This window comes from Pseudomonas aylmerensis (genome assembly GCF_001702265.1).
GTDB classification, from domain to species: Bacteria; Pseudomonadota; Gammaproteobacteria; order Pseudomonadales; family Pseudomonadaceae; genus Aquipseudomonas; species Aquipseudomonas aylmerensis.
In genome coordinates this window covers 112,011-167,842 of the sequence record NZ_MAUE01000001.1, presented here as the reverse complement: position 1 = coordinate 167,842, position 55,832 = coordinate 112,011, and the positions used below count along the sequence as shown (strand labels likewise).

54 protein-coding genes and 1 tRNA gene (1 of these 55 only partly in view) are annotated in these 55,832 nt (G+C 62.2%); 25 read left to right on the top strand and 30 right to left on the bottom strand.

The genetic code is table 11. The features are described from left to right. From BBG20_RS00800 to BBG20_RS00770, 7 genes are all read right to left on the bottom strand, one after another. Positions 1-90, bottom strand: partial view of a polysaccharide deacetylase family protein gene (locus tag BBG20_RS00800; protein ID WP_065899477.1) — the beginning only. 810 nt of this gene lie to the left of the window's left edge; 90 of the gene's 900 nt are visible here — the first part of the coding sequence; it begins with the start codon at positions 88-90; the stop codon falls past the left edge of the window. Positions 91-173: 83 nt separating this feature from the next. Beyond that, entirely contained in the window at positions 174-1,424 is a 1,251-nt protein-coding gene (locus BBG20_RS00795; RefSeq protein WP_065899476.1) for an OprD family porin, read from the bottom strand. 141 nt (positions 1,425-1,565) lie between these two features. Continuing rightward, positions 1,566-3,179, bottom strand: a complete 1,614-nt coding sequence (locus BBG20_RS00790; RefSeq protein WP_065899475.1) for a J domain-containing protein — start codon at positions 3,177-3,179, stop codon at positions 1,566-1,568. A gap of 11 nt (positions 3,180-3,190) precedes the next feature. Beyond that, positions 3,191-4,888, bottom strand: a complete 1,698-nt coding sequence (locus BBG20_RS00785) for a molecular chaperone HscC (protein ID WP_065899474.1) — start codon at positions 4,886-4,888, stop codon at positions 3,191-3,193. Positions 4,889-5,202: 314 nt separating this feature from the next. Further along, a complete protein-coding gene (gene adeC, locus BBG20_RS00780; RefSeq protein ID WP_065899473.1) occupies positions 5,203-6,660 on the bottom strand; it encodes an AdeC/AdeK/OprM family multidrug efflux complex outer membrane factor in 1,458 nt (485 codons plus the stop codon). Beyond that, positions 6,657-9,818 carry an efflux RND transporter permease subunit gene (locus tag BBG20_RS00775; protein ID WP_065899472.1) on the bottom strand — a complete coding sequence of 1,054 codons (3,162 nt, stop codon included), beginning with the start codon at positions 9,816-9,818 and terminating at the stop codon, positions 6,657-6,659. Before BBG20_RS00775 ends, adeC begins: the two co-directional genes overlap by 4 nt. A 3-nt stretch (positions 9,819-9,821) precedes the next feature. Further along, on the bottom strand, positions 9,822-10,979 hold the full coding sequence (locus tag BBG20_RS00770) for an efflux RND transporter periplasmic adaptor subunit (RefSeq protein ID WP_065899471.1): 1,158 nt from the start codon (positions 10,977-10,979) through the stop codon (positions 9,822-9,824). Between the two features lie 286 nt (positions 10,980-11,265). Between BBG20_RS00770 and BBG20_RS00765 the strand changes: the two genes are divergently transcribed. Beyond that, positions 11,266-11,898 carry a TetR family transcriptional regulator gene (locus BBG20_RS00765; protein ID WP_065899470.1) on the top strand — a complete coding sequence of 211 codons (633 nt, stop codon included), beginning with the start codon at positions 11,266-11,268 and terminating at the stop codon, positions 11,896-11,898. Between the two features lie 234 nt (positions 11,899-12,132). Here the strand turns inward: BBG20_RS00765 and BBG20_RS00760 are convergent, their stop codons facing one another. Genes BBG20_RS00760 through BBG20_RS00750 form a run of 3 tightly spaced genes read right to left on the bottom strand, consistent with a single transcriptional unit; the run spans position 12,133 to position 14,712 of the window. Then, positions 12,133-13,188, bottom strand: a complete 1,056-nt coding sequence (locus BBG20_RS00760) for an alkene reductase (RefSeq protein ID WP_065899469.1) — start codon at positions 13,186-13,188, stop codon at positions 12,133-12,135. A 29-nt stretch (positions 13,189-13,217) separates the two neighbouring features. Next, entirely contained in the window at positions 13,218-14,384 is a 1,167-nt protein-coding gene (locus BBG20_RS00755; protein ID WP_065899468.1) for an MFS transporter, read from the bottom strand. 13 nt (positions 14,385-14,397) lie between these two features. After that, positions 14,398-14,712 carry an ArsR/SmtB family transcription factor gene (locus BBG20_RS00750; RefSeq protein WP_065899467.1) on the bottom strand — a complete coding sequence of 105 codons (315 nt, stop codon included), beginning with the start codon at positions 14,710-14,712 and terminating at the stop codon, positions 14,398-14,400. Between the two features lie 154 nt (positions 14,713-14,866). On the opposite strand from BBG20_RS00750, the gene BBG20_RS00745 reads away from it, so the two are divergent. Further along, positions 14,867-15,451 (top strand): acyl carrier protein phosphodiesterase, encoded by a 585-nt coding sequence (locus BBG20_RS00745; protein WP_065899466.1) that lies wholly within the window; start codon positions 14,867-14,869, stop codon positions 15,449-15,451. A 112-nt stretch (positions 15,452-15,563) separates the two neighbouring features. On the opposite strand, the gene BBG20_RS00740 is transcribed toward BBG20_RS00745, so the two are convergent. Continuing rightward, positions 15,564-16,355 (bottom strand): lysophospholipid acyltransferase family protein, encoded by a 792-nt coding sequence (locus tag BBG20_RS00740; protein ID WP_065899465.1) that lies wholly within the window; start codon positions 16,353-16,355, stop codon positions 15,564-15,566. Further along, positions 16,355-17,110, bottom strand: a complete 756-nt coding sequence (gene olsB, locus BBG20_RS00735; protein WP_049709576.1) for an L-ornithine N(alpha)-acyltransferase — start codon at positions 17,108-17,110, stop codon at positions 16,355-16,357. Before olsB ends, BBG20_RS00740 begins: the two co-directional genes overlap by 1 nt. Before the next feature lie 301 nt (positions 17,111-17,411). On the opposite strand from olsB, the gene BBG20_RS00730 reads away from it, so the two are divergent. The 5 genes from BBG20_RS00730 to BBG20_RS00710 all read left to right on the top strand — a co-directional run bounded on the left by BBG20_RS00730 (position 17,412) and on the right by BBG20_RS00710 (position 21,776). Continuing rightward, a complete protein-coding gene (locus tag BBG20_RS00730) occupies positions 17,412-18,221 on the top strand; it encodes a hypothetical protein (RefSeq protein WP_141697254.1) in 810 nt (269 codons plus the stop codon). Between the two features lie 91 nt (positions 18,222-18,312). Further along, entirely contained in the window at positions 18,313-19,386 is a 1,074-nt protein-coding gene (locus BBG20_RS00725) for a serine hydrolase domain-containing protein (RefSeq protein ID WP_065899463.1), read from the top strand. Continuing rightward, positions 19,383-19,697: an amidase gene (locus BBG20_RS00720; protein ID WP_065899462.1), complete on the top strand. Its 315-nt coding sequence runs from the start codon at positions 19,383-19,385 to the stop codon at positions 19,695-19,697. Before BBG20_RS00725 ends, BBG20_RS00720 begins: the two co-directional genes overlap by 4 nt. A 338-nt stretch (positions 19,698-20,035) precedes the next feature. Beyond that, positions 20,036-20,617, top strand: coding sequence for a YceI family protein (locus tag BBG20_RS00715; protein ID WP_065899461.1), 582 nt, complete (start codon positions 20,036-20,038; stop codon positions 20,615-20,617). A 1-nt stretch (position 20,618) separates the two neighbouring features. Further along, positions 20,619-21,776: a phospholipase D-like domain-containing protein gene (locus BBG20_RS00710; protein WP_065899460.1), complete on the top strand. Its 1,158-nt coding sequence runs from the start codon at positions 20,619-20,621 to the stop codon at positions 21,774-21,776. 114 nt (positions 21,777-21,890) lie between these two features. Here BBG20_RS00710 and bglX read toward each other — a convergent pair whose 3' ends face one another. Then, positions 21,891-24,182 carry a beta-glucosidase BglX gene (gene bglX / locus BBG20_RS00705; protein WP_065899459.1) on the bottom strand — a complete coding sequence of 764 codons (2,292 nt, stop codon included), beginning with the start codon at positions 24,180-24,182 and terminating at the stop codon, positions 21,891-21,893. Between the two features lie 238 nt (positions 24,183-24,420). On the opposite strand from bglX, the gene BBG20_RS00700 reads away from it, so the two are divergent. The 4 genes from BBG20_RS00700 (at position 24,421) to BBG20_RS00685 (ending at position 27,867) form a co-directional block, all read left to right on the top strand. Next, complete coding sequence (locus BBG20_RS00700) at positions 24,421-25,032, top strand: LemA family protein (RefSeq protein ID WP_065899458.1); 612 nt, start codon at positions 24,421-24,423, stop codon at positions 25,030-25,032. 18 nt (positions 25,033-25,050) lie between these two features. Continuing rightward, positions 25,051-25,779 carry a TPM domain-containing protein gene (locus BBG20_RS33310; RefSeq protein WP_065899457.1) on the top strand — a complete coding sequence of 243 codons (729 nt, stop codon included), beginning with the start codon at positions 25,051-25,053 and terminating at the stop codon, positions 25,777-25,779. Positions 25,780-25,810: 31 nt separating this feature from the next. Then, positions 25,811-26,428, top strand: coding sequence for a TPM domain-containing protein (locus BBG20_RS00690; RefSeq protein ID WP_065899456.1), 618 nt, complete (start codon positions 25,811-25,813; stop codon positions 26,426-26,428). 221 nt (positions 26,429-26,649) lie between these two features. Beyond that, positions 26,650-27,867, top strand: coding sequence for a class I SAM-dependent methyltransferase (locus BBG20_RS00685; protein ID WP_065899455.1), 1,218 nt, complete (start codon positions 26,650-26,652; stop codon positions 27,865-27,867). 294 nt (positions 27,868-28,161) lie between these two features. Here the strand turns inward: BBG20_RS00685 and BBG20_RS00680 are convergent, their stop codons facing one another. From BBG20_RS00680 to BBG20_RS00655, 6 genes are all read right to left on the bottom strand, one after another. After that, complete coding sequence (locus tag BBG20_RS00680; RefSeq protein WP_065899454.1) at positions 28,162-29,061, bottom strand: DMT family transporter; 900 nt, start codon at positions 29,059-29,061, stop codon at positions 28,162-28,164. Between the two features lie 251 nt (positions 29,062-29,312). Further along, positions 29,313-31,883: a TonB-dependent receptor gene (locus BBG20_RS00675; RefSeq protein ID WP_065899453.1), complete on the bottom strand. Its 2,571-nt coding sequence runs from the start codon at positions 31,881-31,883 to the stop codon at positions 29,313-29,315. Between the two features lie 127 nt (positions 31,884-32,010). Then, positions 32,011-32,979 carry a FecR family protein gene (locus BBG20_RS00670; RefSeq protein ID WP_065899452.1) on the bottom strand — a complete coding sequence of 323 codons (969 nt, stop codon included), beginning with the start codon at positions 32,977-32,979 and terminating at the stop codon, positions 32,011-32,013. Further along, positions 32,976-33,515, bottom strand: coding sequence for an RNA polymerase sigma factor (locus BBG20_RS00665; protein WP_065899451.1), 540 nt, complete (start codon positions 33,513-33,515; stop codon positions 32,976-32,978). The genes BBG20_RS00670 and BBG20_RS00665 overlap by 4 nt, the downstream gene beginning before the upstream one ends. Positions 33,516-33,687: 172 nt before the next feature. Continuing rightward, entirely contained in the window at positions 33,688-34,560 is an 873-nt protein-coding gene (locus tag BBG20_RS00660; protein ID WP_065899450.1) for a dihydrodipicolinate synthase family protein, read from the bottom strand. Between the two features lie 29 nt (positions 34,561-34,589). Continuing rightward, positions 34,590-35,372 (bottom strand): aldolase, encoded by a 783-nt coding sequence (locus tag BBG20_RS00655; RefSeq protein ID WP_065899449.1) that lies wholly within the window; start codon positions 35,370-35,372, stop codon positions 34,590-34,592. A 160-nt stretch (positions 35,373-35,532) separates the two neighbouring features. Here BBG20_RS00655 and BBG20_RS00650 point away from each other — a divergent pair, with 160 nt between their 5' ends. Continuing rightward, positions 35,533-36,060 (top strand): helix-turn-helix domain-containing protein, encoded by a 528-nt coding sequence (locus tag BBG20_RS00650; RefSeq protein WP_065899448.1) that lies wholly within the window; start codon positions 35,533-35,535, stop codon positions 36,058-36,060. Between the two features lie 80 nt (positions 36,061-36,140). Here BBG20_RS00650 and BBG20_RS00645 read toward each other — a convergent pair whose 3' ends face one another. Further along, complete coding sequence (locus tag BBG20_RS00645) at positions 36,141-37,157, bottom strand: DUF4917 family protein (RefSeq protein WP_065899447.1); 1,017 nt, start codon at positions 37,155-37,157, stop codon at positions 36,141-36,143. Between the two features lie 125 nt (positions 37,158-37,282). On the opposite strand from BBG20_RS00645, the gene yiaY reads away from it, so the two are divergent. From yiaY to BBG20_RS00615, 6 genes are all read left to right on the top strand, one after another. Continuing rightward, a complete protein-coding gene (gene yiaY / locus BBG20_RS00640) occupies positions 37,283-38,431 on the top strand; it encodes an L-threonine dehydrogenase (protein WP_065899446.1) in 1,149 nt (382 codons plus the stop codon). A 109-nt stretch (positions 38,432-38,540) separates the two neighbouring features. Continuing rightward, complete coding sequence (locus BBG20_RS00635) at positions 38,541-39,215, top strand: NAD(P)H-binding protein (RefSeq protein ID WP_065899445.1); 675 nt, start codon at positions 38,541-38,543, stop codon at positions 39,213-39,215. Beyond that, positions 39,215-40,123: a LysR family transcriptional regulator gene (locus BBG20_RS00630; protein WP_065899444.1), complete on the top strand. Its 909-nt coding sequence runs from the start codon at positions 39,215-39,217 to the stop codon at positions 40,121-40,123. The genes BBG20_RS00635 and BBG20_RS00630 overlap by 1 nt, the downstream gene beginning before the upstream one ends. 167 nt (positions 40,124-40,290) lie before the next feature. Next, the gene (locus BBG20_RS00625) at positions 40,291-41,484 is read left to right on the top strand and encodes a CaiB/BaiF CoA transferase family protein (protein ID WP_065899443.1); all 1,194 of its coding nucleotides are present in this window, start codon (positions 40,291-40,293) and stop codon (positions 41,482-41,484) included. After that, the gene (locus BBG20_RS00620) at positions 41,481-42,422 is read left to right on the top strand and encodes a hydroxymethylglutaryl-CoA lyase (protein WP_065899442.1); all 942 of its coding nucleotides are present in this window, start codon (positions 41,481-41,483) and stop codon (positions 42,420-42,422) included. The genes BBG20_RS00625 and BBG20_RS00620 overlap by 4 nt, the downstream gene beginning before the upstream one ends. Before the next feature lie 60 nt (positions 42,423-42,482). Then, complete coding sequence (locus tag BBG20_RS00615) at positions 42,483-43,814, top strand: MFS transporter (RefSeq protein WP_065899441.1); 1,332 nt, start codon at positions 42,483-42,485, stop codon at positions 43,812-43,814. Here the strand turns inward: BBG20_RS00615 and BBG20_RS00610 are convergent, their stop codons facing one another. Further along, a complete protein-coding gene (locus BBG20_RS00610; protein WP_065899440.1) occupies positions 43,815-44,303 on the bottom strand; it encodes a DMT family transporter in 489 nt (162 codons plus the stop codon). Between the two features lie 77 nt (positions 44,304-44,380). Here BBG20_RS00610 and BBG20_RS00605 point away from each other — a divergent pair, with 77 nt between their 5' ends. The 4 genes from BBG20_RS00605 (at position 44,381) to BBG20_RS00590 (ending at position 47,053) form a co-directional block, all read left to right on the top strand. Continuing rightward, positions 44,381-45,298: a LysR family transcriptional regulator gene (locus tag BBG20_RS00605; RefSeq protein WP_226939987.1), complete on the top strand. Its 918-nt coding sequence runs from the start codon at positions 44,381-44,383 to the stop codon at positions 45,296-45,298. 12 nt (positions 45,299-45,310) lie between these two features. Continuing rightward, on the top strand, positions 45,311-45,721 hold the full coding sequence (gene fos / locus BBG20_RS00600) for a fosfomycin resistance glutathione transferase (protein ID WP_065899438.1): 411 nt from the start codon (positions 45,311-45,313) through the stop codon (positions 45,719-45,721). Between the two features lie 44 nt (positions 45,722-45,765). Then, positions 45,766-46,407, top strand: a complete 642-nt coding sequence (locus tag BBG20_RS00595; protein WP_065899437.1) for a LysE family translocator — start codon at positions 45,766-45,768, stop codon at positions 46,405-46,407. A gap of 118 nt (positions 46,408-46,525) precedes the next feature. Then, positions 46,526-47,053 carry a DUF4142 domain-containing protein gene (locus BBG20_RS00590; RefSeq protein ID WP_016975135.1) on the top strand — a complete coding sequence of 176 codons (528 nt, stop codon included), beginning with the start codon at positions 46,526-46,528 and terminating at the stop codon, positions 47,051-47,053. Positions 47,054-47,106: 53 nt separating this feature from the next. Here the strand turns inward: BBG20_RS00590 and BBG20_RS00585 are convergent, their stop codons facing one another. Continuing rightward, on the bottom strand, positions 47,107-47,532 hold the full coding sequence (locus tag BBG20_RS00585) for a low affinity iron permease family protein (RefSeq protein ID WP_065899436.1): 426 nt from the start codon (positions 47,530-47,532) through the stop codon (positions 47,107-47,109). Between the two features lie 179 nt (positions 47,533-47,711). Here BBG20_RS00585 and BBG20_RS00580 point away from each other — a divergent pair, with 179 nt between their 5' ends. Further along, positions 47,712-48,536, top strand: a complete 825-nt coding sequence (locus BBG20_RS00580) for a GNAT family N-acetyltransferase (protein ID WP_065899435.1) — start codon at positions 47,712-47,714, stop codon at positions 48,534-48,536. On the opposite strand, the gene BBG20_RS00575 is transcribed toward BBG20_RS00580, so the two are convergent. From BBG20_RS00575 to BBG20_RS00560, 4 genes are all read right to left on the bottom strand, one after another. Further along, a complete protein-coding gene (locus BBG20_RS00575) occupies positions 48,495-48,995 on the bottom strand; it encodes a methylated-DNA--[protein]-cysteine S-methyltransferase (protein ID WP_065899434.1) in 501 nt (166 codons plus the stop codon). The genes BBG20_RS00580 and BBG20_RS00575 overlap by 42 nt on opposite strands. Before the next feature lie 90 nt (positions 48,996-49,085). Beyond that, positions 49,086-49,496 carry a type II toxin-antitoxin system HicB family antitoxin gene (locus BBG20_RS00570; protein WP_065899433.1) on the bottom strand — a complete coding sequence of 137 codons (411 nt, stop codon included), beginning with the start codon at positions 49,494-49,496 and terminating at the stop codon, positions 49,086-49,088. Positions 49,497-49,519: 23 nt separating this feature from the next. Continuing rightward, positions 49,520-49,702 (bottom strand): type II toxin-antitoxin system HicA family toxin, encoded by a 183-nt coding sequence (locus BBG20_RS00565; protein WP_065899432.1) that lies wholly within the window; start codon positions 49,700-49,702, stop codon positions 49,520-49,522. Positions 49,703-49,870: 168 nt separating this feature from the next. After that, positions 49,871-50,764: a LysR family transcriptional regulator gene (locus BBG20_RS00560; protein ID WP_065899431.1), complete on the bottom strand. Its 894-nt coding sequence runs from the start codon at positions 50,762-50,764 to the stop codon at positions 49,871-49,873. Positions 50,765-50,859: 95 nt separating this feature from the next. Here BBG20_RS00560 and BBG20_RS00555 point away from each other — a divergent pair, with 95 nt between their 5' ends. Both BBG20_RS00555 and BBG20_RS00550 read left to right on the top strand, forming a co-directional pair. Next, positions 50,860-52,023 carry an MFS transporter gene (locus BBG20_RS00555; RefSeq protein WP_065899430.1) on the top strand — a complete coding sequence of 388 codons (1,164 nt, stop codon included), beginning with the start codon at positions 50,860-50,862 and terminating at the stop codon, positions 52,021-52,023. Continuing rightward, positions 52,020-53,216, top strand: coding sequence for an MFS transporter (locus BBG20_RS00550; RefSeq protein ID WP_065899429.1), 1,197 nt, complete (start codon positions 52,020-52,022; stop codon positions 53,214-53,216). The genes BBG20_RS00555 and BBG20_RS00550 overlap by 4 nt, the downstream gene beginning before the upstream one ends. 96 nt (positions 53,217-53,312) lie before the next feature. On the opposite strand, the gene BBG20_RS00545 is transcribed toward BBG20_RS00550, so the two are convergent. The 4 genes from BBG20_RS00545 to BBG20_RS00530 all read right to left on the bottom strand — a co-directional run bounded on the left by BBG20_RS00545 (position 53,313) and on the right by BBG20_RS00530 (position 55,528). Further along, on the bottom strand, positions 53,313-53,618 hold the full coding sequence (locus tag BBG20_RS00545) for a DUF6482 family protein (protein ID WP_065899428.1): 306 nt from the start codon (positions 53,616-53,618) through the stop codon (positions 53,313-53,315). 20 nt (positions 53,619-53,638) lie between these two features. Further along, a complete protein-coding gene (locus BBG20_RS00540; protein WP_065899427.1) occupies positions 53,639-54,163 on the bottom strand; it encodes a DUF3833 domain-containing protein in 525 nt (174 codons plus the stop codon). 198 nt (positions 54,164-54,361) lie between these two features. Further along, positions 54,362-54,435, bottom strand: a tRNA-Gly gene (locus BBG20_RS00535). A 208-nt stretch (positions 54,436-54,643) separates the two neighbouring features. Continuing rightward, entirely contained in the window at positions 54,644-55,528 is an 885-nt protein-coding gene (locus tag BBG20_RS00530) for an alpha/beta fold hydrolase (RefSeq protein ID WP_065899426.1), read from the bottom strand. Positions 55,529-55,832 lie beyond the last annotated feature (304 nt).

Below are 55,832 nucleotides of genomic sequence, written 5' to 3'. Positions count from 1 at the left end.
CTGCGGCGTCAGGGGAATGGGCGCACCAATGCAGCCACTGAGGCTCAGGGCCAGGGCACAGAGGGCGAAGGCGATGACGAAGGATTTCATGGTGTGCGCGGGCCCGGATAAAAGCCGCTGCTGAGTGGATCAGCAGCGGCAGGCGCGCACCATACAGCAAGTCCGGCGGCGGTTTACAGCAGACTTATCGGGTAACTGACGATCAACCGGTTTTCGTCGAATTCATTGTTGCTGTAGTCCCGGCGCATGCTTGAGTTGCGCCAGCGTACCGTCAGGTTTTGCAGGGAGCCGCTCTGCACGGTGTAGCCGATTTCGCTTTCACGGCCCCATTCCTTGCCGTCGGTGATGGTGCCGGTGTGCACGTTGCTGCCGCTGATGTAGCGGTTCATCAGGGTCAGGCCGGGGACGCCGAGGGCGGCGAAGTTGTAGTCATGGCGCACCTGCCAGGATTTTTCCTCGGCGTTGTCGTAGCTCGAGTTGTAGCTGTCGTTGGCCAGGGTGCCGCCGCTGGTGCCGTTGACGCGCATCCAGGCGCTGTTGCCGGTGAGTCGTTGCAGGCCGACGTAGAAGGTGTTGCCGCCATACTTGGCGGAGAACAGCCCGGACCAGGTCTTGTTGTCCAGGTTGCCTGCGCGGGCGCTGCCATCGTCCTTGCCGTAGAAGAATCCGAGGTTGGCCCCCAGCGTCCAGTCGCCGATGGGCTGGCTGTGGATCAGGTTGACGAACTGCTGGCTATAGATGTCCTTGAGCTGGGCATTCCACAGGCCGATCTGGGTGCGCTTGTCGTTGAACGCATACTCGCCGCCCTGGAAGTTGAAACGGTCGGAGGTGAAGGCCGGTTTACCGACCATCGACAGATCGGTCATGCTGCTGTCGTCGCGCGGGCTGTTGGCGCGGAACTGGCCGCCGTAGAGGGTCAGGCCATCGATTTCCCTGGAGGTGATCTGCCCGCCGCGCAGGGTTTGCGGCAGGGAGCGGCCATCGTCCGAACGCAGGATCGGCAGCACCGGCATCCATTCGCCCACCTTGACTTCAGTCTTCGATATCCGCGCCTTGAACGCCACGCCCAGGCGACCGAACTCGTCCGCCGGGCGGCCATCGTGATCCAGCGGCAACAATTGGGTGCCGCCGGTGCCGCGCCCGCCATCGAGCTTCACCGAGTACAGGCCCAGCACATCCACGCCGAAACCGACCGTGCCCTGGGTAAAGCCGGACTTGGCATCGAGGATGAAACTTTGCGTCCACTCCTGCGCGCCGCCCTGGGTCTTGGTGGGGTTGGTGTAATTGCGGTTGAAGAAGAAATTGCGCAGGTTGAGGTTGGCGCTGGCGTCTTCGAGAAACCCATGTTCTTCGGCGACGGCAGGCAACGGAAGACTGGCGACAGCGGTGGCCAGCAAGAGCCGGCGCGGGTGGAAAGTGCTCATGGTGTCGGACCTGTTGTTATTGGGGTTATGCAGGTGGCGGCCATGGTGCGGGGCGGTGCGGGGACGATTCAATCGGGGGAGGGCGGGTTGTGGGCGATGATCGAACGCAAGTTGCCGGGCCGTCGGGCCCGGCAGTCAGGGTCAGCGCTTGGGCAGGTCGAAGTGGGTCCAGGGGAAGCTGGGCAGGTAGTGCTGGGCGGCAACGATCAGCGCCACCATCACCACCAGGAACACCGCTTGCAACGGGCTCCAGAACGCCCAGTGCAAGCCATTCAGCCACGGGTAGCCTTCGGCGAAGGCAGGGCTCATGGAACCGATGCGTTTTTTGTGCAAGAGGTGGATCAGGACCATGCCGGCATAGGTGAGCGCGCCGAGCACGCCGAGCATCAGCCCGCAGGCCACCAGCATGATCGCCTGCGGCACGCCGTGGCGTATCACCAGCCAGTATTCATTGGGGTTGATCCGCTTGGGGATCAGGTACTGGCTCAGCCACAGGTCGGGTACCCGATAGGTGGAACTCATCCCGGCCCACAGTTGTGTCACGCGAAAACCGATGGCGGCCGGCACGAACGCCATCAGCATGAAGATCACGAGCGACATCAGGTTCAGGTTGTCGGGTTTGTCGTGCGCGATGCTCAGGCCGAACCCCAGGGCGAACACGGCCCACAGCCGGATAAACACCTGGGTGTAGATGGGCCGGGGCACGAACTTGCGCCAGAAAAACAGCTGTTTGTGGGGCAGGCGTTCGAGCAGTTGCGGGTAGCGCCAGGTGAGCGTTTCGGCCAGGTGCTTGCAGGCCTGCCAGTCGTTTTCGCCGAAGGTGTCGGTCAGGCGTTTTTGTTGCGTGGCCGACATCGGCGTCAGCAGCAGGCGCGCGGCCAGCGCATCGGCCGAGTTGCGCCGCTTGTCCTGGGCTTTGTCGAGCAGGTTGGCGTAGAAGCTTTCCTGCTCGCAGCGGGACACCAGTTGGCGCCATATCCAGGCGGGTTCCGGGTACACGCCTTTCTGGTCGTCCCAGCCGAACGCCTGGCACACCCGTTCAAACAGCGGCACGCTCCATTGGGTGTCGTGGAGCAGGTGCAGGACGATACGTTGCCACTGTTGCTGCAGGTCAAAGACCCGCAGCCAGGGCTGGTTGTTGTAGTGGGTGAGCCGGGTGATGAACTCGCGTTCGGCCTTTTGCTCAAGCAGTTCCTGCAAGGTGCGGCGGTAATCCTGCAGCAGCTCGCTGGTCAGCGCTTCGTATTGCCAGGGGGTCATCGCCACCTGCTGCCACGGCGTCAGCCATTCCAGGTGTTGCACTGCCCAACTGGCGATGGCGCTGCGCTCGCCCGGGGCATCGAAACAATGGAGCAGCAAGAGGGCCTGGAAGGCGTCGGCGCAGCCCTGTTGGCGGGCCTGGGCCCAGCGCTCGTCGAGGTTATCCACGCTGAGGCCGCTGAGCAGCGCCTGGGCCGGGTTCGGCGCCGGCGCCTCGAAGGGGGCAGGGCTGAGCGGGCGAACGTCCATCAGTTCGGCCAGGTCGCTGAGGTTGCCGTAGGCGGCTTCGGCCACAGGCGCCTCGACCCGGTCCTCGTCCTGGTTATCGACGCGCCAGCGCGCTTCACTCAGGGCTTCTTCGTAGGCCTCGCGCAGGCGCTGGAAGCCTTCGGCGTCTTCGTCCGGGCGGCAGCTTTTGAGCAGCCGCGCATAAGTGCGCTTGATGGTGCGCTCGTCGGCATCTTCCGGCAGTTGCAGCAGGGTCCAACAATCCATGGAGTGTTCCCTCAGCGCCAGAACCCGTTGTCGAGTTGCTCAAGTTGCCGGGTCAGTTCACTGCGCGCTTCGCGGATGCGGCGTTCGTCCTGGGTGTCGAGCACCTGCTGGAATTGCCCGGCCCAGTGCCCGAGCTGCTCGCGCAACTCACCCAGGCTTTCCTGGTAGAGGCGTTCGAGGCGGGCGACGAGCACGGTGTTGACCTGCTGGTCGCGGGGATGAACCTTCAACTCTGCCAAGGCTTGCAGGCGCTGCTGGATCTCCTGCGGGTTCAGTACGCCGGGGTTGTTCTCGATCACCAGCGAGTGTTGCTCGCCGGTCAGCGGGATTTTCACCTGGGCTTCCAGCAGGCCGTTGTTGTCGTAGGTGAAACGCACGTCCAGCGAGACTTCACCGGCCTTGCGCTTGGGCACGGCAATTTCCAGCTGGCCCAGCTCGATGTTGTCTTTGACCAGGCGGCTTTCGCCCTGGTAGATCTTCAACAGCACGCGGGTCTGGTCGTCGTACAGGGTGAACACACTTTTGACCCGGCTCACCGGCACGCTGCTGTTGCGTTCGATCAACGGCAGGTAGTGGCCGCTTTCGATGTGGCTGCCGTACTGGTTCGAGGTCTCGATACCGAGGGTGTAGGGGCAGACGTCGGTCAGCACGACTTCTTCGAGGGCGGCCGAGCGTGCCTTCAGCGCGGCCTGGATCGCGGCGCCGTGGGCGACTACCTGGTCGGGGTCGAGGCTGATGGACGGGAAGCGCCCGAACAGGCCGGCGGCGAGTTTGCGCACCAGCGGCATGCGCGTGGTACCGCCGACCAGCAGGATTTCATCGAGGTCGCCAACGCGAATCCGCGCATCGCGCAGGGCCCGTTCGATCGGCGCGCGCAGGCGCTCGAGCAGCGGCGTGTAGAGCTTGGCCAGTTCCTGTTGGGTGATGGTCGTGACCCATTGCTGGCCGTCGACGCGCAGGCTGAAGTCGGCGCTGTCGTCCTGTCCCAGGGCCTTGCGCACGCGCTCGGCCTCGCGGCGCAGGGCTTGCAAGACGCTGCTGGTGGGCGGGAAACCCTGGGCGTTGCGCTGGCTGTCGACAAAGTGTTCGAGCAGCAGCGTGTCGAAGTCTTCGCCGCCGAGGAAGTTGTCGCCGGCGCTGGCGCGCACTTCCATCACGCCGTCGAACAGCTCGATGATCGACACGTCGAAGGTGCCGCCACCGAGGTCGAACACCAGGAACGAGGTTTCCTTGTCGCGCTGGTGCAGGCCGTAGGCGAGGGCGGCCGCGGTGGGCTCGTTGATCAGTTTCTCGACGTTGAGCCCCGCCAGTTCACCGGCGATGCGCGTGGCCTTGCGTTGGCCGTCGCTGAAGTAGGCGGGCACGCTGATCACGGCTTCGGTGACGGTATGGCCGTAGGTGCGCTCGATGTCTTCCTTGAGACTCTTGAGCACCAGTGCCGAGAGTTCTTCGGGACGGAACGAACGGTCGCCCAGGCGCACTTCGGTGGCACTGCCCATGTAGCGCTTGAACAGCGAAGTGGTCAGGTGCGGGTGCGTGTGCAGGCGCTCTTTGGCGGCCTGGCCGACCAGCACGCGGCCCTGATCATCCAGCCCGACCACGCTGGGGGTGAGCATCTGGCCCAGGGCGTTGGGCACCAATTCAGTGGCATCACCCCGCCAGACTGCCGCGAGACTGTTGGTGGTCCCCAAGTCGATTCCTACGATCATTACGACAAGCTCCCTCTGTGGTCTGTAAGAATCTGTGACAGATTTTACCCTGAAAGGTTGAAGGGAGCGCAAGGTGCACGACCGGGGATAGGCGGATCGGTGGGGTTGAAGCGAGATGGGCAACCGAGCAAAAAACACGCGGCTTTTCTGTGGGAGCTGGCTTGCCTGCGATGCAGGCACCTCGGTACATCAGTGACACCCATTCGATGCAATCGCAGGCAAGCCAGCTCCCACAGAAAAGCACCGTCGGGGAGTGAACAGGCATAAAAAAACCGCTTCCGGTAAGGGAAGCGGTTTTATCTACAGCCGCACTGTCAGAACAACTTCAGTGGCGGTGCTTGTTCTTTCAACGGCTCGTTCTTCGCGGTCTGCTCGTTCCAGCCACCGCCGAGGGCCTTGTACAGGTTGACCTCGCTGTTCAGCTGCGCCAGGCGGTCGGTGATCAGCGATTGCTGGGCACTGAACAGTTGGCGCTGGGCGTCGAGGAAGGTCAGGTTGCTGTCGACACCGATGCGGTAGCGACGCTCGGCCAGGCGGTAGTAATCCTGGTTGGCGGCGACGAAGCCACGCTGGGCATCCAGCTGCTGCTTGTAGGTTTCACGCGCGGCGAGGCCGTCGGAAACTTCCTGGAAGCCGGTCTGGATCGCCTTCTCGTAGTTGGCCACGTTGATCTCTTTCTGGATCTTCGAGTAGTCCAGGCTTGCGCGCAGGCTACCGGCGTTGAAGATCGGGATGTTGATCTGCGGGGCAAACGACCAGGTCCCCGAGCCGCCTTTGAACAGGCCGCCCAGGGTCGGGCTGGCAGTGCCGGCACTCGCGGTCAGGCTGATGCTCGGGAAGAACGCCGCGCGGGCTGCGCCGATATTGGCGTTGGCCGCCTTGAGATTGTACTCGGCCTGCACAATGTCGGGACGACGTTGCAGCAGGTCCGATGGCAACCCGGCCGGCACTTCGCTGAGCAGGTCATCCGACAGCGGCTTGCTGGTGATGTTTGCCGGCAAGCCGGTGCCCAGCAGCAGGGTCAGGCTGTTTTCGTCCTGGGCCACCTGGCGGGTGTAGCGCGCCAGTTGCACACGGGCGTTTTCCACCGAGGTGCGCGCCTGGCTGAGGTCGAGGGCCGAGGCCACGCCGACTTCGTTGCTGCGCGAGGTCAGCTTGTAGCTCTGCTCGAACGCGCCGAGGGTGTCCTGGGTCAGCTTGAGCAGTTCCTTGTCGGCCTGCCAGGTCAGGTAGGCGTTGGCCACGCTGGCCACCAGGCTGATCTGGGTGCTGCGCCGTGCTTCTTCAGTGGCGAAGTACTTCTGCAGTGCTTCTTCACTCAGGCTGCGCACACGACCGAACAGGTCCAGCTCATACGAGCTGATCCCGAGGCCGGCCGAGTATTGGCTGGTGATCCCGGCTTCGCCGGTCTGCGACAACTTGGCCGGGGTACGCGAACGGCTGCCGCTGCCCGTGGCCGAGATGGCCGGGAACAGGTCGGCACGCTGGATCTGGTACTGCGCGGCGTAGGCGTCGATGTTCAAGGCCGCAACGCGCAGGTCACGGTTGTTCACCAGCGCGGTCTGGATCAGCTGTTGCAGGGCAGGGTCATGGAAAAACTGCTTCCAGCCCTGCTCGGCAGCGGCCTGGCCCGGCGCCTGGGCCGACGAATACGCCGGCCCCTGCGGGTATTGCGCTGCTACCGGCGCGTCGGGGCGCTGGTAGTCAGGTATCAACGAGCAGCCACTGAGCACGAATGCCGTGACGGCTAGGGAAAGTAGCGACTTGCTCATTGGCCAGCCTCTTTAGGAGTTTCAGTAGTGTCGGTCTTTTTACGCTCGCCAACGGCCGACACGGTTGCAAAGAACAGTGGCACCCAGAAGATCGCCAGGACGGTGGCGGTGATCATACCGCCAATTACGCCGGTACCGATGGCGTGCTGGCTGCCCGAGCCGGCGCCGGTGGAGATCGCCAGTGGCAATACGCCGAGCATGAACGCCATGGACGTCATGATGATCGGACGCAGACGCATGCGGGACGCCTCGATGGCCGCTTCGACGATGCCCTTGCCTTGTTCGTGGAGCTCTTTGGCGAACTCCACGATCAGGATGGCGTTCTTCGCCGCCAGGCCCACTGTGACCAACAGGCCCACCTGGAAGAACACGTCGTTGGACAGGCCGCGCAGGCTGGTGGCGATCAATGCACCGATCACACCCAGTGGCACTACCAGGATCACCGCGATCGGGATCGACCAGCTTTCGTACAGTGCCGCGAGGCACAGGAACACCACCAGCAGCGACAGCGCGTACAGCGCAGGCGCCTGGGAGCCGGAGAGGCGCTCTTCATACGACAGGCCGGTCCATGCATAGCCGACGCCGGCTGGCAGGTCCTTGGCGATACGCTCGACTTCCGCCATCGCATCACCGGTACTGTAGCCAGGTGCCGGGGTACCGAGGATTTCCATCGCCGCTACACCGTTATAGCGCGAGAGTTTCGGCGAACCGAAGATCCACTGGCCCGACGAGATGGCCGACAGCGGCACCATCTTCCCGGAGCTGCTGCGCACGAACCACTTGTTCAGGTCTTCCGGAGACATCCGGCTGGCCGCGTCACCCTGCACGTACACCTTCTTCACACGACCACGGTCGATGAAGTCGTTGATGTAGCTACCACCCAGGGCAATCGCCAGGGTCTGCTGGATATCCGCCAGGCTGATGCCCTGGGCGCTGGCCTTCTCGTCGTCGACGGTGAGCTCGTACTGCGGCTCATCGTTCACGCCGTTGGGACGCACACCTGCGAGGATCTTGCTTTGCGCCGCTGCACCGAGGAACTGGTTGCGTGCCGCCATCAGCTTCTCGTGGCCGACGCCACCCTGGTCTTGCAGGAACACGTCGAAACCGGTGGCGTTACCCAGCTCCAGTACCGAAGGCGGCACGATGGCAAATACCATGGCGTCCTTGAAGGCCCCGAAGAAGTAACCCTGCGCACGCTTGGCCACCTCGAATACCGACATCGACGAGTCACGCTCATCCCACGGCTTGAGCATCACAAACGCGAGGCCCGAGCTCTGGCCACGACCGGCGAAGTTGAAGCCGTTCACGGTAAACACCGACTTCACGGCCTTGCCTTCGCCCGGCTCGCCTTCCTTGTCGTTCAGCAGGAAGGCGCGCATGTCGTCGATGACTTTTTGCGTACGTTCAGCCGAAGAACCGACCGGTGTCTGCACCTGGGCAAAGATCACACCCTGGTCTTCCTCAGGCAGGAACGCGCTTGGAATACGGGTGAACATCCAGATCATGCCGGCCAGGATCAGCACGTAGACCAGGAACGCTGGAAACTTGTGCTTGATCATGTTGCCCACGCCGCGCTCGTAGCTCAGTACGCCACGGTCGAAGGTGCGGTTGAACCAGCCAAAGAAACCGCGCTTGGGTTGGCCATGCTTTTCAGGGTCGATCGGCTTGAGCATGGTGGCGCACAAGGCCGGAGTGAAGATCAAGGCAACCAGTACCGACAGCGCCATCGCCGAAACAATGGTGATGGAGAACTGTTTGTAGATCACACCGGTGGAACCACCGAAGAACGCCATCGGCAACAGTACCGCCGACAGTACCAGGGCAATACCCACGAGGGCGCCCTGGATCTGGCTCATGGATTTGACCGTCGCTTCTTTCGGCGACAAGTGCTCCTCGGCCATGACCCGCTCGACGTTTTCCACCACCACGATCGCATCGTCCACCAGCAAGCCGATGGCCAGGATCATGCCGAACATGGTCAGGGTGTTGATGGTGAAACCGAACGCTGCGAGGATCCCGAAAGTACCCAGCAATACCACCGGTACGGTCATGGTGGTGATGATGGTGGCGCGGAAGTTCTGCAGGAACAGGAACATCACCAGGAACACCAGCACGATCGCTTCGACCAGGGTGTGTACAACACCGGAAATCGATTCGGTCACGACCGGGGTGGTGTCATACGGCACCACCGCCTTCATGCCAGGCGGGAAGAACGGCTCCAGGGACGCCACGGTGGCGCGGATGGCCTTGGCGGTGTCCAGGGCGTTCGCACCGGCAGCCAGCTTGATCGCCATGCCGGAAGCCGGCTTGCCGTTGAACTGTGCACTGATGCTGTAGTTCTGGCCGCCCAGTTCGATACGCGCGACGTCACCCAGGCGCACCTGCGAGCCGTCGGCATTCACTTTCATCAGGATCTTGGCGAACTCTTCGGCGCTTTGCAGGCGCGTCTTGCCGATGATGGTGGCGTTCAGTTGGGTGCCGGGCAGGGCAGGCAGGCCGCCGAGTTGGCCGGTGGCCACCTGGACGTTCTGCGCCTGGATCGCGTTGCTCACATCCACCGGCGTCAGCTGGTAGTTGTTCAGCTTGGCCGGGTCGAGCCAGATACGCATGGCGTACTGCGAACCGAACACCTGGAAGTCACCTACACCCGCGGTACGCGAGATCGGGTCCTGGATGTTGGACACGATGTAGTTGGAGAGGTCGTCCTTGGTCATGCTGCCGTCTTCCGACACCAGACCGATCACCATCAGGAAGTTCTTCACCGACTTGGTCACGCGGATACCCTGCTGCTGCACTTCTTGCGGCAGCAGTGGGGTCGCCAGGTTCAGCTTGTTCTGCACCTGGACCTGGGCGATGTCCGGGTTGGTACCCTGGTTGAACGTCGCGGTGATGGTCATGCTGCCGTCGGAGTTACTGTCCGAGGCGACATAACGCAGGTTGTCGATACCGTTGAGCTGTTGCTCGATCACCTGTACCACGGTGTCCTGCACGGTTTGTGCAGACGCACCTGGGTAGGTCACCTGGATATCAATGGCGGTTGGCGCAATGGCCGGGTATTGGTTGATGGGCAACTTCAGGATCGACAGTGCCCCGACCAACATGATCACCAGGGCAATTACCCAGGCGAAAATGGGACGGTCGATAAAAAATTTCGACATGGGTTACTCCCCCTGGCCAGCAGCGGCAGCAGGAGCAGCAGGAGCAGCAGCGGAACCTGCGGGCTTGGCGTTGTCCGCGTCCTTGACCTTGACTTCGATGCCCGGCTTGATGAATTGCAGGCCTTCGGTGATCACGCGGTCACCGGCGTTCAAGCCTTTTTCCACCAGCCAGTAGGCGCCGGCAGTACGGTTGGCCACCAACTGGCGCTGCTCGACCTTGTTGTCCTTGTTCACCACCAGCGCGGTCGGGATGCCCTTGATGTCGCGGGTCACGCCTTGCTGCGGGGCCAGGATGGCCTTGCTGTTCACACCGGCCTGCAACTGGGCGTGGACGAACATGCCAGGCAACAGGGTGTGGTCAGGGTTGGGGAACACGGCGCGCAGGGTCACGGAACCGGTGGTCTGGTCAACCGACACTTCGGAGAACTCCAGCTTGCCGTCCAGGCCGTAGTCGCTGCCGTCTTCCAGGGTCAGCTTGACCTTGGCGGCATTGGCGCCGGCTTTCTCCAGCTGGCCGCTTTCCAGGTCGCGGCGCAGTTTCAGCATTTCAGCCGAAGACTGCGTGACGTCGACGTAGATCGGGTCCAGTTGCTGGATCACGGCCATGGCATCGGCCTGGCCGTTGCTGACCAGCGCGCCTTCGGTCACCGAAGAACGCCCGATACGCCCGGAGATCGGCGCGAACACTTTGGTGTAGCGCACGTTGATCTGGGCGGTTTGAACGTTTGCTTCGGCAGTCATGCGGTTGGCGACGGCGGTGTCGTATTCCTGGCGGCTGACGGCTTGCTCATCGACCAACTGCTTGTAGCGGTCGGTGATGGACTTGGTCTGGGTCAGGCTGGCTTGTGCGCTTTTCAGCGTGGCTTCATAGACCGACGGGTCGATCTGATAAAGCTGCTGGCCTTCTTTCACATCCGCGCCTTCCTTGAACAGGCGCTTGAGAATGATCCCGTTGACCTGTGGGCGAACTTCCGCGATGCGGTAGGCAGTGGTGCGGCCCGGCAGTTCGGAGGTCAGGGTATAGGCTTGCGGTTGAAGGGTGACCACGCCGACCTGAGGGGTTTGAGCGGGCGGAGCCGCTTCTTCCTTTTTACATCCGCTGAGCAGCGATGCCAGGGCGACGGCAGTGACCAGAGCGGTAACAGCTGGCTTAAGTTGCATGAAGATCCTCGGGTCAGGCGCGCAGAGTGCGCACAAGAAGTGTGGAAGGGTAAAAAACAAGCTGTGAGTAGATAAGTAGCTTGCTACGCAATATACTTACGTTCATGGTTGTTTGTAAACTCTTGACAGGCTTCGCGGAATGTTGACAAAGCACCGCCCAAAGCCTCGATTTTAGTACGTTCGGCGCCCATGACGGTGTCGTCCCACAATTATTCAGATGATCGTTACCGCCTATTGATCGTGCGTTACCGATAGTCCCAAGTGTCCTGATTGAGGTTTTACTGCCATGGTTCGTCGCACCAAAGAGGAAGCTCAGGAAACGCGCAGCCAGATTCTCGCCGCCGCCGAGCAAGCCTTCTATGAGCGCGGCGTTGCGCGGACCACGCTGGCTGACATCGCCGCGCTGGCCGGGGTGACGCGGGGTGCCATCTATTGGCATTTCAGCAATAAATCCGATCTGTTGCAGGCGCTGCTCGACACCCTGCATGAGCCGCTGGATGAATTGGCGCGCGCCAGCGAAAGCGAGGATGAACTCGACCCGCTCGGGTGCATGCGCAAGCTGTTGATTCATTTGTTTCATCAAGTGGCCCTGGACCCGAAAACCCGGCGCATCAATGAGATCCTGTTTCATAAGTGCGAATTCACCGATGAAATGTGCGATATGCGCCGTCAGCGCCAGACCCACAGCCTGGAATGCAACCTGCGCATCGGCCTGACACTGCGTAATGCGGTCCATCGCGGGCAACTTCCGGAAAACCTCGACACTACCCGAGGGGCAGTGTGCATTCATGCCTACATCAACGGGTTGATTGGCCAGTGGCTGCTGGTCCCCGACAGTTTCCAACTGCACCAGGACGCCGAGCGCTGGGTGGATGCCGGGCTGGACATGCTGCGCTGGAGCCCCAGCCTGCGCAATTAAGACAAAATGCGTAATTGCATCCAGTTGTGTCAACAGTAAAGCCCAAGGACCGTCAATCGTCCTTTTGCCTGATCGGTGGGGTGACTTTATATACGGGCTGGCGGGCGGTTGATAGGTAGCCGCCTAAGTATTTTGTAGCGATTTTGTTGCAAGGCTGTGAAGGAATGTTTCTTCGCACTCAAGAAAAAGCCCCGGTTCTCGCGAGCCGGGGCTTTTTCGTTTCAGCAAGTTACATCACAGGGCCAGTGTCGGGTAGTCGATGTAGCCGACCGGACCCTTGCTGTAGAAGGTGTCCGGGCGTGGCTCATTGAGCGGCGCCTCGGCCTTCAGGCGTGCTGGCAGGTCCGGGTTGGCAATGAACGGTACGCCGAAGGCCACCGCATCGGCCTTGCCCGCCGCCAGCCAGGCGTTGGCGCTGTCCTTGGTAAAGCGCTCGTTGGCGATGTACGCGCCGCCGAAGGCCTTTTTCAATTGTGGACCGAGGCTGTCGCCGGCTTCTTTCTCGCGGGAGCAGATGAACGCGATACCGCGCTTGCCCAGCTCGCTGGCGACGTAGGTGAAGGTTTCTGCCAGGTTGTCGTCACCCATGTCGTGGGCATCGGCGCGTGGTGCCAGGTGCACACCGACACGGCCGGCGCCCCAGACTTCGATGGCTGCGTCGGTCACTTCCAGCAGCAGGCGTGCACGGTTTTCCAGGGAGCCGCCGTAGAGGTCGGTACGCTGGTTGGTGCTGCTCTGCAGGAACTGGTCGAGCAGGTAGCCATTCGCGCCGTGGATTTCCACGCCATCGAAGCCGGCGGCCTTGGCGTTTTCGGCGCCGGTGCGGTAGGCGTCGACGATGTCGGCGATTTCAGCGGTTTCCAGCGCACGTGGCGTCGGGTAGTCCGCCAGTGGGCGCACCAGGCTGACGTGGCCTTTAGCCTGGATGGCGCTCGGAGCCACCGGCGTTTCGCCGTTCAGGTACGACTCGTGGGAGATACGGCCCACGTGCCACAGCTGCAGGAAGATCTTGCCACCGGCACCGTGCACCGCCTTGGTGACGTTGGCCCAGCCACGCACCTGGTCGTTGGACCAGATCCCCGGGGTGTCCGGGTAGCCCACGCCAAGTGGCGTCACCGAGGTGGCTTCGCTGAGGATCAGCCCGGCGGAGGCGCGTTGCACGTAGTACTCGGCCATCAGCGCGTTGGGTACGCGGCCGGCATCGGCACGGCAGCGGGTCAGCGGCGCCATGATGATGCGGTTCGCCAGTTCCAGGTCGCCCAGTTTGATCGGATCGAAAATAGTCGTCATGGGGAAAACACCTTTCTCTTTGAAGTTGATCAGTTGGTCGCAGGGGCCAGGTCGGCATCGCCGCTCTGACGGAAAGTAATCAAGGTCACCACCAGCGCGAGGATCGCCAGGGCGGCGGCTGCCAGGGGCACGCTGGTCAGGCCGAAACCGTGGGCAATGACACTACCGCCGACCCAGGCACCCAGGGCGTTGCCGATGTTGAAGGCACCGATGTTCAAGGTGGATACCAGGTTCGGTGCGGCCTTGCCGAAGGTCACCACGTTGATCTGCAGCGCGGGGACGGCGGCAAACGAGGCGGTGGCCCACAGGAACAGGGTGATTTCAGTCGGGATCACGGCGATGCTGGTCCAGGTCAGCGCGGTGGAGACCACCGCCATGCTGATGAACACGCCGATCAGCGTGGCCGCCAGGCGTTTGTCCGCCAGCTTGCCGCCGATGATGTTGCCCACGGTGAGGCCCAGGCCGATCAGCAGCAGGGTCCAGGTCACGCCTTTGGGGGAGACGCCGGTGACGTCGCCAAGCAGAGGCGCCACGTAGGTGAAGAGGGTGAACATGGACGCGGCGAACAGCGCGGTCATGGTCAGCGACAGCCAGATGCCGGCGCCTTTGAGGGCGGCCAGTTCGGCACGCATGTCGAGTTTTTCTTCGTCACGCTTGGCCGGCAGGAAGCGGATCAGGCCGATCAGCGCAACGACGCCAATCACCGTCACGGCCCAGAAGGTCGAGCGCCAGCCGGCTGCCTGGCCCAGCGCCGTACCCAGCGGCACGCCGAGCACGTTGGCCAGGGTCAAGCCGGTGAACATCAAGGCGACTGCCGAAGCGCGTTTGTTGGCCGGTACCAGGTTGGCGGCAACCACCGAGCCGATCCCGAAGAACGCACCGTGGCACAGCGCGGTGACCACTCGGGCAAACATCAGCACGTTGTAGTCACTGGCCAGGGCGCACAGCAGGTTGCCGACAATGAAGATGCCCATCAACGCTACCAGGGCGGCCTTGCGGGGCAGCTTGGCGGTGGCCAGCGCCATGAACGGCGCGCCGATGGCCACGCCCAGGGCGTAGCCGGTGACCAGCCAGCCGGCGCCGGGAATCGACACGCCGAGGTCCGCCGCCACATCGGGCAGCAAGCCCATGATGACGAACTCGGTGGTGCCGATGGCGAAGGCGCTCAGGGCCAGTATGAGTAGCGAGAGGGGCATTTGCGTTTCCTTGTTACAGCGGTGCGCTGAGTTCAGTGATGAGCGCCGTGAGGAAGGCTTGGATCACTTCCTCATTGCGTTTGAAAAAGTGCCACTGCCCGGCCTTCTGGCTGCTGATCAGTCCCGCCCGTTGCAAGGTCGCCAGGTGGGCCGACACCGTCGACTGGGACAAGCCGCAGCGCTGGTCGATCTGCCCGGCGCAGATGCCGTATTCGTGGTTGTGCAGTTGCTCGGGGAACTGCACTTTCGGGTCTTTCAGCCAGGTGAGGATGTCTCGTCGTACTGGGTGCGCCAGGGCTTTTATTATTTCGTCGAGGTCGATGGACATGGCAGGTGCTCGGTGTCGTAAAGCGTTATATCGCGATGAGGCGAACCTTAAATCGTTATATCCCGATATACCAATATGATTTTGGTCTGAGGCCAGGCTAAATCGGTATATCGGGTTATAACGATACGTTGTCGGCAGTGCTAGACTGCGCGCCATGAATTATCTCGCACATCTGCACCTGGGCGGCCAACTTCCTGCACAACTGCTGGGCAGCCTGTATGGCGATTTCGTCAAAGGCCGCCTGCAGGGCCAGTTCAGCCCGCAAATCGAGGCGGCGATCCAGCTGCATCGGTCCATCGACCGCTTCACCGACAGTCACCCGCTGGTCGGCGAGGCGTTGTCGCGTTTCAGCCTGACCCGCAGGCGCTACGCGGGGATTGTCCTTGATGTGTTCTTCGATCATTGCCTGGCGCGCGATTGGGCGCTGTATGCCGACCAACCGCTGGAGCGCTTCACCGCGCAGGTCTACCGCGTGCTCGCCGCCGAGCCGCAGTTGCCAGGGCGGCTGGCGCAGATTGCGCCGTACATGGCGGCGGATGACTGGTTGGGGTCGTACCGCGAGTTTGCAGTGATGGAGCAGGTCTTGCGGGGGATCTCGCGGCGCCTGACGCAACCCGAGGAACTGGGCCAGGCCATGCAGGAATTGCGGGTGCTGTATGAGCCGCTGAGTGAGGATTTCCGGCGGTTCTATCCGCAGTTGCAGGCGTTTGCACGCACCCAACTGGTCAGTGGGATCTAATGTGGGAGCGGGCTTGCCTGCGATCGCGGTGTGTCAGCAATCGCAGTATTCACAGGTAGACCGTCATCGCAGGCAAGCCAGCTCCCACACTTTAAACCGTGTTCAGTTGATATCAGGCTGCAAACGCAGGTCGGGTATCCACCTGTTCAGCTTCCGGCAACGGCCCAAACAACGCCTTCTGCACCGCTTGCTGCGCCTGGAACGCCAGTGCCGCGCGTTCCTGTCCGGCGCAGGCGATCGGCTTGAGCACATGGATTTCCACATCGCCCTGGTCATTGGCAAACAGGCGCATCAGGTGCGAGAGCAAATCGTCATCGCCAATGAACGGGGCCAGCGGGTCGACTTGCCCGTCGCGCAGGTAACGGATCGCCACCGGCTGCAGCGACACATCGGCCTCGATCGCACACGCCAGCAAGCGCCCGTGGAAGGTGCGCAGGCTGCGCCCGTCAGTGGTGGTGCCTTCGGGGAACATCAGCAGCGGGTGCTGTTGCTCCAGATGACGGGTCATCTGCTTGCGGATCAACTGGCTGTCACCTGAACCGCGGCGGATAAACAGGCTGCCGGCCTTGGCCGCCAACCAGCCGGCCACCGGCCAGGTGCGCACTTCGGCCTTGGACAGGAACGACATCGGCGTGACCATGCCCAGCAGCGGGATGTCGGTCCACGACACGTGATTGCTCACCCACAGCATCGGCGTTTGCGGCAGCTCACCGTGCACCGTCACGCGAAAGGGCAGGGCGTTGGTCAGTCGCGCCATGAAAAACCGCGACCAGCGTTGGCGGCGCACCATCGAATTGGCCACCCCCATGCGTTCGAACACGCCAAACACACTGGCCATGCTCAAGCCCAGTGCCACCACCCCCAGCACCCGGGCAATGCGCCCGTATACGCGCAGGCGGCTCATCACATGGCCGCCTTGAAGTGACGTGCATAGCGCGGGCACAGCTCGTCGCGCTTGAGCAGGATGAACACGTCGGCGACCTGGAAGTCTTCATCCCAGCACGGCTCGCCGCAGATCTTCGCACCCAGGCGCATGTAGGCCTTGAGCAGCGGCGGCATTTCGGCGATCACGTTGGACGGCAGGTCCAGCGCCGGCAGCGGTTTTTTCGGTTCGGCGCGCAGGTGTTCGTTGCACAGGTAGCGTTCGCGCAGGCGCTGCATGATCGCGTGGGCCTGGATGCCGCCGTCGTGCATCGGGATGCTCGCGCACCCCATCAGGTAGCTGTAGCCGCCCTGGTTGAGCACTTCGGCCAACTCGCCCCACAACACGGCGATGGTGCCGCCATTGCGGTAGGCCGGGTCGACGCAGGTGCGGCCGATCTCCAGGATCGGGCCCTGCAAGTGCAGCAAGCCATGCAGGCTGAATTCTTCTTCGCTGTAGAACCGGCCCAGGGTGCTGGCGGCCTGGTGGTCGAGCAAGCGGGTGGTGGCGACGAGTCGACCGCTGTTCAAGTCCCGCACGCCGATGTGGCTGCAGTGAACATCATAGTCATCCATGTCCAGGCCCAGTTCCGCGCCTTTCAGCTTGGCGTTGAACTCGCCGCTGAACACGTTGAACCGCAGGGCCTGGGCTTCCTGCAAAGCCTGCGCGCCGATCAGGCGTTCGGCTTGCAGACGGCGTTCATTGCCGGTGTCGCTGATGCGGGCGATCTGAGTCATGGCGAGTCTCCGAGTGCCGGCCACGATTTCGGCCGGTCGACTTTGTTGTCCAAAGTCAGGCTATGTAGCCTCGGTGTCATCTCCATGAAGTTATGGTGACGCTTGGATGACAGGCGTTTTGATAGGGCTGCACAGCAACGGTCGCCCGATATTGTTTTCCTACTTTTGATTTGGAGTAGGACGACCGCTTGGAGGGAACCGGATTACCCATGCTGCCACACAGGCTCTGGATGTGAGGGCAGATGGGCGCCTTATGCCGTTGGACGTTTGCCAAGCCTTCCGTTGTGGAGGTAGGAGCACTATGCCGGTTTCGCCAGTTTCGAATACCACTCCCGCCTGGTGGGAAATTAATAATCATGAAAAAAGTCAGGGTTCTGAGCCGCCGGAGGTGCAAGTCATCAGCAAACGGTACAGCGGCACCCGCAGCCAGGATGGTCGGTCTTATGGCGAACCCGTCAACAACAAGGTCGTAGCGTCGGGCATGCACCTGTTTGTATACAAGCCAGATAGTCGTGATCCTGGGAAAAAACCCGAGGACATTTGGAGTGCCTTCAGCCAGTGGAATCAGGACAACTGTGTGACCGTTGCGGCAATAAAGATGGCGATGATGCAGTTTGGTGAGCAGCCAACCGACGTATTCAAGGAGGTGCGAGAAGTCCCGGGTGGTTTCCAGGTTACGTTAAGAAATAACGAGTCGGTTTACGTGACCCAGGCTGAGCTTGAAATGACGTCCATGGCAATGAAGTTCAAGGGGACGGATCCAGGGGCGATCACCTCGGCGAACGTAATCAGTACGGTTATGGCCAAGGTTGAGCAGCAGAAATTATCCAAGGAACAGAACAGGAATGTGGGGTTTGGCGAAGCGCTGCAGGTCTTGAATCGCCCTGACGCCCTTCCTTTGGCGCTTGCGCGGCTTGGCTTGGGAAATATGATTGAAATGGTATCGCCTGAAGACTTGCTCAAGGGCCGTTTAGGGGCTTTTTCCAGCGGCGCTAAAAACGGCAGTCATAGCTCTGTGAGCGTGGGTGGTAAAGAGGAGCGTTGGGGGCTGCGCGGCGGTCCATCCCCGACTGGGGAGGATATTTACGCATATGCATTCAAGAAATCATAAGCGTGCGATGCTTGTCGTAGCGGGTTGTCACAAAACCATCATTGGCCTCGGCTAGGCTCGCGGGCTTGAATGCCCCCTTGAGTTTGCGTCCATGGTCCGAGGCCTGTTGTGCGTTGCCCTGCTGTTAGCCACCGTCACCGCCCGCGCCGAAGCCTGGCCGGACAAGGAATGGGTCAAGGGCACACCGCTTGAAGGCCCCGCTGTCGAAGCGCTCAACACCTACGCGTTCCCGCCGCGTGATGACACCACCCGACAAGGCATCCGCACCGATGCGTTGCTGGTGATCCGTGACGGCCAAATCATTTATGAACACTACGCCGCGCCCACCACTGCCACCACGCCGCACCTGACCTGGTCCATCAGCAAAAGCCTGATGGCCACCGTGCTGGGCGTGGCCTTCGGTGATAATCGCTTCAAACTGACCGACCCGGCGGCGCGGTTTTACCCGCCGATGAAACAGCACCCCACGGTGACCATGGCTGACCTGTTGCACTGGGCCTCGGGCCTGGACTGGCAGGAAGACTACGAATACGCCCCGTTGAAATCCTCGGTGGTGGCGATGCTCTACACCCGTGGCCACGCCGACATGGCCGAGTTCGCCGCCGACACCGAAGCTTTCGCCGCCCCGGGCCAGGTCTTTCGTTACTCCAGTGGTGACAGCAATATTCTCTCCGCCACCCTTAAAGGCATGCTCGGCCACAAGGCCTATATGAGCTACCCGTGGGATGCACTGTTCAAGCCGCTGGGGATTCACAACGCCACGTGGGAGACCGACGCCGACGAAACCTTTGTCGCCTCTTCCTACGCCTACCTCACCGCCCGTGACCTGGCGCGTGTCGGTCTGCTAATGGCGCGAGACGGGCGCTGGGGGGAGCAACAGCTGGTGCCCAAGGCTTGGGTCGATTTCAATCGCCAGCCGTTCGGTCGCTACCAGGCCGGCCAGGACGAAGCCGTGCCCGGCGGCCAATGGTGGCTCAACCAAGGGGCTCCACGCCCGTGGCCCGACGCCCCTGCGGACACCTTCGCCGCCCTGGGTCACTGGGGCCAGGCGCTGTTTGTGATGCCTGAAGAACATTTGGTGATCGTGCGCTACGGCGATGACCGCGATGGCAGCTACCGCCATAACGAACTGCTCAAGCGCGTGCTGGCGGCGGTGAAGCCATGATCCGTCGTCGCCCGTTTACCAGCCTGTTTCTGCTGCTGTTGCTCGCCCTGCTGGGATGGATCTGGCACGAGCGCGTCAACCTGCAAGCCTTCCCCGACATCATCGCGGCCTATACCGCCAAGGAATATTGCTCGTGTCGGTATGTGGCGAACAACCCGGCTGAATATTGCCGGGGGTATGTGCAGCAGTACGTGCCCACCAGCGCATTCACCGACAACCCGGAGCGCAGTGAAGTGACGGCCAGTGGGTTGGGACGCACACACAGCGCGCGGTGGTTCGGCGATCGGCAGGGGTGTCGCCTCAACCCCTGACACACCACCTTCCCATACAGTAACCACCTTGCCGGCGATGGCGGCGGCACCGGCGATAGGGTTGTCGGCTGGTCTACCGCTATCGCAGGCAAGCCAGCTCCCACATTTGCTCGGCTTTGTCAGTTCCATCGCGCCAGTACGCGGTGCCAGGTGTCGCCCGAACTCCTGACACACCGCCTTCCCATGCAGGCCCCGGCTTGCCGGCGATAGGGATGTCGGCTGGTCTACCGCCATCGCAGGCAAGCCAGCGCCCATATTTGATCGGCTTCGTCAGTTCCATTGCACCGGGCCCACGGCACAGTTAAGGTTCGTGCAGGTTTTTTGCCGCATGAGTCTTTATGTTCAATGTCAAACCCCTGGCCTTCTTCCTGCTGATCGCCGCCGCTGCGCCTGCACACGCCGATTGGTACCTGGACAACGAGTCCTCGCGCCTGTCCTTCGTGACGACTAAAAACACCGAGATTGCCGAGGTGCAGCGCTTCCTGGTGTTGCACGGCAAGGTCGACGGCAAAGGCGCGGCGCAGTTGGAGGTGGAGCTGGAGTCGGTCAACAGTGGCATTCCGCTGCGCGATGAGCGCATGCGCAACCAGCTGTTCGAGATCAAGACCTTCCCTGACGCGCTGATCAACGCGCAGATCAACCTGCAACCCATCAACGACCTGGCGCCTGGCGCGCAGTTGGAATTGCGCCTGCCACTGAGCGTGACGTTGCATGGCAAGACCCAGACCTACAGCGCCGAGCTGTTGGCAACGCGCCTGGATGATCGACGGTTCCAGGTGGTGACCCTGGAACCGGTGGTGTTGCATGCCGAGGATTTCGAGCTGGTGCCGGGTGTGGCCGCGTTGCGCAAGGCGGCGGGGCTCAAGTCGATCAGTTTGTCGGTGCCGGTGGGTGCGGTGCTGATTTTCACGGCGCGCTGACGTGAGCGGCGCGGTCTTCCCGTGGCGCAGCGCCAACCGTTTCGAGTTGTTGATCGACGGCCCGCAATTTTTCCCACAGATGTTGGTGGGCATTGCCCGCGCCGAGCGGCAAGTCGATGTGGAGTTGTACCTGGTGGAAGCCGGCGCCTGCGCCGAAGCCATGGTGCAGGCGCTGGTGTTGGCCGCCGAGCGCGGGGTGCAGGTGCGCTGCCTGTTTGATGATTACGGTAGCCTGGCCTTTACCTTGGGGCTGCGCAAACGCTTGACCGACGCCGGTGTGGCGTTGCGTTTTTACAATCGCCTGAACTGGCGACGGTGGATGCGCAATCTCTACCGTGACCACCGCAAGCTGTTGTTGATCGACCAGCACATCGCCGTGGTCGGTGGCACGGGCGTTACCGATGAGTTCTGGACGCCGGGGCAAGACACTGCCGACTGGCACGAAGTGATGGTGCAGATCAGCGGCCCGCTGGTGCAGGACTGGCAGGCACTGTTCGATCGCCAGTGGCACGCCAACGCCGCGCGGCGCGAGTGGAAACCTGCCACGCATTTTGGTTTGCCCCGCTTGCCCAAGGTGCCGGCGACCGGGCCGGGCCTGGGGCGCGTGGCCTATGCCGATGCCCGCCAGCACCGCGATATTCTGCAATCGCTGATCCGCGCCTTGAACAGCGGCCAGCACCGTATCTGGCTGGCCACGCCGTATTTCCTACCGACCTGGAGTGTCCGCCGTGCCTTGCGCCGCGCAGCCGGGCGCGGGGTGGACGTGCGCCTGTTGCTCACCGGCCCACGCACCGATCACCCGTCCGTGCGCTACGCCGGGCACCGTTATTACCCGCGCCTGCTGCGTTCGGGGGTGCAGATCTTTGAATACCAGCCGTGTTTCCTGCACCTGAAGATGGTGCTGGTGGACGATTGGGTCAGCGTCGGCTCATGCAACTTTGATCACTGGAATTTGCGCTTCAACCTGGAAGCCAACCTGGAAGCGTTGGACCCGGAATTGACGCAGGCGGTGGCGGGCAGTTTCGAGCGCGACTTTGCCCAGAGCCTGGCGGTGAGCCTGGAGGCGTGGAAGGCGCGGCCATTGTGGCGGCGGGTGAAGCAGCGGGTGTGGGGGTGGATTGATCGGCTGGTGGTCAACTTGCTTGATCGACGCGGCTGATTCGATCACATCGATAAACGGTGGGAGCTGGCTTGCCTGCGATAGCGGCGGTGAATGTTCCACCACTATCGCAGGCAAGCCAGTTCCCACATTGACCGTGTCTACAGCTTCAGGTCAGAGCAGTTCGAAGGTTTGTTGCTGCACATCCTGGGAGTCCAGCCCGATCTGCACGTTGAACTGGCCGGGTTCGGCGGCGTACTTCAACTGGGTGTTGTAGAACTTCAAATCATCCTCGGTGATGGTGAAGTGCAGCGTGCGCTCCTCACCGGCCTTGAGCATGACCTTCTGGAAGTTCTTCAGTTCTTTGATCGGGCGGATCATCGAGCCGGCCACGTCCTGGATATACAGCTGCACCACGGTTTCGCCGTCGACCTTGCCGGTGTTTTTCAGCGTGACACTGGCGTCGAGCTTGCCGGTCTTGTTCAGGGTGGTCGACGACAACGCCATTTCCGACAGGCTGAACGTGGTGTAGCTCAGGCCATAACCGAACGGGAACAGCGGCCCGGTGACGTCATCGAAGTACTGCGAGGTGTAGTTGCCCGGCTTGCCCGGGGTAAAGGGCCGGCCGATGGTCAGGTGGTTGTAGTAGGTCGGAATCTGCCCCACCGAACGTGGGAAGGTGATCGGCAGCTTGCCCGACGGGTTGTAGTCACCGAACAGCACGTCGGCAATCGCGTTGCCGCCTTCGGTGCCGGCGAACCAGGTTTCCAGGATCGCGTCGGCCTGTTGGTTCTCTTCCAGGATCGACAGCGGACGACCGTTCATCAGCACCAGCACCAGCGGCTTGCCGGTGGCCTTGAGGGCCTTGATCAGGTCGCGCTGGCTTTGCGGGATGTTCAGGTCGGTGCGGCTGGACGACTCGTGGGACATGCCGCGCGATTCACCCACGGCAGCCACCACCACGTCGGCATCCTTGGCGGCCTTGACCGCTTCATCGATCAGCACTTGCGGCGAGCGGGTGTCATCCACCACTTCCGGGGCATCGAAGTTGAGGAAGTTGAGGTAGTCGACCACGGCCTTGTCGTTGGTGATGTTGGCGCCTCGCGCGTAGATCACCTTGCCTTTTTCGCCAATCATGGCATTCATGCCGTCGAGCAGGGTCACCGACTGCGCCGGTTTGCCGGCGGCGGCCCAGCTGCCCATCATGTCGATCGGTGCCTTGGCCAGCGGGCCGACGAGGGCGATGGTCGCGGACTTTTTCAGCGGCAGGGCGTCGTTCTGGTTCTTCAGCAGTACCAGGCTGCGGCGCGCGATGTCGCGGGCCTCGCTGCGGTGCAGGCGGCTTTCGGCGTAAGTGTCGGCCGGGTCATCCTCGGCTTTGCCGATGCGCAGGTACGGGTCGGCGAACAGGCCCATGTCGTACTTGGCGCCGAGCACTTCGCGCACGGCGTTGTCGATGTCGCTCTGCTCGATCTCGCCGGACTTGAGCAAGCCGGGCAATTCCTTGCCGTACAGCGAGTCGTTCATGCTCATGTCGATGCCGGCCTTGATCGCCAGCTTGGCGGCTTCACGCCCGTCCTTGGCCACGCCGTGCTTGATCAGCTCGAAGATCGCGCCATGGTCGCTCACGGCCAGGCCCTTGAAGCCCCAGTCCTTGCGCAGCAGGTCGTTCATCAGCCAGGTGTTGGCGGTGGCGGGGACGCCGTTGATCGAGTTCAGGGCGACCATCACGCCGCCGGAGCCGGCCTTGATCGCCGCGTGGTAGGGCGGCAGGTAGTCCTGGTACATCTTGACCGGGCTCATGTCGACCACGTTGTAGTCACGCCCGCCTTCCACCGCGCCATACAGGGCGAAGTGCTTGACGCTGGCCATGATGCTGTCGGCATTGGCGGGGCTGGTGCCCTGGAAGGCCTTGACCATCACTTCGGCGATGCGCGAGACCAGGTAGGTGTCTTCGCCGAAACCTTCGGAGGTGCGGCCCCAGCGCGGGTCGCGGGAGATGTCGACCATCGGCGCGAAGGTGATGTCGAGGCTGTCGGCGGCAGCTTCCTGGGCGGCGATGCGCCCGGAGCGGCCGATGGCGTCCATGTCCCAGCTGGACGCCAGGGCCAGGCTGATCGGGAAGATCGTGCGGTGGCCGTGGATCACGTCATAGGCGAAGAACATCGGGATCTTCAACCGGCTGCGCATGGCTGCGTCCTGCATCGGACGGTTTTCCGGGCGGGTGATCGAGTTGAAGGTGCCACCGATGCGGCCGGCGGCGATTTCCTTGCGGATCAGCTCGCGGGGCATCTCGGGGCCGATGCTGATCAGGCGCAACTGGCCGATCTTTTCATCGAGGGTCATCTGCTTGAGCAGGTCGCTGACGAAGGCGTCCTTGTCCTTGAGCGCAGCAGGCTTTGTTTCTGCCCAGACGGGGTGGGTGGCCAGAGTGGCAACAAGGCCGAGCAAACACAGCTTCTTCATGAATATCCTTTTTCGGCTCACTGCACAGCGCTGGGGCTGATCGGCCAAAATGTGGGGAGCGTCTATTGTTGTTCGGGTGTTGTTCAGATAAATGCAGCACACTCTGAACTCTTTTTCGCGCTGGGCATCTTTGTAGCTGATTGGCTCAATGCATTCCAGTGGTGGCGGATTATGCCCCAAGCGCGCGGTTTATAGGGTTAGTCGTCACATTCCATCCAGTTTGGTCAGGAGAAACACCATGCAAGCAGCACACTCTTCCCGCTGGGGCCTCAAGGCCGCGGCTTTGCTACTGATCAGCACGCTGCTGAGCGGTTGCGGCATCAACACCATCCCGACCCTGGATGAACAGGCCAAGGCCGCCTGGGGCCAGGTGCAGAACCAGTATCAACGCCGTGCCGACCTGATCCCCAACCTGGTGGAAGTGGTCAAGGGCTACGCTGCCCATGAGCAGGACACCCTGACCGCCGTCATTGAGGCACGGGCCAAAGCCACCTCGATCCAGGTGGATGCCAGCACCCTCGACAACCCGGAAAAACTCAAGCAATTCCAGCAGGCCCAGGATGGTTTGAGCGGTGCCCTCAGCCGCTTGATGGTGGTGTCCGAGCGCTACCCGGACCTGAAGGCCAACCAGAACTTCCTGGCCCTGCAATCGCAGCTTGAAGGCACCGAAAACCGTATCGCCGTGGCCCGCCGCGACTTTATCCAGGCGGTGCAGGCCTACAACACCGAGATCCGCACTTTCCCCGGTCGCTTGTGGCACAGCGTGATGTACAGCGATCTGCCGATCCGCGCCACGTTTGAAGCCACCAGTGCCGATGCCGATAAAGCGCCGCAAGTGAAGTTCAAATAAGGCTGCATTGAGGTGTCGATGCGTTTATTCAGGATAGGCCTGGCGCTGTGGCTGCTGGCCTGCGTGGGCGTGGCCCAGGCGGCGCTGACCTTCCCGGCATTGACCGGTCGGGTGGTGGACACCGCCCAGATGATCGACCCGGCGACCCGGGAGCAGATCACCCAGCAATTGCAGGCGCTCGAGCAAGCCCGTGGCGACCAGATCGTGGTGGTCACAGTGCCCGACCTGCAGGGGGTGCCGATTGAAGACTACGGTTATCAGTTGGGCCGCCAGTGGGGCATTGGCCAGAAGGGCAAGGACAACGGCGCGCTGTTGATCGTCGCCCGCGATGAGCGCAAATTGCGCATCGAAGTCGGCTATGGCCTGGAAGGCGTGCTGACCGATGCGCAGTCCTGGGTGATCATCAACCAGGTGATCGCGCCCAAGTTCAAGGCTGGCAATTACAGCCAGGGCATCAGCGATGGTGTTTCGGCGATGGTGCAGGTGGTCGGCGGTGAGCCGCTGGCGGTGCCGGCGCACGTGGCGGACGCCAACTTTGCCAAGGATAATCCGGGGTTTTCCATCGGCCTGTTTATCTTGCTGATCGGTGTGCTGTGGCTGTGCAATCGGCTGGGGCTGCCGGTGGGCGCCATCTTGCTGGCGATCCTCAGCAGCAGCGGGCGCGGCGGTGGTGGCGGAGGCGGTGGCGGTGGTTTCCGCGGCGGCGGTGGCGGCTTCGGCGGCGGCGGGGCCTCGGGCGGCTGGTAATGACAATAACGACAACAGAGCATCTACAACCATGGCACTACTGAGTGAACACGAGCAACGCCAGGTCGCCGAGGCGATTGCCCGCGTCGAGCAGCAGACCGACGCCGAACTGGTGACGGTACTGGCTGCCCGCGCGGACGACTACGCCTACATCCCATTGCTGTGGGCCAGCCTGATCGCGTTGGTGGTGCCGGGTGTGGTGCATTACTTGTCCGGCTACCTGACCATGTACACCTTGCTGTTGGCGCAGTGGGCGACGTTTATCGTGCTGTGCCTGGTGTTTCGCCTGCCCAAGGTCACCACCCGCCTGATCCCGCGCTCGGTGCGCCATTGGCGCGCGTCCAACCTGGCGCGCCGGCAGTTCCTGGAGCAGAACCTGCACCACACGCTGGGCAGCACCGGTGTGCTGATTTTTGTCAGCGAGGCCGAGCGCTACGTGGAGATCCTGGTGGATGAGGGGATTTCGACGCGCCTGGATGACAGCAGTTGGGACACCATCGTCAGGGCGTTCACTCAGCAAGTGAAACAGGGGCAGACACTGGCGGGGTTTATTGCCTGCATTGAAGCCTGCGGGGAGTTGCTCAAGGTGCATGTGCCGGTCACGCAGACCCGCAATGAACTGCCCAATCGCCTGGTCGTGCTCGAATAGCCCATCTTGCTCCAGGTGGGAACTGGCTTGCCTGCGGGGCGGGCAACTCGGTCTGTCAGGCCCGTCGAGGTGATGCAATCGCGGGCAAGCCCGGCTCCGACATAACGTGGATCCCGCCGTGGATGGGCAGGGTTGATTGACCGTTGATCAAATAACCCCGTGCCCTCGGCCCCCATCCCCCCTAAAATGCCCGGCATCCCCAGCCCGAGGCTTTTTTGTTCATGTCTGTCACCGCTCAACCTGCCCGCCCTGCGCCGGATCATCATGCCCAGTTCATCGAACTGTTGAGCGCAAGCCTGGCGCAGCATGCGTTTATCAAGCTGGTGCTGGCCAAGTACGTCGGTGCGGAAGCCGAGCTGCAACGGCTGATCATCAAGCAGGTAGAGGTCAAGGAGCAGCCGTGCCTGTCCTTCGTCTACCGCTACAAGACCCGCGACATCACCAAGAATTTCGCGCTGGCCGAAGGCGTGGCGATGATTGCCGAGTTGCTGCCGGCGTCCTTCAAGAACGCGCACCTGCTGTCGCTGACCGATGAAGCGCAGCTGGAATACAGCAAGAAGAACAAAAGCTCGCTGTTCAAAAGCAAGCCGCAGCAACTGCGCGAGGCGCCTTCGGCTGAGCATAACCGCGAGAAGAATCGCTTTCTCGACCTGAGCCGGCCGTTCCTCGCCGACCTCGGCGTGACCGATGCCAGGCAGGCACTGATCCCGTCGATGTCGCGCAAGTGGAAGCAGATCAACAAGTTCATCGAAGTGTTCAGCCATGCGCTGACCTCATCACCGTTGAAACTGGACCAGCCGGTGCGCGTCGCCGACTTCGGCTCGGGCAAGGGCTACCTGACCTTTGCGATTCACGATTACCTGCGCAACACCCTCAAGGCCGAGGGTGAAGTGACCGGCGTGGAACTGCGTGAAGACATGGTGACCCTGTGCAACAGCGCCGCTGCGCGCCTGGAACATCCGGGCCTGGTGTTCAAGTGCGGCGACGTGCGCAGCGTGGCGCCGAGCGAGCTGGACGTAATGATCGCCCTGCATGCCTGCGACATTGCCACCGATTACGCGATCCACACCGGCATCCGTTCCGGCGCGTCGATCATCATGTGCTCGCCGTGCTGCCATAAGCAGATTCGCCTGCAGATCCAGAGCCCGGCGCTGCTCAAGCCGATGCTGCAGTACGGCCTGCACCTGGGCCAGCAGGCAGAAATGGTCACCGACAGCTTGCGTGCGCTGTTCCTCGAAGCCTGTGGCTACGAGACCAAAGTGTTCGAGTTCATCTCGTTGGAGCACACCAACAAGAACAAGATGATCCTCGCGGTCAAGCGCGCCGAGCCTTTGGACAACGCGCAGTTGCTGGCGAAAATCCAGGAGCTGAAGGCGTTCTACCACATCACCGAGCACTGCCTGGAAACCCTGCTGCGGGCGGATGGTTTCTTGAACTGAACACACCACGGGCAGGTGACGGCTTGTGTGGGAGCAAGCTGTCGAGCTTTAGCGAGGCTGCGAAAGCGGCGGTATTGGCGATAGAGGGTTTGGCTGACCGACCGCTTTCGCGAGCAAGCCCGCTCCCACATTTTGACCGTACCCCGCCACAGATCTCATAGCCATCCCGCATTCCCCTGTGGGAGCTCTCGAGCTTCAGCGAGGCTGCGAAGGCGGCGGCATGGGCGATAGAAGGGTTAGTTGACCGGCCGCTTTCGCGGGCAAGTCCGGCTCCCACACAAGCCGGCGCCTGCATTAGATAGCATTTACCTTTGGCGCGGGCGCAGGCTGCACCGCCGTCTTGCGCCCGAGCATCACCGTGACGATCACCCCACAGGCGAACAGCCACGTAATCGGCTCGATATGTTCGCCAAAGAACAGCGCCGAAAACGCGATGGTGAAGAAGATCTGCAGCAATTGGATCTGGCTGACCCGCGCGATCCCGCCCATGGCCAACCCGGCGTACCAGGCGAAGAATCCCAGGAACTGCGAGAACAGCGACACATAGCCAAACGCCCACCAGGTGCGCATCGAAATCGCGCCTTGATGCTGCGCCGCCAGGTACCAGACCGGGCCGATCAGCACCGGCGTCGACAGCACCAGCGCCCAGCAGATCACTTGCCAGCCGCCCATCTCCTTGGCCAGCCGGCCGCCTTCGGCATAGCCCAGCCCGCCGACGGCAATCGCGCCGAGCATCAACAAGTCGCCGGCCTGAATACTGCCGGCGCCGGTGATCAGCGCGTAACTCAACACCAGCGCACTACCCAGCGCCGCGCAGGCCCAGAAGGCTTTGGACGGTCGCTCATGCGACAGCCACGCGGCATACAGTGCCACGCACAAGGGTTGCAGGCCGTTGACCAGCGCGCCATGGGAGGCTGGCAAGGTTTGCATGGCCCAGGCCGACAACACCGGAAAGCCCAGGATCACCCCGGCGATCACCAGGCACAGCCCGCGCACCTGACGCCAGGTCGGCCAGCGCTCACGACGCCACAGCAACAGCGCCGCCGCCGGAATCGCCGCGAACAGCGCACGGCCGAGGCCGTTGAGCAACGGGTGGATTTCCTGCACCACGATGCGGGTGAAAGGCAGGGTCAGGCTGAAGATGATGACGCCCAGCAGGCCGAGGGCCATGCCGGTATTTTCGCGCGAGCTCATGGGAGGGATCCGAAATCCAGAGGGCTTCAAGGGAAGCCCATCTAGCCACATCCCCCGCCAATCGCGGGCCTACAGCTGGGTGCGGATTTATCCGTACAGTTGCGTGCCAGGGCCGACAGTGCCGCTGCCATCGCCGCCATCGCCATCGCCGTGTAGGCGCTGTCGAGCTTGAGCGAGACGGCGATGGGATGGCTGCTGTTTCGCGGGTAAACCGAGTCGCCCGCATCGCCGGCACGCCGCCGCCTACAGGTTCAGAAGAACCGCGTGATGCTGATCTTGGCGTTGCGCCCTTCGCTGTAGACACCGTCGCCGCTGAGTGCTGGCTGGTAGCTGCGGTTGAACAGGTTATCGACGGTGAAGTTGATCTCGGTGCCTTTAAGGCCCGCCTGCTGCGGTTTCCAGTTGGCGAAAAGGCCCTGGGTGTCGTAGCTGGGGTTCTCGGTCTGGTCGTAGATAAAGTCGCCAATGGTGGAGTTGAAGCCGCCAGGATAGATGTCGGTAGGCACGCGATCGGTCTTGCGCACGAACTGGCCCTGCCAGCCCACTTGGGCGTCCCAGCTCGGGATCTTGGTGCCGAGGACTACCACCCATTTGGCCGGTGGAATATCCCGTGCCCACACGTGCCGGTCGGTAGCCCAAGGGTTGGTGTAGGGGTTATCTCGTTTACCTGTAGCCCAGGAGTAAGTCAGGGAACCGAACACGTACGTCGAGTCGTAGTAGCTTTCCAGCTCGAAGCCCTTGATGGTCATGCCGCCCACGTTGCGATAGTTGGTCCTGGACGCCGCGTCGGTGCACACCGCATCGATACTGCCCGGCACGGTCATTTGCCGTTCGCAGCCGAGGCCGGTGGCCTTCATGATCTCGTCTTCGATGCGGTTGTGAAACAGCGTGGTGCGCAGCTGCAGGTTGTCATCGCGGGTGAAGACGCCGGAGAAGTGCGTGACGTTGCCCGCCGTAATCGCGGTGATGCGCTCCGGGTCGAGGTTGAGGCTGGTGGCGCTGCGCGTGCTGGCAGAGCCTTGCACCTCGTACTGCTCATCGATGACCGGCGCGCGCCAGGTGCGGTTCCAGCTGGCGAAGAAGGCGACATCCGGGGTCACGTTCCAGAAGGCTGCCAGGCGTGGCGACCAACCGGTGTAGGTGCGGTCGCTGTAGTCATGGCCGACACGTGGGTCCGGGCTGCTGTAGTACGGCGCATCGTTGGCTTCGCCGCGGTTGCGCACGTGGTCATAGCGCAGGGACGGCGTGAGGGTGACGTCGCCAAGTGTCACGGCGTCCTGCAGGTAGAACGCGTTGGTGTCGACTTTGCCGTGGGGCATGAAGTACGGCTGGAAATGGCCATAGTTGTATCTAGCGGTGTTGTAGGTCGCGCCCGGCATCCAGCTTTCGGTTTCGCGATCGTGCTTGCGCACCTGCACGCCGGTGGTCACGGCGTGCTCCAGCGGGCCGGTGGTAAACAGGCTGATGTTGCGCAGCTCAAGGATGCGGTCGGTGTAAGACGTTTCCATCTTGCGCCCGCCGGTGGCCAGGCTGATCACCGCATTCTCGGCGCGCTCGTCGGTTTGATCGGTCTTGGAGAACGAGTAGCTGAGTTTCAAGTCGATCAGCGGGTTGTTCAACGGCTGGTATTCGTACTTGCCCGACCAGGTGGTGTCCACGGTTTCGCGGTCGGCCAGAAAGCGTTTCAGTGCGCCTTCGTAGCCATATCGGTCGATGGCTGATTGCGTCGGCGGCGACGGGTAGGTTTTAGCCGAGAACGGCGCCATGCGCTCGCTTCTGGCGCTGGAATAGGACAGGCCCATGCTGTGCTCGTCGGTGAAGTGCGCGTTGAACTTGAGCAGCTCGCCTTCTACATCCTGCGCGCTGTTGGGCAGGCGCTTGGGGTTGATCGGGTATTCGTTGCGTGGGTCGGGCGGGGTGCCGGCGAGCTTCAAGTCATCGCCGTCGCGTTTGGTCAGGTAGATCAGGCCATCCATGCGGCCGTCGTCGGTGCGGCCATACACTGCGCCGGTGTACACCTGTTCGTGGGTGTTGCTGGAGTAGCCGTACTTGGCCATCGCCCCGGCGTTACGCCCATCCTTGAGCAGGTCCGGTGCATCCTTGGTGATCATGTTGACCGTGCCGCCGAAACCGCCGTTGCCGTTGAACGGCGAATACGGACCTTTCTCCACCTCAATGCTTTTGATCAGCTCGGGTTCGATGAACACCGTGCCTTGCTGGTAGCGCTCGAAGCCGCTTTTGGTCGCGCCATCCACGGTCATTGGCACATCTTCGGCATCGCCCATGCCGCGAATGTTGATGGTCTGGCCACCGGGCTTGGGCGAGCCGCCCATGGACACTCCCGGCAAGGTCTGCAGCAGCGAAGGGATGTTGTCGGGCTGGTAGCGGTCGATATCGGCCTGGCTCAAGGTGGAGCGCCCGACGGTGCTGGAGTCGACCTCGTTGCCGGTGCCGATCACGCTCAGGGCTTCCAGCTGGATCGCGCCGCTCTGGGTGGTTTTTGCCTCTTCGGGCTTTACCACGTAAGTGCTGCCGACCCTGATCAGGATGAACTCGCCGTTTTTCAGCAGGGTGCGAATCGCCACTTCCGGGCTGAACTCACCGTTGAGCGCCGGTGCCTGCACGTTCTTGAGCAGTGCTTCATCGAACAACAGCTGGATCTTCGCCTGCTGCGCCACTTGGCTCAGCGACGTGGCCAGCGACTGGGCGGGCAGTTGCAGCTTGAACGACTCGGCCTGGGCGCTGAGGCTGAAGGCCAGGCAGGTGGCAATGACGGTCGGTCGAAGAAACAGGTGCGAAGCGTGGCAAGGCGCGCGAAACATGAAATCCCCCGGTGTGGCCAAGTGGCCGAAAAATGCGTGCGTATCAAACGCAGACCGGAGGAAGACGGGGCAGGCAAAAAAATCCACACCTGCGAATGAAAAATATTCTCAAGTACTGTTTCGAGGGTTATTTGCTGGGCTCGATCCGCACGATGCCATCGGCCGAGGCCACGGTTTTCACTGGCAGCAAGGCGGGCAAGGCATTGAGCAGGGCGTCCGGGTCGTTGACATCGAGGTTGCCCGAGACCTTCAGTTGCGCCACCGCATTGCTGACCTGCAACGGCGCCTGGGGACGGTAGAGACTCAGTTCATCGATCAGGCTGGCCAGTTCGCGGTTGCGAAACGACAAGTGCCCGCTGCGCCAGTCGGCCACTTCTTCGGCGGTGAGGGTTTGTTGCTGCACGGTGCCCTTGGCGTAGCTGTAGGTGGCGCGCTGCTGGGCGCCGAGCAGGGTCACCGGGCTCTTTGCGTCCGGCTCGAAAGCTACCTTGCCGTGGGCGACGCTGACCACCAGTTGCTGTTGGCTGCGGCGTACATCGAAGCCGGTGCCGACCACCCGCACATTGGCCTCGCCGGCCTGCACGAACAGCGGCCGCTCCTTGTCGGCGGCCACCTCGATATACAGCTGGCCCTTGTCCAAGTGCACGATGCGCTGGTGCGCGGTGAAGTCCACACGCAGGCGCGTGTTGGCATTTACATACAGCGTGCTGCCGTCGGGCAGGTTGAAGGTGCGCATGCCCTTGGCATGGGCCGCCACTTGCGTGTGATACAGCTCGCGGGGCGCGCCGATATGCGTGGCCAGCACGGCGCACAACACTGCGGCGGCGACGGCCAGGGCAGGGCGCCACACCGACGGTTTGCGCTTGGGCAGGGGCACCGGTTTGTTCAGTTGCTGCAACTGTGCCAGGTCGGCCCACAGTTGCTCGAACTCGGCATAGGCGCGAGCATGCGCCGCAACCGCATGCCAGGCGGCAAACGCCTTGCGGTCGGCACGGCTCGCGTCATTACGGTTGCGTGCAAACCAGCTGGCGGCTTGGGCATCGATGGAGTCACTCGCTTCGATATCCAGGGCGTCGGTGTCGCTCAGGCGGTTCATTCTGGCTGCTCCGTGCCGGGGTCTGATTGAAGGCGTCGCTTGCAATGCAGCAGGGCAAAAGCGATGTGCTTTTCCACCATGCTCGTCGAAATGCCCATGCGCTCGGCGATCTGCGCCTGGCTCAAGCCTTCGAAGCGGTGCAGCATAAGGGCTTCTCGCCGGCGCGGCGAGAGTTCGGCGAGGACTTCTTTCAACTGTTCCAGGCGTTGCAAGCGCTGCGCGGCGGCCATGGGATCGTTTTGCTCGTCGGTGACCGGTTCGGCGTCCCTGTCGGCCTGATCGGAATGGGCGGTGTGCCGTACCTTCTGTCTGCGCCAGTGATCACGCAGCAGATTGCGCGCCATCTGGAACAGAAAGGCCCGTGGCTGCTCGACCTTGGCCCGGTCGCGGTAGTCCAGCCACTGGGTAAAGACATCCTGGGTCATGTCCGCCGCGTCGCTGGCGTTGTCCGTGCGTTTGCGCAGGAAATGCAGAATATCTGCATAAAACCCGCGAAAAGCATCGGCCGACAGCGGGTCGGGCTTGGGACGAGACATGGATATCCTTCGTGACGAAGCACGGCGTAGAAATGCCTCGAATGATATCGAGAATTATTGTCATTTGTCTTGGTTTAATTGTCGACGCCAGCTTGTCGGCGATCGCGTCGAGGCAGTCGATGTTGATGTTGACTGCGAGAGCGCTATCGCCGGCAAGCCGGTTCCTACAGGGTCAGCGCAGCAATGTCTTTAGTTGCTCGATCCCGGCTTCACTCAACGGGAACACCGGCAACCGTGGATCGCCGGCTTCCAGCCCGGTCAGGCGCAAGCCGGCCTTGATCGTTGCCGGTAGTCCGCCCTTGAGGATGAACTCCAGCAGCGGCAGTTGGCGGTAGAACAGTTCCCGCGCCTGGGTCAGATCATTCGCCAGCACCGCGTCGTACAAAGCCAGGTTGAGCTGTGGGATCAGATTTGGCGCTGCGGTGCACCAGCCTTTGGCACCCGCCACGAAGGCTTCCAGTGCCAGCGGGTTGCACCCGTTGAAGAACGGCACGTCGCTGTGGCGCCGTAATTGGTGCATGCGTTGAATATCGCCGGTGCTCTCCTTGACCATCGTCACGTTCTCCACGTGCTTGACGATCCGCAGGATCAAATCCACCGACATGTCCGTGCCGCTGGTGGCGGGGTTGTTGTAGAGCATGATCGGCACGCCGATGCTGTCGCCAATCGCAGCGTAGTGGGCGAGGATTTCCGCTTCGCTGAGTTTCCAGTACGAGGCTGGCAGCACCATCACCACATCGGCGCCATTTGCCTCGGCGTAACGGGCGCGCCGCACGGCTTTAGCGGTGGTCAGGTCCGAGACGCTGACCACAGTCGGTACCCGCCGGGCAATTTTTGCCAGGCTGTAGGCGCTGACTTCATCCCACTCGGCATCGCTCAGATAAGCGCCTTCGCCGGTGCTGCCCAGGGGCGCGATGGCATGGACGCCGGCGTCGATCAAGCGGTCGATGGAGCGACCGAGGGCGTCGAGGTCGATGCGCTTACCGTCAGCGCTGAATGGGGTAATGGTGTAGCCGATGATGCCGTGAATATCGGGGCTGGACATGGGAAGTCTCCTGTCAGAAAAGGGGCGGGTCAGTTCAGGCAATCGGCGTGCTGGCGCAGGTTCTGTCGCACGTAGTAATTGAACGCGGCGCCATGGCGCTTGGGCCGGGAGATCCAGTCGTGGGCCTCGCGCCCCAGCTCCGGCAGGATCGGCTTGATCGTGCCGGCCGCCATCGCCAGCAACTGCAGCTTGGCGGCGCGCTCGATCAACTGTGCAATCACGCAGGCCTCCTCGACGCTCGCGCCGGTCGACAACTGGCCGTGGTGCGAAAGCAGGATCGCGCGTTTGTCACCGAGTGCCGCGGTGATGATTTCGCCTTCTTCGTTGCCCACCGGCACCCCTGGCCAGGCCTCGAGGAACGCGCAGTCTTCGTACAGCGGGCAGAGGTCCATGTGGGACACCTGCAGCGGTACTTCCAGCATCGACAGCGCGGCGATATGCGTGGGGTGCGTGTGAATGATGCAGTTCACATCCGGGCGCCCTCGGTAGACCCAGCTGTGGAAACGGTTGGCCGGGTTGGGAATGCCGTGGCCTTCCAGCACTTCAAGGTCCTCGTTTACCAACAGCAGGTTGCTGGCGGTGATCTCATCGAAGCCCAGCCCCAATTGCTGGGTGTAATAGGTGCCGTGTTCGGGCCCGCGCGCAGTGATCTGCCCGGCGAGGCCCGAGTCGTGGCCGTGCTCGAACAGGATACGGCAGGTCAGCGCCAGCTTTTGCCGCACGGTCCACGTATTATCCGCCAGGGTATTTTGCATCTGGATCAGCGCTTGCTTGACCAGCTGGTCTTTCGGGAGTGCTAATGTCTTGGCCATATCGGTGTCCTTTGGGTGGTTCAATGGACGTCTGGTTTGCTGGTCTCCCGCTGCTCGCAAGGTCGCTGGGTGAACGCAAATGACACTAAAGATGCTATATGACACAAAGTGTCATTGGCAAGCACAGCTCATCGCTTCCTGCATGGATTAACCGCGGAACATGTCTATCCGTTTGAAATTATTGAGAAAAAAACTTGGCGTAACCTTGGAGAGCCTGGCTGAAAAGTCCGGGATGACCAAGAGCTACCTGTCCAAGGTTGAGCGCGGCCTCAACACGCCGTCGATTGCCGCCGCGCTGAAACTGGCCAAGGCGCTGAACGTGAAAGTCGAAGAGCTGTTCAGCGAAGACAGCGTCAGCCTCGACAGCTACAGCCTGGTGCGCAGCCATGAACGGCCCGACACGGCGCCCGGTTACGCGGTGCTCGCCCATCAGGTCAGCGAGCGCAGCCTGCTGCCCTTCATCATCTACCCGCCGGCGGAATTCACCGACAAGAGCTTCAAGGAGCACGTGGGGGAGGAGTTTCTGTTTGTGCATGAAGGCCAGGTCGAAGTGGATTTCATGACTGAGCGCGTGATCCTCGAGCGTGGCGATGCGCTGCACTTCAATGCGCAGAAGCCCCACCGCCTGCGCTCGGTGGGGCCGGTGCAGGCGCAATTGCTGGTGGTGGTGCACAGCGCGCAGGACTGACGTCACTTGGCTGTTGTGAACACGCGCATGGTGGACGCTGGCAAGCCAGCGCCTGTATTTGATCGAAGTCGCCCGGAAAGTCAGCGTTCGACCGGGACTGACAGCGCAGGATTGCCCAGCGGATGGGTGCGCGCCGCAAAGAATTCCAGCGCCACGCCCGACCCATCAAACAGCTCCGAGTACCGCCGCTTCTGCTGGCGAATAAACCCGTCGCTGCGCCCCGATACCGAGATTGCCAGCGTGGTCACCGGGGCTTGGCGAATCGCATCCACCAAGTGTTTATCCTGCGGCCCGAGGTCGTGGCCGAAGAGGCACAGCGCGCCTTCATGGGTCAGCAGTTGCTCATAGCAGAACGACAGGTAATCCGAGCTGCGGATGGTCTTGAGCTTCTCGTCTACCGTGCCTTCGCTGACGAACAGCGGCACATCGTCGAGGGTCTTGATCGTGTTATTGATCGCAAAACTGCTCAGCAGGGTGCTGTCGGTGGTCGGCAATTTGCGCGCGGTACCATCGAGGTTGCGCACCAGGTGCAGGCCACCGTGCAGGTACAGAATGCGCGTGGCCTCGGTGCGCGTGTTGCGCAGGTCGAAGCTTGAGTCGGCGCTGCGAAACAGGTCGTCGATGCCTGGCGTGTGCAGGATCGCCCAGTAGTTGAGCAAGTCGTAGTTACTGGTAAACACCGTGGTGTATTGCGCCAGCTCCGCGTTGATCGTCGCCAGCGTCGACGGCTGCACCAGGCGCCACGGAATGTGCACCGCGTGGATGGTATTGATCAGCGCTTCCTTGATCGCGTAGTAGCGATTGCGCGGTGCCGCCGAGCTGACTGCCAGGGCCTTGTTGACCCGGCTGGTGGTCTTCAACGCGCCAAGGGCCTGTTCGAAGCTGCGGGTTTGCAGGGCGTCGAACACGCTGAGTTCGGACTGGCCGAGGGGTTTTTCTTCGACGGTGCGTGCGTTTTCGAACAGCGAGTCGTAGGCGAAGTCTTCCCAAATCGTGCGGCTGGCGCCGTTGCCGATCAGAATCCCGCTGAAGGCAGTGCGGCTGCGCAGTGCGCTCCAGTCTTCAAGGTGGGCGTCAATATCCTGGAAATCCTTCATTGCGGCGGGTCTACTCGAATTCGGCTGGACGGTGACTTTATCACGAGCCGGCGTTGATCCTGATCAAGATGCCGCAGGCGGGTGAAGTCGATGCTGTAGGCATAAACGTCATCCGAGGATTCGCCATGAGCAGCACCTTCTTCATTCCCGCCGTCAACATCATGGGCACCGATTGCCTCGACGAAGCCATGACCGCCATCCGCAACTACGGTTTTCGCAAGGCACTGATTGTCACCGACGCCGGCCTGGCCAAGGCGGGCGTGGCCAGCATGATCGCCGAGAAATTGGCGATGCAGGACATCGACTCGGTGATCTACGACGGCGCCAAGCCCAACCCCAATGTGGAAAACGTCGAGAACGGCCTGGCGCTGCTGCAACAGAGCGCCTGCGATTTCGTCGTGTCCCTGGGCGGCGGCTCGCCCCATGACTGCGCCAAGGGCATCGCGCTGTGCGCCACCAACGGCGGGCATATTGGCGACTACGAAGGCGTCGACCGATCGAGCAAGCCGCAACTGCCGCTGGTGGCCATCAACACCACCGCCGGCACCGCCAGCGAGATGACCCGTTTCTGCATCATCACCGACGAAAGCCGCCACGTGAAAATGGCCATCGTCGACCGCAACGTCACGCCACTGCTGTCGGTCAACGACCCGGCGCTGATGGTCGGCATGCCCAAGGGCCTCACCGCCGCCACCGGCATGGACGCCCTGACTCACGCCATCGAAGCCTATGTGTCCACTGCTGCCACGCCGATCACCGACGCCTGCGCGATCAAGGCCATCGAGCTGATCAGCGCCAACCTGCGTCTGGCCGTACGCGACGGCAGCGACAATGCCGCACGGGAAAACATGGCGTACGCTCAGTTCCTGGCGGGCATGGCGTTCAACAACGCGTCCCTGGGTTTCGTGCACGCCATGGCCCACCAGTTGGGCGGCCTCTACGACCTGCCCCATGGCGTGTGTAACGCGGTGCTGTTGCCCCACGTGCAAAGCTTCAACGCCAGCGTCAGCGCCAAGCGCTTGAGCGACGTCGGCCGCGCGCTGGGAGCGGATGTCAAAGGCAGCACGGACGAAGAGGGCGCCCAGGCCGCCATCGCCGCGATTCGTGCGCTGTCCCTGGACGTCGAAATCCCCGCCGGGCTGCGCGAGCTGGGCGCCAAGTTGCAGGACATTCCGCTGTTGGCCACTAACGCGTTGAAGGACGCGTGCGGGCTGACCAACCCGCGCCGGGCGGATCAGCGTCAGATCGAGGAGATCTTTCGCAGCGCGTTCTGACGGGGCAGCCACAAGCTGCAAGCGTTAAGCTACAAGCTGTTAAGGTGTGAGGCTCGCACTGCATTCAACTTGAGCATGAAGCTTGCGGCTTGCCGCTGAGGTCCCCCTTATGAGAGTTCTGTTATTCGGTGCCACCGGCATGGTCGGCCAGGGCGTCCTGCGCGAGTGCCTGCTTGCCCCTGACGTGCAGGAAGTGGTCGCCGTCGGGCGCACGCCGCTCACCCAGGAGCATGGCAAGCTGCATCAGGTGTTGCACAGCGATATGCTGGATTTCCAGCCGTTGGAAAACTTGCTGCAAGGCTTTGACGCGTGCTTTTTCTGCCTCGGGGTGTCCTCGGCGGGTATGAATGAAACCCGCTACACCCACCTCACCTATGACCTCACCCTCGTTGCCGCCAGCACCCTGGCACGGCTCAATCCGCAGATGACCTTCATTTACGTGTCCGGTGCCGGGACGGACAGTTCCGAGGCCGGCAAGTCGATGTGGGCGCGGGTCAAGGGCAAGACCGAGAATGCCTTGTTGCGCCTGCCGTTCAAGGCGGTTTACCTGTTCCGGCCGGGGATCATCCAGCCGTTGCATGGGGTGCGCTCGAAGACGCCGTTGTATCAGGCGTTTTACTCCGTGCTCGGGCCGTTGCTGTCGTCTGTGCGTCGGCTCAAGCCGGGTTGGGTGGTCAGTACTGAAACTGTCGGCCGGGCCATGCTGGCGGCGGTGCGCCATGGCGCGCCACAGCCGGTAGTGGAGCAGGCCGAGATCAATCGCCTGGCGTCCGAGCGCGGCTGATGTTGCACAAGAGCCTGGTGCGCCGCCTGGACCTGATCACCCTGCAACTGTTCGTCGCGGTGTTCGAGGAGGGCACCCTGACCCGCGCCGCGGCCCGCGAAGCCATCGCGGTGTCGGCTGCCAGCAAGCGCCTGATGGAGTTGGAGCAGGTGCTCGGCGTGAGCCTGTTCGTACGTCGGGCCAAGGGCATGGACCTGACCGCGGCCGGCGAGACCCTGTTGCACCATGCGCGGCAGATGCTGTTCAACGTGGAAAAAATGGGCCTGGAACTCGGTGAGCACAGCCACGGTGTGCGTGGTTACGTGCGGATGCTGGCCAATTTGTCGGCGATCATTGAGTTCCTTCCGGAAGACCTGCGCGATTTTTCCGAACTGCACCCCGAAGTCAAGACCGACCTTGAAGAGCGCCCCAGCAACGGCGTGGTCCAGGGCGTGCTGGATGGCGTCGCCGACCTGGGCATCTGCTCCAGCGATACCGACACCAAGGGCCTGCCCAGCGTGACCTATCGCCATGACAAACTGGTGGTGCTGATGCCGGCGGATCACGCATTGGCGGCGCGCTCATCCCTGGCTTTCGCCGACACCCTGGACAGCGACTACGTTGGCCTGCACGCCGCCAGCTCGATCAACATGCGCACCCACGCCGCCGCGCGCGAGGCCGGCAAAATGTTGCGCCTGCGCATCCACGTGCCGGGGTTTGATGCGATGTGCCGGATGGTCCAGGCCAATATGGGTATCGGCATCCTGCCGCAGAAGGCCTACGAACTGTTTGGCCGCGCGCTGGGATTGCACGCGGTGCCGCTGACCGATGCATGGTCGCACCGCAGCCTGATCCTGGTGGTGCGCGATGAAGCGCAGTTGTCGCCCGTCAGCCGCTTGCTGTTCGACTACCTCAGCGCGCCCCTGTAGAAGCCCTGCGGCGATGGCGATCTCGACATCGCCGCAGGGCTCAAGCATCCGGTCGCCCACCAGTGTGTTCGCGTTTCGCGAACGCTCCTTGCCAACTGACGGTTGGATTTTTCCTGCGACTGTCCTCTAGCCTTGGCCGCACATTCCAAGAACAAGAGGTACACCCCATGACGGCTCCCCTGAGCGGTATCAAGGTGATCGAGATCGGTACGCTGATTGCCGCGCCGTTCGCCGCCCGGCTGCTGGGCGAATTCGGTGCCGAGGTGATCAAGATCGAAGCCATGGGCCAGGGCGATCCACTTCGCAAATGGCGAAAGCTGCACGAAGGCACATCGCTGTGGTGGTACTTGCAATCGCGCAACAAGAAGTCCCTGGCGCTGGACCTCAAGTCCGCTGAAGGCCTGGGCCTGATCAAGCAGCTGCTGGGCGACGCCGACGTGCTGATCGAAAACCTGCGCCCCGGTGGCCTGGAAAAACTCGGCCTGGGCTGGGACGTGCTGCACGCGCTCAACCCCAAGCTGACCCTGGTGCGCATCTCCGGCTATGGCCAGACCGGCCCTTACCGCGACCGCCCAGGCTTTGGTGCGATCGGCGAGGCCATGGGCGGCATTCGCTACACCACCGGCAACCCGGATTCGCCACCGGCGCGGGTCGGCGTGAGCCTGGGTGACTCCCTTGCCTCGTTGCACGGTGTGATCGGCGCGCTGATGTCGCTGCTGCGGGTCAAGACCGGCCAGGGCGACGGGCAGATTGTCGATGTGTCCCTCGCCGAAAGCGTGTTCAACCTGATGGAAAGCCTGGTGCCGGAATACGACATGCTCGGCCACGTGCGAGAACGCAGTGGGGGGGCCTTGCCTGGCATTGCGCCGTCCAATACCTACCTGACCGCCGACGGTGCTTATGTGGTGATCGCCGGCAACAGCGACCCGATCTACAAGCGCCTGATGACCGCCATCGGCCGCGTCGACCTGGCCGAAGCCCCTGAGTTTGCCCACAACGACGGCCGCGCGGCGAAGAGTGGATTGCTGGATGCCGCGATCACCCACTGGACCAGCAGCTTGCCCATCGACCAGGTGCTCAGCGCCCTGGAAGCTGCCGAAGTGCCGGCCGGACGCATCTACTCGGTGGCGGATATCGTCAGCGACCCGCATTACCAGGCGCGCGAAATGCTGCTCGATGCCGAGTTGCCTGGTGGTGTGTCGGTGAAGATGCCCGGCATCGTGCCCAAACTTTCCGAAACCCCCGGTGGCGTCAACTGGCAGGGCCCGGCCCTGGGCCAGCACACCGATGACATCCTTGGCAGCCTGGGCCTTACCGGCGCCGATATCCAACGCCTGAAAACTTCGGGAGTGGTGCAATGATCACTGACTATGGGGACCCGCTGATCGTGCAGGAAGTCTCCCCGCGCGATGGCCTGCAAATCGAACCGACCTGGGTCGAGACCGTCGACAAGATCGCGCTGATCGATCAGTTGTCGCTGGCCGGTTTTTCGCGTATCGAAGCCGGTTCGTTTGTGTCGCCCAAGGCCATCCCCGCGTTGCGCGACGGCGAGCAGGTGTTCCAGGGCATCGCGCGCAAACCCGGGGTGATCTATGTGGCGCTGATCCCCAACCTCAAGGGCGCCCAGCGCGCCATCGAGTCGCGCGCCGATGAGTTGAACCTGGTGATGTCCGCCAGCCAGACCCACAACCTGGCGAATATGCGCATGCGCTGCGAGGCCTCGCTGGCAGCGTTCGGTGACATCGTGCGCTTTGCCGCCGATCACGCGGTGCGCCTCAATGGCAGCATCGCCACCACCTTCGGCTGCCCGTTCGAAGGCAAGATCGATGAAGACCGCGTGCTACAGATTGTCGACGCGTATCAAGCCCTCGGCATCCAGGGCATCAGCCTGGCCGACACCACCGGCATGGCCAACCCGCGCCAGGTGGAACGTCTGGTCAAACGTGTGTTGCAGCGTGTGCCGGCGGGCGACCTGACCCTGCATTTCCACAACACCCGCGGCCTGGGCTTGTGCAATGTGCTGGCTGCCTACGAGGCCGGCGCCCGACGTTTTGATGCGGCGCTGGGTGGCCTCGGCGGCTGTCCGTTTGCGCCGGGGGCGTCGGGCAATATCTGCACCGAAGACCTGGTCAACCTGTGTGACGAGGTCGGCATTCACACCGGTATCGACCTGCCGCACCTGCTGCATATGTCCCGGCGCTTGCCGGCCTTGCTTGGCCATGAGTTGCCCGGCCAGGTGGCCAAGGCCGGGCGCAACAGCGACTTGCATCCGCCACCGGCCTACATCGCCACGCTGTAACGCCGCACCAGACAACAAAAACAATCGGACGCCTGTGAGCAGTCCGCTGGAGAGAAACCCATGAGCACTAATACGTTGGAGGCCGGCGCGCGCCCGGCCGCTGAAATCGATGCCGAAAAAGCCCTGGTCAGCAAGGTCGCCTGGCGCCTGATGCCGCTGATCATGGTGTGTTACCTGTTCGCGTTTTTTGACCGTATCAACATCAGCTTCGCCAAGTTTCAGCTGCAAACCGACCTGAGCCTCAGCGACACCGCCTACGGCCTGGGCGCCGGTTTGTTTGTGGTGGGCTATGTGATCTTTGAAGTACCGAGCAACATGATGCTGTACAAGGTCGGCGCCCGGCGCTGGATCGCGCGGATCATGATGTCCTGGGGCCTGGCCACGGCGGCCATGGTGTTTGTCACGGCCGAGTGGCAGTTCTATGGCCTGCGCTTCATCATCGGCGCAATGGAGGCGGGCTTTGCACCTGGCGTGTTGTACTACCTGACCCTGTGGTTCCCGCAGCATTTCCGTGGGCGCATCACCTCGATGCTGTTCCTGGCCTCAGCCTTCGCCGGCTTGGTGGGTGCACCGTTTTCCGGCCTGGTGCTCGAGCACCTCGACGGTGTACTGCAGATGCGCGGCTGGCACTGGCTGTTCCTGCTCGGCGGCTTGCCGTGCATCGGCCTGGGGTTCCTGGTGTTGACGTTGCTCAAGGACCGTATCGAAGACGCCCATTGGCTGACTTCTGCGGAAAAGGCCTTGCTGTCGAGCCGCATCGCCAAGCATGAACCGAACACCCATGGCGGTTCACTGCTGTCGGCGATACGTATTCCGGGTTTCTTGATGCTCGGCTTTATCTACTTCCTGATCCAGGTCGCTTCCTACGGCCTCAACTTCTGGGCACCGCAATTAATCCGCAGCGCCGGCACCCAGAGCCCGGTAATGATTGGCCTGCTCACGGCCATCCCGTATGTGTGCGGTGCGATCAGCATGGTGGTGATCGGGCGTCTGTCGGATGCCACCGGCGAGCGCCGCAAGTTTGTCTGCGGCCTGGTGGTGCTCGGCGCGGTGGGCTTCTTCAGTGCCGGGATCTTTGCCGACCACACGACGTTCCTGATCATCGCCCTGGGCATGTTGGGCGCGGGCATCATCGCCTCGATCCCGACCTTCTGGACGCTGCCTCCCAAGCTGCTGGCCGGCGCCGGTGCGGGCGCGGCGGGTGGGATCGCGGTGATCAACACCCTCGGGCAGTTCGGTGGGATCGTCAGCCCGGTAATGGTGGGGCGGATCAAGGACCTGACCGGCAGCACCACCCCGGCGCTCTACGTGATCGGGGTGTGCGCGCTGTTGGCCGCGGCGCTGCTGCTGTGGGGCCTGCCGCAGAAACTGCGCACCCTCGATAAAGGCTGATCAGCCCGCCGTCGCCAAGGCCCGGGCCGGCGTGGCGCTGAACTGAATCAACGCCACGCCGCCGATCAACAGCAGCGCCCCCAACACGCGGGGCGTTGTCAGTTGGCGCTCCACCAGGCCGAACAGGCCGAAATGGTCGAGCAGCAGCGAGGCAAGAATCTGCCCGGCCATGGCCAACGCAATAAACCCCGACGCGCCCAGCTTGGGCAGCAGCATCAACGCCAGGGAAATAAAACACACCCCGAATGCGCCGCCGGCCCACATCCACAACGGCGCCTTGCTGATGAATGCCAGGCTTGGCAACGGCAGGCGCAGCGCGATGATGACCGGCAGCAGCACGATAATGCTCACCAGCAACGAGGCGAGCGTGGCCCAGAGCGGGTGGCCAAGCCCGCGCCCGAGGTTGGCGTTGATCGCGCTTTGAAACGGCACCACCGCGCCGGCAATCACCGCCAACGCCAATAATCCCAGCCAGTGCAACGTGGTCATGGTGAATCTCCCAGAGGTTTTGCTGGACTCTAGGCTATTCGTCGCGCAAATTTAAATTCCAAATTCTAATGTCAGGCATGCAGCTGATGAATGATCTGCGCCGCATCGACCTTAACCTGTTGGTGATCCTCGACGCCTTGCTCAGTGAGCAACATGTCACGCGGGCCGCCGAGCGCCTGCACCTGAGCCAGCCCGCCGTCAGCCATGCGCTCGCGCGTCTGCGTGACCTGCTGGGCGACCCGTTGCTGGTGCGCCAGGGCGGCAGCCTGGTACCCACCGCCCGCGCCCTGGAGTTGGCGGCACCGCTGGCCGAAGCATTGGCGCAGGTGCAGGCACTGCTGGCGCCGAATCGCTTCGACCCGGCCTCGGCCAAGCGGCGTTTTCGGCTGGCGATGTCGGACTACAGCGCGGCGATATTCCTGCCCGGACTGGTGCGCACCCTGCGCCGCGAAGCGCCGGGCATCGACCTGCAAATCATCCAGGCCAGCCGTGAAGGCATGGTCGACGGCGTGCTCAACGGCGACCTCGACCTGGCCGCTGGCGTGTTCCCTGACATGCCCGCCGAACTGCGCACCACGCCATTGTTCGACGAGCACTACACCTGCCTGGTGGACCGCGCCAGCCTGCCGCAAGGCGGCGTGCTGGACCTGCCCACCTACCTGTCGCGGCCCCATGTACTGCTGGAGATGCGCGGCAGCGGCACGCCGGAAATCGAGCGCGCGCTGACGGCGATTCGTGAGCGCCGACATGTGGCGATCAGCCTGCCGCACTGGGGCGTGGCGCCGCAGTTGATCCAGGGCACGGACCTGATCCTGACCGTCTCATCCCGAGGCTTGCTGAACATCGATCATCAGCACTTGCTGACCGTGCCGCCGCCGTTTCATATTCCCTCGTTTGCGTTCGAGCTGGCGTGGCATACGCGTCGCGGTGGGGATTCGGGGTTGCAGTGGTTGAAAGAGCAACTGCAGGGTGTATTGTCCGTAGGCCCCCGATAACAGGAAACCCACATGCTTTCAGGCCTCAACCACCTGACCCTGGCCGTCACCGATCTGGAGCGCAGCGTGCGCTTCTACCATGAGCGGTTGCACCTGAAACTTGACGCCACCTGGGACACCGGGGCCTACCTCTCTTTGCCGGGCCTATGGCTCTGCCTGTCGCTGGACCCTCTTCGCGAGTCCATGCCGGCGGCGGATTACACCCACTACGCGTTTACCGTCGAGGCGGCTGATTTCACCGCGCTGGTTGCCCAGCTGCGCGCCGCCGGCGTTCAAGAGTGGCGCGACAATCGCAGTGAAGGGGCTTCGTTCTACTTCCTCGATCCCGATGGCCACAAACTCGAAGCCCATGTCGGCGACCTGGCCTCGCGTCTTGAGGCCTGCCGCAACAAGCCCTACGCCGGCATGAAGTTTTACCCCTAGCGCACATCCACCACACCTTTCCACCGTCTGTCAGAGTCGTGCCCATGACCCCATCCTTGCTGTTTGCCGTCCTCGCCTCCGGTTTCATCTACGGTATTACGCCTGGGCCGGGCGTGCTGGCCGTATTCGGCATCGGCGCCGCCCGTGGCCGACGTGCCGGAGCGGGTTTTCTATGCGGGCACTTGCTCGGCGACGTGGTGTGGTGCAGCACCGCGCTGATCGCGATTGTGGGCGCGCGCGAAGTCGGCAGCCGTGCATTTGATGTACTGGGTGTGCTCAGCGGGTTGTACCTGTTCTGGCTTGGCTGGCGCGCGATCCGCACCCAGCACCGCAGCAGTGATACGCCCCAGGGCGCCGCGCGGCATCCGTTCTGGCACGGCATCCTGTTCGGCCTGACCAACCCCAAGGCCTACCCGGTGGCCGTGGCGACGTTTACTGCGTTGCTGTCCAGCCGTGCCGAACTGCTGACCTGGGCGATGCTGCCTTCGTTGATCTTTCTCAGCTTTGTCGGCGGCCTGCTGGCCTACGCGATCCTGATCGGCGTGGTCGGTGCCCGGCGGGTGCGTACCGTGTATCAGCGGCATGAAATCCTGATCACCCGACTCTGTGGCGTGATGTTCATCGGCTTTGCCATCAACGCCCTGGCCCATGCATTGCCGGGGCTGTTTGGCAGCAAACCGGCCTGAGGCGGCAGCGACCGTTCGTCGTACTGGCGAGTTTTTTCTAAACCTTTGCCGCCGTAAAAATTCGAATCCAGGGCGGGGTGTAGTCCCCGCACCCATTTTTGCCCTGGAGGAACCCATCATGAGCCGCATGGCTATCCGGTTACGCACCGCCAGTTTCGCGATGCTGCTGGGCCTCGGCGCCAGCAATGCTTTCGCCCAGTCGCCTGCCGAATTCATCGAGCAGGCTTCGGCCAAAGGTATGGCCGATATCGAAACCAGTCGCATGGCCCACGCCAAGACCTCGTCCCAGGAAATCAAGGACTACACCATCGAGGTGATCAACGAGCGCACCCTGGCCAACCAGCATCTGGCCGCCATTGCCAAGAAGCTCGACCTGCCGGTGGCGCCGCGCGAGAAGATCGTCGACAAGGCCGAGACCTTGATGCCTGAACTCAAGGACGGCGACTCGTTCGACGCCGCCTACACCGCCCAGCAGGTCAAGGAAAACGAAGACGCCATCGCCCTGTTCAAACAGGAAGGCGCAGCGTCGGATGTGCCGGAAATCAAGGCATTGGTGGATGAGACTCTGCCCAAGTTGGAAGAGCGCCTGCAAAAAGCCCGTGCCCTGGCATCGACCTACGGTAAAGGTCATCAAGGCGACGGCTGAAACTCTCGCCAGTAGCAAAAACGGCGGTTGGAGCACATCCAACCGCCGTTTTTTTATGCCTGGTTCAAATCGGTTTTATTTGGCACCGCATCGTCGACGGCTTCGCCGCAACTGCTATTGAGCGTGACGCTGCCGGTGGCGCCGATGCTGCGGTATTCCTTGCGCAGTTTTTCCAGCTCCTTGCGGTCCAGCCCGTCCAGGCTCAGCACCGCGTTCTGCGCATCCTTGGACACACGCAGCAGTTCGTCGATCTTGATATGCAGGATGTCGTTGTCGCGGTTTTGCGTGTTCTGGATCAGAAACACCATCAGGAAGGTGATGATGGTGGTCGAGGTGTTGATGATCAGTTGCCAGGTGTCGTTGTAGTGGAAGTAGGGTCCGCTCAGGCTCCACAGGAAAATCAACGCGACGGCCGCGTAAAACGTCCGGGCACTGCCTGCCCAGCGGGACAGAGATTGGGAGACTGCGGAGAATTTCATGACCGTTTTCCTCAAGGGTGGGTGATGAAAATACTGACCGCAGGGATGCTCTGAAATTTCTTTTTACAATTGCTGGGCGTGACCGGAGGTATGCGCTTTTTTTACAAGTGTTTAGGAGGGGGCCTACGCCGCCCCTGCCGTGATGGGCGCGAGACTGGATTTTTATCCGGATATTGCTCATGCACGCTGATGTCGCCTGTGACCTGCCCATGCTCTACCACCGAACCGAGGACCACTATTTTGCCGCGACATGCTCGCTGCATCGCCGCCACAACGCCTGTATCAACGCTTATCTGACCGACGAAGCGTTGGACCCCTTTAACCTGTTATTCATCCGGGTCGGGAGTGGCCCCATGGGCGACGCGGTGGCCGCGATGCTGGACGTGATTCGCGGTACAACGCTGGATATACGCGTGGTGATCCATGAGGAAAAGGTCGAGGGGTTGCGTGACGTACTCACGGAGCTGGGCTTCCAGGCGGCTGAAGTTACCACCGCGATGGTGCTCGAACAGTCGCACCTTGTTCCGCCGACGAGCGACAGCGCCGTGCAGATCAGCCTGACGCAGCACTTGGATGACTGGGCAGCTCCGCTCGGCAATGCGTTTTCGATGCTGCCCGAAGGCCTCGCGCGCTATCAAGCCCGGCACGAACGGGCGCTTGAGGCGGGTGAGGCGCTTTACCACTTCACCTTGTCCAGCGAAGGGCAGGTGAGGTCTTCGTTAACGTTGTCGATGTGTGACGGGGAAGCGCGGCTGAATGATGTCGGCACGCTCATGGACTCTCGCGGACGAGGCTACGCCACCCAATTGATTCAAGCGGCCTTGCGTCACGCTACGAGCCTGGGTGCCGAACGGTGTTTTCTTGAAGCATCGACGCAGGGCCTACCGCTGTATCGAACGTTGCGCTTCACGCGCTTATTCGACTACCAGTCGTTTGTTCGTGGACCCCTCGCCGCGCCGTCATCAGAAGGCCATTTTGACTTGCCCGCGATCCTCGAGTCGTAACAGATACTGCTTGGCCTCAAGCCCCCCGGCAAAGCCGGTCAGCCCGCCTGACGCGCCAATGACGCGATGGCACGGTGCGATGATCGAGATGGGGTTACGACCATTGGCCGCCCCCACGGCACGCACGGCCTTTGGGTTGCCGATCTGTTGGGCGATCTGGCTGTAGCTGCGGGTTTCGCCGAAGGGGATGGTCAGCAGTGCCTGCCAGACCTGCCTCTGAAATTCAGTGCCGGCAAAGTCCAGCTCCAACTCGAATTGATGGCGCGTACCGGCGAAATATTCCGCCAGTTGACGCTTGGTTTCCAACAGCACCGGGCTGTCATTGGCTTCGTGCAAGGCGCCCAGGCGCACACGGTTGGCGCGCTCGCACTCCCACAGAATGGCACTGAGTTTGCCGTCGCGCGCCACCAGGGTGAGGACGCCGACAGGGGAGGGCATGAGGGTGTATTCGTAAGCCATGATCGAGCTCCTGGGTGGGCGGGTATGGGTTCAATCTAGCGCAGCCCGCGCCACTGAAAACTTCGTTTCTTGCGGTTGAATTCAGGCCGGTCAGTGCTCTTGCTGCAGCACTTTGAGCGCCGCCGACGCGAGGAAACCCGAGCGGCTTTTTTCCTCGGGGTGATGCAGCACGTATTCATCGATGCGGTTGAGCAAATAGCCCGGCAAGGTGATATTGAGCTTTTGCGCCTTGCCCAGGTACTTGGTGACGTCAATGTCCACCACCGCCCAGGTGCAGCCGGCGTACTGTGGGTTGGCTGCATGCACGGTGACTTTCTGCGCGCTGGGGATCGGTGCACCGTCTTCGGCAAGGATCTCGAAGTGTCCTTCAATGGCTTCACGCGCCATGGCCATGGCGTCATCGAGGTCGTCGCCTGCCGAGAAGCAGCCAGGAATATCCGGGACTTCCACGCCCCAGGCATGGTCTTGGTCGCCGGTTGAAATTGCGATGGGATACAGCATGTTCGTTGTCCTCCAGGGACGGCTTAACTCAGCAGAGCTTGTTTGAGAATGCTCTTGGCGGTCTTGTCCAGCAGGTCCTTCTTTGGATGAGGGATCGTTACCAGTCCCGGTTTGGTCGGGTGCCTGAAGTGATGATGACTGCCCCTGATGCGGACCAGATACCAGCCATCGGCAACGATGTGCCCCATCAAATATCGGCTATCCACAGCACCTCCTTGTGGTGTGTGTTGGTGGTGACTATAACCACGGAAAATAAATTATCAACACTATACCTACCAGCGGTCGGCGACCGGTATTTCGGTAGGCGGTATCTGGAGTGTATGACCGCGCAGGAAGGGCGTTTGGAAGAGGTATTGCGGGGTTTTGCGAATGCGTCAGCGAGACGGCATGACCTCTGCGATCACGGCGAGGAACGCGTCGACCAACACACTGTGTCTGTGTGTGGGGGTCAGCACCAGCAATTGTGCGCACGCATCCGCTTCCACCAAGGGTCGATAGGTGACGCCCTTGTTCATCAAGCTGCGGGTACACGCCGGCACCAGCGCGACCCCTTGCCCGGCCGCGACCAGCGCGATGATCGAGGTGATCTGTCGCCCGGTCGGCCCGGCACGCAGCGGCACGCCGTGGTGGCGGTAAAGTTGCTCGATGGACTGGTTCAGTCCCGAACCGTAGTCGGCGGGAAACAGGATCAGGGGGTAGGTGCTCAGTTGGGCCAGGCTGATGTGCGCTTGCTGGGCCAGCGGGCTGTCGCTGGACACTGCGGCCACCAACGGCTCCTGACCCAGCGACAGCGCCTGCACCTGCTCGTTTTGCGGCAACAACCGGCTCAGGCCGATATCCAGCCGCCCGTCCGCCACCTGCGCTCCGAGGCTGCCGGAAGCGCATTCCACCAGCGTCAATTGCACATCGGCAAAGCGCTGGGCAAAGGCCTGGATGGTCTGGCTGAACAAATCCGAGAGGGCAATCGAGCTGACGTAACCCAATGTCAGCTGCCCGGCAGTGCCCGCCGCGAGTTTGGTGGCGATCACCTGCGCGAGTTCCACCTGTTCGAGTACGCCCCGGGCGTAGGGCAAAAACGCGCGGCCCTGGGCAGTGAGGGTCACCGTTCGGCTGGTGCGATCAAACAGCTTGAACCCCAACTCGGTTTCCAGCGCCGAGATCTGCCGGGTCAACGGTGGCTGCGCCAAGTGCAGGCGCAAGGCGGCGCGGCCGAAGTGCAATTCTTCGGCGACCGTCAGAAAGTAACGCAGCTTGCGTAGGTCGAGCATCCTGATCCTTGGGTATTGATCGGTCGGAAATCGGTATTGGTCACGATCATGCCGCTCATTCTATAAAGGCGTTACAAAATAAAACGAGAGGTTTCATGAAACCGCGCCTGCATTGTGCCCGCCTTGCCCTGTTCCTGTGTGGCTGCGCGGCGTTTCTCAACCTCTATGCGACCCAGAGCATTCTGCAAACCTTTGCCGCGCAGTTTCATATCAGCGCCAAGGCGGCAGGGTGGAGCATCACCGTGACCACCCTGGCGGTGGCGATCACGGCCCCTTTCGTCAGCCGCCTGACCGGGCGTTTCGAGCAGCGCAGCGTGATCGCCGTGGCTGCGCTGTTGCTGGCGGTGCCGGCGTTGATGACAGCCTATGCCGACAGTTTCGCCGAAGTGTTGGTGTGGCGCTTTGTCGAGGGCATGTTGATTCCGGTGGTGTTCGCCACCAGCGTGGCTTATATCGGCGACCGCTGGAGTGGCGGCACAGTGACTGAAGTCACCAGCCTGTATGTCGCGGGCACCGTGTTGGGCGGGTTCGCCGGGCGCTTTGTCACCGGGGTGATGACCGAGTACGTGGGCTGGCGCGAAGCCTTTGAATTGCTCGCGGCCCTGAGTTTGATGGTCGGCGGGTTTATCCAGTTTCTACTACCACCCAACCGCGCGAGGACGGTCCCCGTCAAAGCCTCTTCATCGGGGGTGTTTCGCCTGCCTTTGCTCGCCGCTTACGCCGTAGGTTTCTGCGTGTTGTTCTCGCAAGTCGCGGCGTTTACCTACGCAGGTTTGCACCTTGGCTTACCGCCTTTCAATCTCGGGCCTGCAGCGTTGGGCACGCTGTATATGGTGTTCCTGTTGGCGTTGATCGTGATCCCCATCGCCGGGCGTCTCAGCAAAGCCCGTCCGCACACCGAGCTGCTGACGGTCGCTGCGGTGCTCGGCGTCAGTGGCTCGGCGCTGACCCTGACGTCGTCGCTGTGGTGCATCGTGGTGGGCCTGGCGCTCAGTTCCACCGGCGTGTTCCTCGCACAGGCCGCCGCGAATGCCTATATCAGCGCCACCGCCGATGGCAACAAGGCGCGCGCTGTGGGGCTGTATCTCACCTGTTACTACCTCGGCGGCAGTTGCGGCGCCATCGTGCCGGCCTTGATCTGGGAACGCTGGGGCTGGGCGGGCTGCGTGACGCTGATCATCGGTTTCCAATTACTGACGTTGCTGATCGCCCTGACCGGCTGGAAGCCGCCTAGACCCGAGCTGATTCCTACCTCATGAACGACACCGTCGCTGTGCCTGCGTCTGAAATATCCACTCGTCGTCGCGTGCTGTTCGCCGGTTGCAGCGCTCACGCCATCCACGATGGACTCACCGACGCCATCTACGTGCTGCTGCCTATCTGGCAGGCTCAGTTCGCCTTGTCCTACGCGCAGATCGGCCTTTTACGCGGGGCCTATTCCGGGATGATGGCGGTGTTCCAATTGCTGGCCAGCCGCGCCGCCAAACGTTGGGGCCGCGTACCGCTGCTGGTGGGGGGTACGGCGTTGGCAGGGTGTGCCTACCTGTTGGTGGGGCAGGCGACGGGATTGACGCTGTTGCTGGTGGCGCTGTTGCTGGGCGGCTTGGGCGCCAGCACTCAGCATCCGCTGGCATCCTCGATGATCACCGACGCCTATGAGGACGGGGGCGGGGTCAAGCAGGCGCTGTCCCAGTACAATTTCTCCGGCGACATCGGCAAAACCCTCATCCCAGGGCTGATCGGCCTGCTGCTTACCGTCATCAGTTGGCGAGCGAGCGCCACACTGCTGGGGCTGATCGGCCTGGCGGCGGCGGGGCTGTTGTGGTGGCTTATTCCTACTCAAGCCTGCGAATCCACCGTCAGCAAAAAAGCCAGGCCGCTCAAGGGCGTCGGCTCCGTCACTGGCCTGCGCGCATTGATCCTCACCGGTACGCTCGACAGTGCCGTGCGCATGGGCTTTCTCACGTTTCTACCGTTCCTGCTGCAAGCCAAGGGCGCCGGTACCGCCGGCATCGGCCTGGCGCTGACGATGCTGTTTATCGGTGGCGCCTTCGGCAAATTGCTGTGCGGTTACCTCGGTGCACGCATTGGCATGATGAAGACCGTATGGATCACCGAAACCAGCACTGCGCTGCTGATCGTTGCCGCCGTATACCTGCCGCTGACCGGGTTGATGGTGATGTTGCCGCTGCTGGGGTTGGCGCTCAATGGCACGTCTTCGGTGCTCTACGGCGCGGTGCCGGACCTGGCCGGCGCGGGCAAGCGCGAGCAGGCGTTTGCGCTGTTCTACACCGGCACGATCGGCGGCGGGGCGCTGGCACCGGTGGTGTTTGGCGGCGTGGGGGACGCGCTGGGTGTACCGGCGGCGGTGATGGTGCTGGCGGGAGTCTTGTGTGTGACGTTGCCGCTGGCGTGGGTAGTGCAGCGGGGAGTGGACAGGAACCAACGATGATCGCTTTTCGCAGGTGAAACTCAGTTCCGTCCTACGTCATGACCTGGGCCTCCTGGGTTGTAGCGTTCGCGCTTCATGAACGGATGAAGCCAGGATTCAAAGTGTCGCCGCCAGCGAAAACGGAATGCGCAACGCCCCGATCGGCCCTTCGCGCGTACCGCACATCTCGTCATGAACGCAGTGCTGCACCAGTACACACGGAAACGGTGGAACCCTTTGCAACACATCGCGCAAATGCGTGGTGGAGCCGATGCGCATCGGCTTGCCGCTATCGTCCAGTAACGTCATTTCGACGTCATCCAGTCTCACGCGAGCGATATAGAAACCGCCTTCCAGCGACAACAATTCCAGCTCACGTATTTCGCCTTTCCCAGCCAGTTCGGCCAGCTGTTGCAGATTCATGATTGAGCCTCGCTTCAGGGTCATTGGCGACGAAAGAACAAAGTGACCTGACCCCACTCGACACCAAACTTGGACATGCTCGAGCGGTTGATCAGGGTGTCCTCGTCCATCAGGTACATCCAGTCGTCAAAGCTGACTTCGTAGACGGAGCCATCCACCGGTAGGTTGAGACGGTAGCGCCAACGCAGTGCGTTGCCCGCCACCTCGCCGATAGCTTCGCCGACCACGTCTCCTGCTCGACCGCGCCAGCGTCCCGGGCCGTCCGGGGTCAGCGTCCAGATTCGTTGCTGACGCGTGCCGTCGCTGTAGAGAAACCGCTCGTCGAGAATCAACGCATCGCCCTCGCGCCGGCTGGCGATATTCACCTCAAAGCGCTTGGCGACTTCACCCGAACGCTTCTGGAAGATGCCCCAGGCTTTCACGGGCTTGCTGAAGAAACGCTCCAGGTCCAGCTGCGGTTGCTGGCGGGCATAGTGATCGACCCCCACGTTGCCGCAACTGCTCAAACTCAACACCAGCAACAATGAAATCCATAGACGCGTCATTGTCCGGCTCCATGAAGGTGCGCGGCGTAGTGCCATCGCTCAGGATTGATACTTGTACAAAAATATTGATTTGTACATGTTTGTGCGAGGCGACTGACGAGTAGCACAAATCCCACCCATAAAAAAACCGGCCACCAAGGACCGGTTTTTTTAGGCCTCCCCCGTCAGAACCATCCTGACGTGGGCGCAAAATCTGAGTGGAGCGGGTAGAGGGAATCGAACCCTCGTCGGAAGCTTGGGAAGCTACTGTTCTACCATTAAACTATACCCGCTCAGAGCGGCTGACTTTGTACCAGATGTGCGCCGGGATTTGAAGTTTTTCTTCGAAAAATGTGTGGGTTGCGTGCGCCAGGCGAGGCAGCAAACTGATCTCGGTGGGGCGCGAGCGTGCGTAAGGGCTGGGTTTGCCCGCGATAGATGGACCTTGGAGGTCAGGCTATCGCGGGCAAGCCAGTGCCTAGGCACGCTGGCGAGCGTGTTTCAGATGGCGAAGGCATGCTGGGTCTGGCCTTGGTGATAGCGCAATCGGTTGACCTGCCGCTCGGGTTTGAGAAAACCCACCACCGCCGCACGACTGTCCCGGCACGCCGCCTTGTGCTCCATGTCCAGGAAGTGCCCGGTCGCCTGGATGGTGCAGAAGCTGCTGTTCGTCACGTACTGCCCGAACTGCCTGGCGTCGTCGGCGCTGGTGTATTCGTCCCACTCGCCGTTCAAGAACAGCACCGGTACGTCGATCTGCCGTGCGGCCTTGAGGTAGCACAGGCGGTCACTGTGCAGCACCTGGCTGATGTGAAAATGCATCTGCCCGTACTCGTGCTCGGCCAGGCTGCTCACATGCTTGTAGTTGAAACGCTTGAACAGGGACGGCAAGTGTTTGCCGATGGTGCTGTTGACCAGGTGGCCGACGCTGTGGCGATCGAGGTTGCCGAGGTAGTCGACACCACGCTCTAGATAGTCGCGCATCGGCGCGTTGATCACCGGGGAGAACGAGCTGATCACGGCCTTTTCCACACGGCGCGGGCGGTGGGCGAGGGCGACCAGGGTCGCGGCGCCGCCCCAGGAAAAGGACAGCACGTGCTCGGCCGCGAAGTGGTCGATCAGTTCCAGCAGGATCTGGCCTTCGACTTCTTTGGTCAGCATGTGCTCATGGCGATTATGGATCTTGGAGCGACCGGCGTAGGGCTGGTCGTACAAAACCACGTTGAATTGCGGGTACAGGCTTTTCACGGTTTGGGCGAAGGATGCCGTTGTGGCCATGGAGCCGTTGACCAGGATGATGGTCTTTTCAGCAGCGTCCGCGCGATAGAACTCCGTGTAAACCCGATACTGACCCTGTATATCCAGCACAGCGATTTCTGGCCTCATGTCGTAAGACTCCTGGCAAGCGGGTAGGGCGCGCAGATCACTCTGCACGAGCTTTGTGACAGGTAGGCATACGCCTGGAAAATGAGGGCCCATGTCGATCCGATGACGGTTGGCCGACGGGTGTTGTTATGGCGGGCTGTTTGCCTGGGAGGCCCGTAGATCAAGCGCGGGCGGGGCAAGGTGTTTCTTGGAGGTTATAGGCGACTCGCCAGTCATAATTTGGCTGACGGTTTGATTCAAGCAGTCGAGTGGCCAGCTCGCAAGCCGGCAGACAGGTTTTTTGCCATCACCGGCTGAACGGTCG

Coding starts and splice junctions, on each gene's coding strand:
- BBG20_RS00795 (WP_065899476.1), bottom strand. CDS start 1,424: ATGAGCACTTTCCACCCGCGCCGGCTCTTGCTGGCCACCGCTGTCGCC.
- BBG20_RS00790 (WP_065899475.1), bottom strand. CDS start 3,179: ATGGATTGTTGGACCCTGCTGCAACTGCCGGAAGATGCCGACGAGCGC.
- BBG20_RS00785 (WP_065899474.1), bottom strand. CDS start 4,888: ATGATCGTAGGAATCGACTTGGGGACCACCAACAGTCTCGCGGCAGTC.
- adeC (WP_065899473.1), bottom strand. CDS start 6,660: ATGAGCAAGTCGCTACTTTCCCTAGCCGTCACGGCATTCGTGCTCAGT.
- BBG20_RS00775 (WP_065899472.1), bottom strand. CDS start 9,818: ATGTCGAAATTTTTTATCGACCGTCCCATTTTCGCCTGGGTAATTGCC.
- BBG20_RS00770 (WP_065899471.1), bottom strand. CDS start 10,979: ATGCAACTTAAGCCAGCTGTTACCGCTCTGGTCACTGCCGTCGCCCTG.
- BBG20_RS00765 (WP_065899470.1), top strand. CDS start 11,266: ATGGTTCGTCGCACCAAAGAGGAAGCTCAGGAAACGCGCAGCCAGATT.
- BBG20_RS00760 (WP_065899469.1), bottom strand. CDS start 13,188: ATGACGACTATTTTCGATCCGATCAAACTGGGCGACCTGGAACTGGCG.
- BBG20_RS00755 (WP_065899468.1), bottom strand. CDS start 14,384: ATGCCCCTCTCGCTACTCATACTGGCCCTGAGCGCCTTCGCCATCGGC.
- BBG20_RS00750 (WP_065899467.1), bottom strand. CDS start 14,712: ATGTCCATCGACCTCGACGAAATAATAAAAGCCCTGGCGCACCCAGTA.
- BBG20_RS00745 (WP_065899466.1), top strand. CDS start 14,867: ATGAATTATCTCGCACATCTGCACCTGGGCGGCCAACTTCCTGCACAA.
- BBG20_RS00740 (WP_065899465.1), bottom strand. CDS start 16,355: ATGAGCCGCCTGCGCGTATACGGGCGCATTGCCCGGGTGCTGGGGGTG.
- olsB (WP_049709576.1), bottom strand. CDS start 17,110: ATGACTCAGATCGCCCGCATCAGCGACACCGGCAATGAACGCCGTCTG.
- BBG20_RS00730 (WP_141697254.1), top strand. CDS start 17,412: ATGCCGGTTTCGCCAGTTTCGAATACCACTCCCGCCTGGTGGGAAATT.
- BBG20_RS00725 (WP_065899463.1), top strand. CDS start 18,313: ATGGTCCGAGGCCTGTTGTGCGTTGCCCTGCTGTTAGCCACCGTCACC.
- BBG20_RS00720 (WP_065899462.1), top strand. CDS start 19,383: ATGATCCGTCGTCGCCCGTTTACCAGCCTGTTTCTGCTGCTGTTGCTC.
- BBG20_RS00715 (WP_065899461.1), top strand. CDS start 20,036: ATGTTCAATGTCAAACCCCTGGCCTTCTTCCTGCTGATCGCCGCCGCT.
- bglX (WP_065899459.1), bottom strand. CDS start 24,182: ATGAAGAAGCTGTGTTTGCTCGGCCTTGTTGCCACTCTGGCCACCCAC.
- BBG20_RS00700 (WP_065899458.1), top strand. CDS start 24,421: ATGCAAGCAGCACACTCTTCCCGCTGGGGCCTCAAGGCCGCGGCTTTG.
- BBG20_RS33310 (WP_065899457.1), top strand. CDS start 25,051: ATGCGTTTATTCAGGATAGGCCTGGCGCTGTGGCTGCTGGCCTGCGTG.
- BBG20_RS00690 (WP_065899456.1), top strand. CDS start 25,811: ATGGCACTACTGAGTGAACACGAGCAACGCCAGGTCGCCGAGGCGATT.
- BBG20_RS00685 (WP_065899455.1), top strand. CDS start 26,650: ATGTCTGTCACCGCTCAACCTGCCCGCCCTGCGCCGGATCATCATGCC.
- BBG20_RS00680 (WP_065899454.1), bottom strand. CDS start 29,061: ATGAGCTCGCGCGAAAATACCGGCATGGCCCTCGGCCTGCTGGGCGTC.
- BBG20_RS00675 (WP_065899453.1), bottom strand. CDS start 31,883: ATGTTTCGCGCGCCTTGCCACGCTTCGCACCTGTTTCTTCGACCGACC.
- BBG20_RS00670 (WP_065899452.1), bottom strand. CDS start 32,979: ATGAACCGCCTGAGCGACACCGACGCCCTGGATATCGAAGCGAGTGAC.
- BBG20_RS00665 (WP_065899451.1), bottom strand. CDS start 33,515: ATGTCTCGTCCCAAGCCCGACCCGCTGTCGGCCGATGCTTTTCGCGGG.
- BBG20_RS00660 (WP_065899450.1), bottom strand. CDS start 34,560: ATGTCCAGCCCCGATATTCACGGCATCATCGGCTACACCATTACCCCA.
- BBG20_RS00655 (WP_065899449.1), bottom strand. CDS start 35,372: ATGGCCAAGACATTAGCACTCCCGAAAGACCAGCTGGTCAAGCAAGCG.
- BBG20_RS00650 (WP_065899448.1), top strand. CDS start 35,533: ATGTCTATCCGTTTGAAATTATTGAGAAAAAAACTTGGCGTAACCTTG.
- BBG20_RS00645 (WP_065899447.1), bottom strand. CDS start 37,157: ATGAAGGATTTCCAGGATATTGACGCCCACCTTGAAGACTGGAGCGCA.
- yiaY (WP_065899446.1), top strand. CDS start 37,283: ATGAGCAGCACCTTCTTCATTCCCGCCGTCAACATCATGGGCACCGAT.
- BBG20_RS00635 (WP_065899445.1), top strand. CDS start 38,541: ATGAGAGTTCTGTTATTCGGTGCCACCGGCATGGTCGGCCAGGGCGTC.
- BBG20_RS00630 (WP_065899444.1), top strand. CDS start 39,215: ATGTTGCACAAGAGCCTGGTGCGCCGCCTGGACCTGATCACCCTGCAA.
- BBG20_RS00625 (WP_065899443.1), top strand. CDS start 40,291: ATGACGGCTCCCCTGAGCGGTATCAAGGTGATCGAGATCGGTACGCTG.
- BBG20_RS00620 (WP_065899442.1), top strand. CDS start 41,481: ATGATCACTGACTATGGGGACCCGCTGATCGTGCAGGAAGTCTCCCCG.
- BBG20_RS00615 (WP_065899441.1), top strand. CDS start 42,483: ATGAGCACTAATACGTTGGAGGCCGGCGCGCGCCCGGCCGCTGAAATC.
- BBG20_RS00610 (WP_065899440.1), bottom strand. CDS start 44,303: ATGACCACGTTGCACTGGCTGGGATTATTGGCGTTGGCGGTGATTGCC.
- BBG20_RS00605 (WP_226939987.1), top strand. CDS start 44,381: ATGCAGCTGATGAATGATCTGCGCCGCATCGACCTTAACCTGTTGGTG.
- fos (WP_065899438.1), top strand. CDS start 45,311: ATGCTTTCAGGCCTCAACCACCTGACCCTGGCCGTCACCGATCTGGAG.
- BBG20_RS00595 (WP_065899437.1), top strand. CDS start 45,766: ATGACCCCATCCTTGCTGTTTGCCGTCCTCGCCTCCGGTTTCATCTAC.
- BBG20_RS00590 (WP_016975135.1), top strand. CDS start 46,526: ATGAGCCGCATGGCTATCCGGTTACGCACCGCCAGTTTCGCGATGCTG.
- BBG20_RS00585 (WP_065899436.1), bottom strand. CDS start 47,532: ATGAAATTCTCCGCAGTCTCCCAATCTCTGTCCCGCTGGGCAGGCAGT.
- BBG20_RS00580 (WP_065899435.1), top strand. CDS start 47,712: ATGCACGCTGATGTCGCCTGTGACCTGCCCATGCTCTACCACCGAACC.
- BBG20_RS00575 (WP_065899434.1), bottom strand. CDS start 48,995: ATGGCTTACGAATACACCCTCATGCCCTCCCCTGTCGGCGTCCTCACC.
- BBG20_RS00570 (WP_065899433.1), bottom strand. CDS start 49,496: ATGCTGTATCCCATCGCAATTTCAACCGGCGACCAAGACCATGCCTGG.
- BBG20_RS00560 (WP_065899431.1), bottom strand. CDS start 50,764: ATGCTCGACCTACGCAAGCTGCGTTACTTTCTGACGGTCGCCGAAGAA.
- BBG20_RS00555 (WP_065899430.1), top strand. CDS start 50,860: ATGAAACCGCGCCTGCATTGTGCCCGCCTTGCCCTGTTCCTGTGTGGC.
- BBG20_RS00550 (WP_065899429.1), top strand. CDS start 52,020: ATGAACGACACCGTCGCTGTGCCTGCGTCTGAAATATCCACTCGTCGT.
- BBG20_RS00545 (WP_065899428.1), bottom strand. CDS start 53,618: ATGAATCTGCAACAGCTGGCCGAACTGGCTGGGAAAGGCGAAATACGT.
- BBG20_RS00540 (WP_065899427.1), bottom strand. CDS start 54,163: ATGACGCGTCTATGGATTTCATTGTTGCTGGTGTTGAGTTTGAGCAGT.
- BBG20_RS00530 (WP_065899426.1), bottom strand. CDS start 55,528: ATGAGGCCAGAAATCGCTGTGCTGGATATACAGGGTCAGTATCGGGTT.